This is a genomic window from Vibrio ruber DSM 16370 (assembly GCF_900163965.1).
Classification (GTDB): Bacteria; Pseudomonadota; Gammaproteobacteria; order Enterobacterales; family Vibrionaceae; genus Vibrio; species Vibrio ruber.
The window spans coordinates 57,672-115,342 of the sequence record NZ_FULE01000008.1 but is presented as its reverse complement, the minus strand read 5'-3'; the positions used below and the strand labels follow the sequence as shown (position 1 = coordinate 115,342).

At 44.5% G+C, this 57,671-nt stretch carries 38 protein-coding genes and 1 CRISPR repeat array (2 of these 39 cut by a window edge); of the genes, 17 read left to right on the top strand and 21 right to left on the bottom strand.

The window, feature by feature from the left end:
- Positions 1-1,867 carry the 5' portion of a CRISPR-associated helicase/endonuclease Cas3 gene (locus VR7878_RS02345; protein ID WP_077333062.1) on the bottom strand. The gene continues 854 nt to the left of window position 1, outside the view, so the window shows 1,867 of its 2,721 coding nt (coding positions 1-1,867); the start codon lies at positions 1,865-1,867; the stop codon falls past the left edge of the window.
- Positions 1,868-2,087: 220 nt separating this feature from the next.
- Positions 2,088-3,399: direct repeats of the CRISPR family, unit length 29 nt; unit sequence CGGTTCATCCCCGTACATACGGGGAACAC.
- Positions 3,400-3,881: 482 nt separating this feature from the next.
- Between VR7878_RS02345 and VR7878_RS20770 the strand changes: the two genes are divergently transcribed.
- Together VR7878_RS20770 and VR7878_RS02335 are read left to right on the top strand one after the other, a co-directional pair.
- The gene (locus VR7878_RS20770; protein ID WP_139343982.1) at positions 3,882-4,073 is read left to right on the top strand and encodes a hypothetical protein; all 192 of its coding nucleotides are present in this window, start codon (positions 3,882-3,884) and stop codon (positions 4,071-4,073) included.
- A 154-nt stretch (positions 4,074-4,227) separates the two neighbouring features.
- Positions 4,228-4,413 carry a hypothetical protein gene (locus tag VR7878_RS02335; protein ID WP_077333058.1) on the top strand — a complete coding sequence of 62 codons (186 nt, stop codon included), beginning with the start codon at positions 4,228-4,230 and terminating at the stop codon, positions 4,411-4,413.
- 277 nt (positions 4,414-4,690) lie between these two features.
- Here VR7878_RS02335 and tnpA read toward each other — a convergent pair whose 3' ends face one another.
- The 7 genes from tnpA to VR7878_RS02305 form a co-directional block, all read right to left on the bottom strand.
- A complete protein-coding gene (tnpA, locus tag VR7878_RS02330; RefSeq protein WP_077333056.1) occupies positions 4,691-5,128 on the bottom strand; it encodes an IS200/IS605 family transposase in 438 nt (145 codons plus the stop codon).
- 219 nt (positions 5,129-5,347) lie between these two features.
- Positions 5,348-6,589 carry a hypothetical protein gene (locus tag VR7878_RS02325; protein ID WP_077333054.1) on the bottom strand — a complete coding sequence of 414 codons (1,242 nt, stop codon included), beginning with the start codon at positions 6,587-6,589 and terminating at the stop codon, positions 5,348-5,350.
- 678 nt (positions 6,590-7,267) lie between these two features.
- The gene (locus VR7878_RS20765) at positions 7,268-7,450 is read right to left on the bottom strand and encodes a hypothetical protein (RefSeq protein ID WP_139343981.1); all 183 of its coding nucleotides are present in this window, start codon (positions 7,448-7,450) and stop codon (positions 7,268-7,270) included.
- A gap of 65 nt (positions 7,451-7,515) precedes the next feature.
- Entirely contained in the window at positions 7,516-8,433 is a 918-nt protein-coding gene (locus tag VR7878_RS02320; protein WP_077333052.1) for a GHMP family kinase ATP-binding protein, read from the bottom strand.
- A gap of 10 nt (positions 8,434-8,443) precedes the next feature.
- Positions 8,444-18,763, bottom strand: a complete 10,320-nt coding sequence (locus VR7878_RS02315) for a non-ribosomal peptide synthetase (RefSeq protein ID WP_077333050.1) — start codon at positions 18,761-18,763, stop codon at positions 8,444-8,446.
- 21 nt (positions 18,764-18,784) lie between these two features.
- On the bottom strand, positions 18,785-19,870 hold the full coding sequence (locus VR7878_RS02310) for a hypothetical protein (protein ID WP_205409405.1): 1,086 nt from the start codon (positions 19,868-19,870) through the stop codon (positions 18,785-18,787).
- Between the two features lie 26 nt (positions 19,871-19,896).
- Entirely contained in the window at positions 19,897-21,198 is a 1,302-nt protein-coding gene (locus VR7878_RS02305; RefSeq protein WP_077333048.1) for a KamA family radical SAM protein, read from the bottom strand.
- 753 nt (positions 21,199-21,951) lie between these two features.
- Between VR7878_RS02305 and VR7878_RS02300 the strand changes: the two genes are divergently transcribed.
- The 5 genes from VR7878_RS02300 (at position 21,952) to VR7878_RS02280 (ending at position 29,176) form a co-directional block, all read left to right on the top strand.
- A complete protein-coding gene (locus VR7878_RS02300) occupies positions 21,952-23,001 on the top strand; it encodes a pyridoxal-phosphate dependent enzyme (RefSeq protein ID WP_077333046.1) in 1,050 nt (349 codons plus the stop codon).
- A complete protein-coding gene (locus VR7878_RS02295; protein ID WP_159440419.1) occupies positions 22,994-25,666 on the top strand; it encodes a lyase family protein in 2,673 nt (890 codons plus the stop codon). Before VR7878_RS02300 ends, VR7878_RS02295 begins: the two co-directional genes overlap by 8 nt.
- Before the next feature lie 38 nt (positions 25,667-25,704).
- Positions 25,705-28,122 carry a penicillin acylase family protein gene (locus tag VR7878_RS02290; RefSeq protein ID WP_077333042.1) on the top strand — a complete coding sequence of 806 codons (2,418 nt, stop codon included), beginning with the start codon at positions 25,705-25,707 and terminating at the stop codon, positions 28,120-28,122.
- 92 nt (positions 28,123-28,214) lie between these two features.
- A complete protein-coding gene (locus VR7878_RS02285; RefSeq protein WP_139343979.1) occupies positions 28,215-28,397 on the top strand; it encodes an MbtH family NRPS accessory protein in 183 nt (60 codons plus the stop codon).
- Between the two features lie 5 nt (positions 28,398-28,402).
- Positions 28,403-29,176 (top strand): class I SAM-dependent methyltransferase, encoded by a 774-nt coding sequence (locus VR7878_RS02280; protein ID WP_235862835.1) that lies wholly within the window; start codon positions 28,403-28,405, stop codon positions 29,174-29,176.
- A gap of 121 nt (positions 29,177-29,297) precedes the next feature.
- On the opposite strand, the gene cra is transcribed toward VR7878_RS02280, so the two are convergent.
- A complete protein-coding gene (gene cra / locus VR7878_RS02275) occupies positions 29,298-30,293 on the bottom strand; it encodes a catabolite repressor/activator (protein ID WP_077333036.1) in 996 nt (331 codons plus the stop codon).
- 356 nt (positions 30,294-30,649) lie between these two features.
- Here cra and fruB point away from each other — a divergent pair, with 356 nt between their 5' ends.
- The 3 genes from fruB to fruA are packed head-to-tail and all read left to right on the top strand — an operon-like array spanning position 30,650 to position 34,508.
- Positions 30,650-31,786, top strand: coding sequence for a fused PTS fructose transporter subunit IIA/HPr protein (gene fruB, locus VR7878_RS02270; RefSeq protein WP_077333034.1), 1,137 nt, complete (start codon positions 30,650-30,652; stop codon positions 31,784-31,786).
- Between the two features lie 9 nt (positions 31,787-31,795).
- Positions 31,796-32,749 (top strand): 1-phosphofructokinase, encoded by a 954-nt coding sequence (gene pfkB / locus VR7878_RS02265; protein ID WP_077333032.1) that lies wholly within the window; start codon positions 31,796-31,798, stop codon positions 32,747-32,749.
- Positions 32,750-32,771: 22 nt separating this feature from the next.
- Entirely contained in the window at positions 32,772-34,508 is a 1,737-nt protein-coding gene (fruA, locus tag VR7878_RS02260; RefSeq protein ID WP_077333030.1) for a PTS fructose transporter subunit IIBC, read from the top strand.
- Between the two features lie 306 nt (positions 34,509-34,814).
- Here the strand turns inward: fruA and VR7878_RS02255 are convergent, their stop codons facing one another.
- From VR7878_RS02255 to VR7878_RS02245, 3 genes are all read right to left on the bottom strand, one after another.
- Complete coding sequence (locus VR7878_RS02255) at positions 34,815-36,323, bottom strand: endo-1,4-beta-xylanase (protein WP_077333028.1); 1,509 nt, start codon at positions 36,321-36,323, stop codon at positions 34,815-34,817.
- Between the two features lie 380 nt (positions 36,324-36,703).
- Positions 36,704-37,423, bottom strand: a complete 720-nt coding sequence (locus VR7878_RS02250; protein ID WP_159440418.1) for a putative ATP-dependent zinc protease — start codon at positions 37,421-37,423, stop codon at positions 36,704-36,706.
- A 222-nt stretch (positions 37,424-37,645) separates the two neighbouring features.
- Positions 37,646-38,803: a glycerate kinase gene (locus VR7878_RS02245; protein ID WP_077333024.1), complete on the bottom strand. Its 1,158-nt coding sequence runs from the start codon at positions 38,801-38,803 to the stop codon at positions 37,646-37,648.
- Between the two features lie 467 nt (positions 38,804-39,270).
- Between VR7878_RS02245 and VR7878_RS02240 the strand changes: the two genes are divergently transcribed.
- The gene (locus tag VR7878_RS02240) at positions 39,271-39,453 is read left to right on the top strand and encodes a hypothetical protein (protein WP_077333022.1); all 183 of its coding nucleotides are present in this window, start codon (positions 39,271-39,273) and stop codon (positions 39,451-39,453) included.
- 118 nt (positions 39,454-39,571) lie between these two features.
- Here the strand turns inward: VR7878_RS02240 and VR7878_RS02235 are convergent, their stop codons facing one another.
- Positions 39,572-40,267, bottom strand: a complete 696-nt coding sequence (locus VR7878_RS02235) for a TetR/AcrR family transcriptional regulator (protein ID WP_205409404.1) — start codon at positions 40,265-40,267, stop codon at positions 39,572-39,574.
- Between the two features lie 2 nt (positions 40,268-40,269).
- On the opposite strand from VR7878_RS02235, the gene VR7878_RS02230 reads away from it, so the two are divergent.
- Complete coding sequence (locus tag VR7878_RS02230) at positions 40,270-42,306, top strand: NADPH-dependent 2,4-dienoyl-CoA reductase (RefSeq protein ID WP_077333020.1); 2,037 nt, start codon at positions 40,270-40,272, stop codon at positions 42,304-42,306.
- A 27-nt stretch (positions 42,307-42,333) separates the two neighbouring features.
- Here the strand turns inward: VR7878_RS02230 and VR7878_RS02225 are convergent, their stop codons facing one another.
- The 6 genes from VR7878_RS02225 to VR7878_RS02200 all read right to left on the bottom strand — a co-directional run bounded on the left by VR7878_RS02225 (position 42,334) and on the right by VR7878_RS02200 (position 48,354).
- Positions 42,334-44,043 (bottom strand): putative bifunctional diguanylate cyclase/phosphodiesterase, encoded by a 1,710-nt coding sequence (locus VR7878_RS02225; RefSeq protein ID WP_077333018.1) that lies wholly within the window; start codon positions 44,041-44,043, stop codon positions 42,334-42,336.
- A gap of 13 nt (positions 44,044-44,056) precedes the next feature.
- Complete coding sequence (locus tag VR7878_RS02220) at positions 44,057-44,485, bottom strand: response regulator (protein WP_235862832.1); 429 nt, start codon at positions 44,483-44,485, stop codon at positions 44,057-44,059.
- The gene (locus tag VR7878_RS02215) at positions 44,463-46,298 is read right to left on the bottom strand and encodes a CHASE domain-containing protein (protein WP_077333016.1); all 1,836 of its coding nucleotides are present in this window, start codon (positions 46,296-46,298) and stop codon (positions 44,463-44,465) included. The genes VR7878_RS02220 and VR7878_RS02215 overlap by 23 nt, the downstream gene beginning before the upstream one ends.
- Positions 46,299-46,458: 160 nt before the next feature.
- A complete protein-coding gene (locus tag VR7878_RS02210; protein ID WP_077333014.1) occupies positions 46,459-46,860 on the bottom strand; it encodes a GFA family protein in 402 nt (133 codons plus the stop codon).
- A gap of 25 nt (positions 46,861-46,885) precedes the next feature.
- Positions 46,886-47,578 carry a 2OG-Fe(II) oxygenase gene (locus VR7878_RS02205; protein WP_235862831.1) on the bottom strand — a complete coding sequence of 231 codons (693 nt, stop codon included), beginning with the start codon at positions 47,576-47,578 and terminating at the stop codon, positions 46,886-46,888.
- Between the two features lie 89 nt (positions 47,579-47,667).
- A complete protein-coding gene (locus tag VR7878_RS02200; RefSeq protein ID WP_077333012.1) occupies positions 47,668-48,354 on the bottom strand; it encodes a DUF4336 domain-containing protein in 687 nt (228 codons plus the stop codon).
- Between the two features lie 339 nt (positions 48,355-48,693).
- Between VR7878_RS02200 and VR7878_RS02195 the strand changes: the two genes are divergently transcribed.
- The 3 genes from VR7878_RS02195 (at position 48,694) to VR7878_RS02185 (ending at position 52,530) form a co-directional block, all read left to right on the top strand.
- Positions 48,694-49,146 carry a DUF1353 domain-containing protein gene (locus tag VR7878_RS02195; RefSeq protein WP_159440417.1) on the top strand — a complete coding sequence of 151 codons (453 nt, stop codon included), beginning with the start codon at positions 48,694-48,696 and terminating at the stop codon, positions 49,144-49,146.
- Between the two features lie 467 nt (positions 49,147-49,613).
- Complete coding sequence (locus VR7878_RS21360) at positions 49,614-50,804, top strand: cellulase family glycosylhydrolase (RefSeq protein WP_235862830.1); 1,191 nt, start codon at positions 49,614-49,616, stop codon at positions 50,802-50,804.
- Positions 50,805-51,132: 328 nt separating this feature from the next.
- Positions 51,133-52,530 carry a peptide MFS transporter gene (locus VR7878_RS02185; protein WP_077333008.1) on the top strand — a complete coding sequence of 466 codons (1,398 nt, stop codon included), beginning with the start codon at positions 51,133-51,135 and terminating at the stop codon, positions 52,528-52,530.
- A gap of 217 nt (positions 52,531-52,747) precedes the next feature.
- Here VR7878_RS02185 and xylB read toward each other — a convergent pair whose 3' ends face one another.
- Positions 52,748-54,202: a xylulokinase gene (gene xylB / locus VR7878_RS02180; RefSeq protein WP_077333006.1), complete on the bottom strand. Its 1,455-nt coding sequence runs from the start codon at positions 54,200-54,202 to the stop codon at positions 52,748-52,750.
- 260 nt (positions 54,203-54,462) lie between these two features.
- On the opposite strand from xylB, the gene VR7878_RS02175 reads away from it, so the two are divergent.
- Positions 54,463-55,740 (top strand): XylR family transcriptional regulator, encoded by a 1,278-nt coding sequence (locus tag VR7878_RS02175; protein ID WP_306345789.1) that lies wholly within the window; start codon positions 54,463-54,465, stop codon positions 55,738-55,740.
- A gap of 142 nt (positions 55,741-55,882) precedes the next feature.
- Here the strand turns inward: VR7878_RS02175 and xylE are convergent, their stop codons facing one another.
- Positions 55,883-57,286, bottom strand: a complete 1,404-nt coding sequence (gene xylE, locus VR7878_RS02170; protein WP_077333002.1) for a D-xylose transporter XylE — start codon at positions 57,284-57,286, stop codon at positions 55,883-55,885.
- 331 nt (positions 57,287-57,617) lie between these two features.
- On the opposite strand from xylE, the gene xylA reads away from it, so the two are divergent.
- Positions 57,618-57,671: the 5' end (the start) of a xylose isomerase gene (gene xylA, locus VR7878_RS02165; protein WP_077333000.1), read on the top strand. 1,266 nt of this gene lie beyond the right edge of the window; only the first 54 of its 1,320 coding nucleotides appear in the window; the start codon lies at positions 57,618-57,620; its stop codon lies off the right edge, out of view.

The window sequence follows — 57,671 nt, the reverse complement described above, 5'->3', positions numbered from 1 at the left end:
TCTTACCAAACCACTGTAAAACTTGCGTCTCTATTCGCCGCCGATCATCGAGAATAAAACGGCTATGGAATAACAAACAGTCTTCTGGTTTTGCCAGTTGAGCACTGAGCAATCGATAGGCCGCCAATGCGTCATCCACCGAATTTCTCACCCAGACGACACATTGCCCCTGTGCCACAGCCGCAACAATTCGTTCCACACACGCTTGTTCATGATGAATAAAATCAACCTGAACCGCCCGGCTGACATCCGCACGACTGGCCAAAGCCTGCTCTCGGATCGGTGTCGAGCTGCCATAGCTCAGTTGGGTGGCTAACGGGAAGTGGGTTTGTGTGAGAAGTAAACGCGGCTCTGACTCAGAATTTAACCAAATATCAGTCAAACGCTGGCGCTGTTTCAGCGAGAGTGTTGCTGTGAGTAAAATGGCTGACCCGCCTTGATGCAAATGGAGTCTGAGTAACGCTTCAAGCAGCTCAAACATGTAGTCATCTGCCGTATGTATTTCATCAAAAATCAGTACCTTTCGATGCAACCCTAATAAACGTAACGACTGATGACGACGTGGTAATACCGCTAATAATGCCTGATCGATAGTTCCCACCCCGACGGGCGCTAATAATGCTTTTTTACGCGAATCGGCTAACCACTGATTACATTGTGCTGTCGCACTGCGATCCGTGTGCGCATAATTCATATCCCTCGGCCCGGATTCCATTGTCGCTTGTTGAAACCGTTCATTCATCTCCCGGGCGGCATGAGCCAGAACGATACTGGGTATATTCTCTTGCTCAGCAACAAACATCTGCTGGTAGTGGTCTGCAATTCGGTCAAACATCGCATTTGAGGTTGCCATCGTCGGCAGACCGAAATAAAAACCGTCAGCGACATTTGCGGCCATCAAACGGTGTGTCAGTGTTAAAGCTGCTTCTGTTTTCCCCGAACCGGTCACATCTTCTAACACAAATAACTGCGGAGCATCATCGAGCGGTACCTCTTCAGCCCATTGTTGCAGTGGTGTCGGTTGAAAATGGAAGTGAGCCTCTACAGACTGAAATGGTGCCGGACGACTCGATTGTGCTAAACCGAACGCTTGGATTGCTCTGACGGCAACATTCTGCGCCCTACGCCAGTAATCACAGAGTGCTTCGGGCTGACTTCGATAGTGAAAATACGCCTGATTTGAACCAACCCAGTCAGCCAGCACAGCAATACCGGCCAATTGCCAACTCACCTGCGCCAGACGGCTGGCCCATGCTTTATCGGTGAGCTTTTCTAACGGTATATCCGGCTGGATTAAATGATAAACATCATGAACAAACTGCCCGGCGGCATCGAGATTATGCGATTCGGTAAACTTTCTCATGGTTACCATTGCTGCACTTTCAACCGGCTGACCATGATGACCGAAGACACAATCGAGCATTATCATCAAGGTTTGATCAATACGATCTTGTTCATTTTCAGAATATGATGCGAATGTAGGAAGCTCTGCATAGAAAGGATCTTTCAGTGTTTCCCAAAAGAATAACCCCAATCGGTCATGCCGGTATTCGCTGCCATCGTATGTGCGGCGACAATGTGGTAACCATGAACTGTCGGGTGGCCGATGTAACGCCTGAAAAGCAGAAGCGAACTTGCCTAAATCATGTAGTGTCAGCGCAAAAGTAAACCAACAATTGAGCTGACTTGGTGAAATGTCCAGAAATTCGGCCAACTCACAGGTGAGTGGTTTTTCAGGATGTAATAGTTGTTGCCCGACAGCCGCCACATCAAGACTATGATAAGGCAAAAGATGGTAGCCATCCCCATGAGATGTCAGTGCTTGATTCGCCTTGCCCCAGTACAAGAAGTAGGCAGGTTCTTCCATGAGAGGTTGATTCCAGTCATCAATTGAATGTCATCAAAAATAGCACACCTCCTGTTCTAAATACGGGAAAAATTACAGACCAAGAAGAAGTTCAAGCTTATTCACACAATTAATAACAATATAATCAATTACTCTCTTCATCAGCGCTCAATCACCCGTGAATTATCCCCGTATAAACGGGGAACGTATGATGTAACTGGCAACACCCCAGATTTTGATTCGGTTCATCCCCGTGTATACGGGGAACACTATAGCGATAGTATCAAATATTTCCGGAGTTTCGGTTCATCCCCGTGTATACGGGGAACACGCTAGGGCATCAGACATTACAATGAGAGCGTCCGGTTCATCCCCGTACATACGGGGAACACGTTGAACTGCACATAGCACCTGGCGTTCCCGCCGGTTCATCCCCGTACATACGGGGAACACTTGGTTTTGCGTTCAATAGTAAAAATTTAAGACGGTTCATCCCCGTACATACGGGGAACACCAGCGATCAGCCCGAAGTCCCCCTCGGCCAGGCGGTTCATCCCCGTACATACGGGGAACACCAATTGCGGATATGCAGTCCATTAACGCAAGCCGGTTCATCCCCGTACATACGGGGAACACTGCAAACAGCTCCAGATCACCATGTTCAGATGCGGTTCATCCCCGTACATACGGGGAACACGGGGTGTGAATTCCCCGCTCGCATTGGCTCAGCGGTTCATCCCCGTACATACGGGGAACACCTACACAGTTCCATGGGGCGCGAGAAATAACCCGGTTCATCCCCGTACATACGGGGAACACGAGAGGGGATATATATTCAAACATGCTCAATCACGGTTCATCCCCGTACATACGGGGAACACCCACCAAGAGAACCAAGAGTCTTCTTATACTGCGGTTCATCCCCGTACATACGGGGAACACCTGTCTAGCTTTAAAATCGTTCATGGCAACAACGGTTCATCCCCGTACATACGGGGAACACTAAGAAATGTTAATGAGTATTTCGGCCTAAATCGGTTCATCCCCGTACATACGGGGAACACCGCTGACGTCTCATTAAAGAATTCGCTAATTTCGGTTCATCCCCGTACATACGGGGAACACGATTTCAATAAACTCGGCATTCTCAACACGAACGGTTCATCCCCGTACATACGGGGAACACTAGATTCGCGAATCCAATAACGCGATCCATTGCGGTTCATCCCCGTACATACGGGGAACACTTCTCAGCTCTTCCAGTTTTTTATCGATATCTACGGTTCATCCCCGTACATACGGGGAACACTCCAAGGTATCCGGCATTTCCGTAATGCACCGCGGTTCATCCCCGTACATACGGGGAACACCAATATCCTATGTTTCAGGTTGAGTTGGCGGACGGTTCATCCCCGTACATACGGGGAACACTTAATAATTAAATAACGGGGAGGCGAGCCTCCCGGTTCATCCCCGTACATACGGGGAACACGAGATAGATTTGCTCGCGAGGCCATTTAGTGCCGGTTCATCCCCGTACATACGGGGAACACTCTAATTGTAGTCAGTTGATTTATAAATACAAATTTCGGCATTTACAATCTACCAACATTTAGGAGTGGTTTTAAAGGCCTTCCATATGGCAGGTGATGAAGCTATCTTGAGTTCAGTGCGCAATTAATTCCACCTCTTTCTGCTCAGCTATTCTCATCGATCAATTGAGTTTCGTTGATTCAGTGTTTCCCCCCACTCAAATCAGCCACCCAACCAAGAAAACCATTCAAGGAAGAATGGTTAAGCTTTTCCGGGCAGGACGCCCGTAAAAGCTGGTTCTGGAACGCGTGTGACACCGCCAAACAAAAAAGATTTTCTGGTTCGTCTTTCATCTCTGAAAGATGAACTGGCGCACTGAGCACCGATGTCTCTGAAATCGAGGAACAAAATGTGCGTCACAACTCAGTGCCAGAGGCTAGAAAAAACAAACAGTGAGACCGTAGGTCAATATCCCCAATACTTTGAAATCACTCGCAAAAAAATGACAAACCAAGTATTAGAAAAGTATGAGATTTCACTACACCACACGCGTTTCGCACCACGACCACTCGCCAACATTCCCGATGCAACATACGCTGCACAGGCACCGAAAAAAACGGTGTCGGGATTAGGAACCCCGCAATACATCAGACACGCATCTATCAGTCTTGTGACGATTGATATTTATGTGTAGCCTACTCGTTCCGATTATGGTGAGCTGGGCATAGGCAGCTATGCTGGCCGTTTTTGATGTGGCGGTAGTTCCTAACCTTGTCCAGTTCACCACCCATTGATTAGGAACCTCTGAGTGGTGATAGTTTTTAATATTCCACATCAAGAGGGTCATTATGCCTAAATCTCTAAATCCCGACTTACACCTGACCGCCCGCGGCTATCTGATTGATTGTCTTATCACCAATACCCATCCCAGTGTCGATCAAAATGAACTTCGGGAGGTGCTCCTGTACCTCAATAATCTGATTACCTTTGATGAGATCAATCTGCGGAAAGAAGAAATGATGCTTGATGAGTAAGCCAGCGATAGGCTGAAAGCGAACGGAGTGGCACCGGTATGCACTGAGTGCCACTCTGAGTAAGGAGCTGCCTATGCGGCAGTGAACAATAAACTTATCACGAGAAACCCTGTCACAGCAAAAGGTTAGTCGAAAAATCTCTTTTTTACCTTGTTAAAAATACTTGTTTTTAAGCTGTTGATTTTATTTGTATTTTTTAAGTGTGGAAAGTAAAAATCCGCCTTCTTAGAAGGCGGATTTGGTTTACATCCCCCTAAAAGGGGGCATACCTACGCTGCTAGTTCATCTTCAACTCTAACTGTACCTCATATTCTTGATCTTTCTTGTCTTGGTGCCTGACGTACCGTCTGATGATTTCTTCATTTACACCAACCGTATCAACAAAATACCCTCTCGCCCAAAAATGATTGCCCCATAATTTCTTTCTTATATGCGGAAATTTATTAAACAATATAATTGCTGAACGACCTTTCAATATCCCCATTAACGTCGATATAGATACTTTGGGTGGAACTATCACTACCAAGTGAACGTGATCCGGCTGAATATTTAACTTCAACACTTCACAATCTTTCATATTGCACAAAATATAGATCGAGCGATAAAGCTCCTTACCTACATTTCCTTTTAAGATCTTAAACCTGGATTTCGGCGTCCAAACTATGTGGTATTTACAACGCCAATAGACATATGATGAACTTCTATAGTCGCCCATGTTTTTTGTTTCCTCTTACTTGTGGTGAATAAGAGGTTTACTTCTAACATGGGCACTTCTCAATAGCCCAAAGGGACAATCACTACCGCCCAAGGCGGTGGTTTAGGGATGACAACAAAAATGCCACTCGCGCTTAAGCGAGTGGCATTACTTCTTGCGGAACGGCTTATTGATAGGAGCTTTATTAACTATGAATAAACTTCCTGTATATTTTAACGATCATTTTTTCTGTGATTTGGCAGTATGAGAATATTCATTAAAGTACGTTACCATATCTACCACATTACTTGATTTATATGCTTTTTCAACCTGTTCCTGATTCATGCCAAGCTCAATATTGGCATCAGAATGGTTTAGTTCAATCGTTAAGTTTCCTGCATCACCATAAGCATCATTCCAGCAGGTAATGGCTTGTTCTAAATCATCAACAATTGCCTGATCATCGCAATTCTCACAATCTAAAGCAGCTTTTTGAACATCAGCAATGCTCCCAGAAAGGTCATTAACTAACCCATTCCAATTTTGTACAATCTGTTCTAAATTATCTTGTACTTCTTTTGAAGAATCAGCCAACTGTTGGAAAGTCTGAGCTAATAAATGCAATGTAGCCACATCTTGAGTTCGTTTGTCCATTTCGCCTTCTTTGGCTTCAATTTTCGCTTTATCTGCTTTGATCTTTTCTGCATCAAGTACAATATAAGTTGTTGCAACCGCAATTGCAGGAGCACAGAATAGCCAAGCTACCGCGCCAACAGGAAACGCAACAACAGTGGCAAGGGTTCCAAGTGCAATAGCCGCTGCATCTGCAATCCCCAATGCAACAATAGCTGCTGTTAAGCTATCAATTTCCTTATTCAAGTTTGCTATATCATCTTTCAATTCAGCAATTTTCTTTTGATCAACGCCTTCTTCTTTACTTGCCATATTTGCAAGGTTCTGAAGTTTCTGTGCCATTTCTGGCAATATATTTTGGAAATTTTTTAAAGCATCAACTGTACCTTGAACAAAACCAAGAACCATGTCCAATTTTTTAGTAACCATAGTTAAATCTTGATTAAGCATCGAAACATACATCGTGCGACGAGCGGGATAATTTATCATGCACTTTGCCATGTCCATCGCATCTTTTAGCAATGCCATAACATCACCATTATAGCTTTGTACATCTTCCGGGACATTATCCAAACGAGCCACAACTTGGTTTACCCATATAAGTGCATCTGATTGAGCCTCTGTATAGGTTTGGCAAAATTCAGACCAATTATCTGGCGGCAATTGCAGAGTTGGTAACTGACTATCTAAAACTCTAGATACACAGCTATTTACTGCTGCGACATTGGCCTTATATACATCAGGTAAGATTGCTTGATTAGAGTCACTTGCCAGAGCAGAAAAAACGGGGTGGTTGTACATTTTCTGCATTTGAGGAGCATGTTTTTTTAAAGCGTCGGAAATGTTCATTTTTAATTCCTTTTCATGGTATTTAGCCACTACAAGAAGGCAATAATGACTAACAAGTTATTAACCACATTATTTTGAGAACAAAAAACCAATCATCTATAAATTGATAACCCATATAGTTCTTCATGTGTGATTAACTGCAAATCCATATGATTATAGTTGAGTAAAAAAAATAGACTTCCTTATCGTCAATTTACTAATAAATATTTCTTATTTACCTAAGAATTTATGATGAACAAATCAAATTATTAGAAATTTAGTTAGTAAATTATTTATAACAAAGTCTCTCTAGTCTTAGAAATTGATTTGAGTTTACCGAACACACGCGTACTTCGAGTGTCCAACTAAATTGTTCAATCACATCTCCGACTGCGCCCCAGGTACTTTTTCAAGGCCGAAAAAGTACCCCAAAAGGCCCAGGGGTTGAGTTCAGTGCCTGTTATCAGGGTCGGATTGATTCGCATCCTGCTCAGGCAATCCTGAAAAATCATCCGTGATTTTTCACCCTGAGCTCATCGATCAATTGAGTTTCGTTCTAAAAATGTGTCACCCCACTCAAATTAACCACCCACCGAAGAAAACCATTCCGGGAGAATGGTTAGGCTTTTCCGGGCAGGACGCCCGTAAAAGCTGGTTCTGGACAACGCGTGACTAAGCCAAAACAAAAAGATCTTCTGGTCACGCTTGCATCTCTGCAAGAGTGACTGGCGCACTGAGTACTGATGTCTCTGAACTCGGAGAACATGATTGTGCGTCATCTTTCGGAGCTAAGGCTAAGAAAGTAAAATAGTGATGCAGCAATTTGAGACGCTCCGGCGCCATCAATATGGTTACCATTTGCTTAGGATAGCTAAGCGGCATGCCCCGCGCCGCGATCAATACCCGTTCAGATTGAACAAAATTCAACCACGAAAGGTCAACAGCCCCTAGGTATGAAACGTTTCAGGCGCTAATCCATTAGCGCTTAATACATTCTCAATGGCTGCTCTCTTTTCGGCCAGTTGCACATCATTGGCATCGAGGAGAATACCGATATATGTGCCACTGTGTGCGACAACAACGCCAAGCCCGCCATGCTGCTCACAGATATCAACAAATAAACTCAGATATTTATTCGGCCTCAGCCGTTGATTTAAAATTGCGCTCATTGTGGTGACATGGCCGATCTCCTGACAGTCACGCTGTTTGACTGCATGTTGAAGACGTGCCAATAAATGCGCGTATTGCTCTCTCTCCGCGGAACCAGTCCCGGGGAGTGTTTTTTTATGGGCGACGGTATCAACGCTGCCCCCCTCATCATGCGCAATAATAAACAGCTCGGGCAACGCCCCCAAATCAGCAATAACATGTCCGATATTTTGATGAAACGCGACACAGTGAGGAAACATCACTGCATCGGTTGGCTCGATTTGGCACAACATCCGGGCGAGTTCTTCATTGCTGATACAAACCTGGTAATGGTCGATAATGGCCCGTGCAGCAGCCACAAGGTCTGCTGATGAGCTGGCTAAACCTTTACTCTCAGGAATATCCGACGCAATCTCAAGTACACCGTGCAATGGCAATTGATAGCAGCTCAACAGTGCGTGTGCCAAAGCCAGTGCCTTCGTCTTGTGTGGCGGACAAACCTGCAAGCCCGCCTCCTCTTCTCCGAGATAAAATTTTGCGCTCACGTAGCGCTGAACCGGAAGCGTTACCAGAAAATCTTGCCCGTTGGGTAACACACCTTGCAGTAACTCGCCAAATGTGCAGCAAGACTGACCAGAACCAAAATGACAGAGGCCGCTCGAATCCTGTGGTTCTGACAGGATATCAATCAACGGCTCAGAAGGAATTTCAAACATGAGCTACGCCTCACTCAACAAATTCAGTAATCAATTGTTCCAAACCATATATCGTCGGGTTCAGGTAAAAATTACACAGTGGAACCTTCACACCAAACTGAGTATCAATCTGACTCAATAACGAAACCGCCAGTAACGATTGACCACCGAGAAGAAAGAAATCATCCTCAATACCAAATGTTGTTTCCACATTTAATATCTGACGCCACAAATCGTGTAACGCTATTTGCGTATTGGTAACCGGTGCTTTGGCGACTGACTTCAGTCCAACAGATTGCAAACGACTCATATCTACTTTTCCGCTTGTCGTTTGAGGCAGTTGAGTCAGAAACACCACCTGATGAGGTAACATGTAAAAAGGTAACTTTTTACTGAGTTCAGCCTTAATTCGTCTCTCATCAATTTGTGTAAACGTCGAGGATGTGCTGGCCCCTACCTGATGCTCAAACCAGATACACGGATCAAAATAAACTGCTCGGTCATGCTCAATATCGACTGTTACCGGCTGTAATGTCTGTGGCAACTTGAAATGACCGGAATTGGTCAGTGTTTGCCCGGTCCACCGTTGCCAGTCTTCGATACTGCCTTCAATATACTGAGATTGCGTTGATATCGCAGCCTTTCGTCCGCCCATCGATTCATGAACACGTAACCAAGAATCGACTAATTTACCGTCGTCTCTGCGATATTCAGACCACTCATCTAATGAACTCTCTGGCTGAGCGACTTTGCCGATCGGCCGCACCGGAACCAAGATTGAATCGAGGTGATGGCTACTGGCCAGAGCCTGAAATGCGGTGACTAAAGACTGACTGAATCCTCGTCCTTGTTGCTCAGAAATAACCACACCGGCTAAAACCATCAGGCAATTAGGCTGGTGGTGTTGATCGGTAATGGCTTGCCGGATGCCCTGATCCCACCCTGTAGGAATATCTTCATCCTTGCCGGACCAGTAAATCGGCACGGTATTGGCTATCGCAATCAGACTACCGGCAGCATCTGTGACGGTGATCTGATAGTCCGGGAAAGACTGATAAATTTCAGGCCAATAGACTTTCAGCGTATGACTACCTGCAAAATATTCAGGCCATATATCAACATGAATCGCATCCATCACCGCCTTCTGTGCGGGCTGCTGGCTGACGGTAAACAGGTATAAATCCTGACCGCGATGATTGATCACATTGATGCTTTTTTGCAGCTCGACAAAGGCTGTCATTGTTTGGGTCGCTTCATTTTTAAAACACTTCACCGCAGCACCAGAAACAAAAGGCAGCTGCTCAAGGGCGTTTTCGACTCCTTCTAACTCAATCCGATTACCGCCGAGTTTAACCTGTCGATCTCCCCGACCCAAAAAGTAAATGGTGCCGGATTGGTCATATTTCCCCAGATCGCCCGTTTTGAATAAACGTACCGACTGACCTTGAATCTCGGTTACGATAAATGACGTACGAGTTTTATCTGCTTCGCCCAGATACCCCTGCGCTAAACCCGGTGATTGAACATAGATCTCACCCGGAATACCAATCGGAACAGGCTGCAAATACTTGTCCAAAACATAGATGCGGGCATTATCGATAGGTCGGCCAATGGGGACAATATCACCGACAAATGCTTCCCTTGCATCGAATTGTGTTGCATCGACAGTGACTTCCGACGGGCCATAGTGATTGCTGAGTCTTCCATCGTATAAGCGCAAGCACTTATCTCGAATCACGCGAGTCAATGGCGCGCCACCGGAAATGATTAATCGAACGCTTTTGGCAACGTTCAGATCGGCATGTGTCAGGTAATCAACATAAGTATCCAGCCACGTAGGAACCATCTGCAAAATGGTGATACGATTTTCATCAATAAAATTAGATACTTCAGCAACATTATTTTTAATCGCATGACCCGGGATATAAACGGATGCGCCACGGGAGAGCGGCCAGTAAATTTCTAAAACCGATGCATCGAATGCAAATGTCGTGAGATGCAATACACGATCAGAATCAACCAAGTCATAATGACGTTGAGTTGAACTGAGAAGATTCACTAATCCTTGGTGTTGAATTGGAATACCTTTTGGCCGGCCTGTTGTACCAGAGGTGAAAATAATATAGGCCAGATCTTCACCGGATATTTCACGATCAATAAACGCTGATGAATCCGACATTTCCGGAATGTCATTGATATCAAATAAACGACATGACAAATCACAAGTGCTGATTAACCCTGACTCAGATATCATATAGTTTGAACAGCTGATCTCAAAAATATCATAAAGTCGCTCAACGGGAGTATCACCACTGACAGGTATATACGGACAGGCAATTTTATGACAAGCGAGCATTGCGATAATCGGTTGCACACCATGATTTAAGAAAACAACGACCGATTCACCGGCATTAACACCGGAATCAACCATATGGTTTGCTAAATTATTCGCATGATCGCGAAGTTGTGAATAAGTATAACGTTGCTCTCCATCGACAACTGCAAGCTGTTGCGGATGATGATGCGCATGATGATTGACACCAGAGACCAAATCATGAGTGTTATCAATCATATTATCTGTTTGATTAAAATCGGATAATATATGAGACTGATTTGCTTCACTCAACAGAGAAATATGTTGAATCGGAATATCGATATTGGCGATCGCTTGTTCAGTGATATGATGGAGGCTATTCATCATTTCTGTAATCGTCTCTTCCCTGAACAGATTGGTATTATAGATACAGTAGAAAGTAATCTCTTCAGCAAACCGGTCCACAACAAAGGTGAGATCGAATCTGGCTGAATGCGCTTCCGTCGCCTCTAGTCTTGAATCGAAAGATGCTTTGAGCCCGTCAAAATGGAATTTATCTAATTCTTCATTTTTATCATTCTGAACACCATACATGATTGAAAATAGTTTTGTTCTGGAAAGATCCTTTGGCAGATCTAATTCTTCAATCAATTGATTACAAGGATAATAATGGTGTTCAAACGCATCGAGCGATGTTTGCTTCACATCTCTCAACAATGACGAAAATGCAACATTATCCCGGACAAACGATCTCATCGGCAATGGTGTTGCAAACAGCCCGATTGAAGATTTCAGGCTATCACTGTCTCGGCCGGCTATCGGACTGCCGATGACAATGTCATCCTGACCAGTCACTTTATATAAATATGTATTTAAAACTGACAACATGAACATAAATAAAGTGACATTATTTTCTTGTAGGGTGAAGTCAATTTTCTTCGTGAATGCTTCCGAGAAATTCAAATCAACTGTTGCACCATCATAAGTTTGAATCGGTGGCCGGGGGAAATCGGTCGGTAATTCAAGTGGCGGTGGTAACTCAGCAAATTGGTTCAGCCAGTATTGACGATGATGTTCAATCCGCCCTTCTTTATTTAATCCGTTCATCCAGATCGCATAATCACTATATTGCAACGCAATTTCTGGCAAAGGGAGATGTGTATGATTGACAACATTGTTGTAAATCATCGATATTTCTTTCAAGCAATTGATAGTTGATGTCTCATCCCAAATAATATGATGCACAACAAAAACAACCTGATATATGTCTCCGGGATAAGCAACGATTTTCAACCTGAACAGGGGGCCATTATCAAGATCAAATGGGATATTCCCGTAATAGGCAGCAATATCATTGGCAGTGTCAACAAGATGGTTTGGTTCAATATCGGTACGATCAATAAAGACCGTTTCTATATCTAATTCCGCTGGTTCAGCGATAATTTGATAAGGAACACCGTCACAATATTCAAACCGGGAACTCAATACATGATGCCGTGATATAAACATATTCCATGCATGAATCATGGCATCTCGATTTAATTCTCCGTCTAAGAAAAGATTGGAAATACTGACATTATATAATGAGCTATCCGGTGCTGACTTAAATGCAAACCATTCAGGGACTTGACACGGAGCGACCTCAAACCGGCTTTGATAACCGAGTGGCTTGAGCGCATCGGTGATGTGTTCAACGTTTTGATGCTGCGCTGAAACAGAATCAATGTACGCGGAGAGTTGTTTGATCGTTGGGTTTTCAAATAATACTTTGATTGCTAACTCTAAGCCTGTTGCTTGCTGGGTTTTAATCATCGTCTCAGCCGCCAGCAGCGAGTGTCCGCCAATCGCAAAAAAGTTATCGTTGATACTGATAGCACTCAATTGAAAAACATGACACCAAATGGCAGCGATGCGCTGTTCCGTTACAGTTTGCGGGCTGACAAAATTAGCGCCATCGGATATATGTTGTGACTCAACTGACGGCAGTTTTTTCCGATCAACTTTACCGTTGTCGGATAATTCAAAATACGGCACATGGATAAAGTAAGAAGGCACCATATAATCACTGAGCTTTTCATGGCAGTAATTAAGCAGCAAGGCCGTCTCTATCGGTTCTTTATTATCAGTAACATAATAGGCAACCAGTGCTTCATGCCCTGTACTCTTGTTTAAACAAACCACTGATTCTCTGACCTTGTCGAAACTGTTAATCACCGTTTCGACTTCTCCGGCTTCAACCCGCAGCCCGCGAACTTTCAGCTGAAAATCCGATCTTCCGACAAATTCTATTGCATAATCATCCAGATATCTGGCGATGTCACCGGTTCGATATATCCGGCTTCCCGGGCAATCAGGGAATGGATTCGGAACATATTGCCGGGCCGTTTTTTTCGGATCGCCGAGATATCCGCGACCGACGCCAATACCACCGATATAAATCTCACCGGTTAAACCTTTCGGCAGCGGGTTATAGAATTTATCCAATATGAACGTTTTCATATTCGGTAAACTTTGATGAATGGGCATGTACGGCAAATGGAAATGGCGGTCATCTACTATTTTATAATGGATGCTGTCATCAGAAATTTCTGTTGCGCCATACGCATTGATCAATAAGCAATTGAATGGTAAAGCGTACCATCGTTTGACCAGATCCGTCGGTAATGCTTCAGCATTACAGATAAATTGTTTCAGGCAAGAGATGTCAAATTGGTTCGGAGTGCTTTCGAGAACATCTAGTAAAAGTTTTAAATGGGATGGCACTGACTGAATTAAAGAGATATTGAATTTCTGAATATCAGCCAGTAACAGATTTGGTTCCCATGCATTGTTTCCTTGCAAAATCACTGATTTTGCACCGCACAATAACGGACTTAATAACTGCCAAATCGATACATCGAATGTTTGTACCGCAATCTGCCCCAGTACCGTAGTTTCATCCATATCCAGATCGAAGCATTTGGCGTACAGATGGTTAATCATCCCTTCATGTTCAATCATTACCCCTTTGGGCTGTCCTGTTGAACCAGACGTGTAAATCGTATAGGCCAGATCACCAAGCCGCGGGAACCAAGTATCATCAAATCCGGATATATCGATATGGTACGTTCTGCCAATCGGTATCAGTTCACAGTGATGATCGATATTGTTCAGTATTGAACCGTTGTCGTCATCGACAAATACGATCTCAGCATGAATTTGCTCCAAAATGAACGCGGTTTTTTCTGCATGTCCATCAGGATTTAAAGGAACAAATGAACAGCCCGCCATTTGACATCCCAAAATAGCGGCAAGGTAATCGATGCTTCTTTCCATCAATAAGCCGATTTGACTCTCACGCTGACATCCTTTCTCATGCAACATAATTGCAATTTGTTTTGCTCTGTCAGCAAGTTGTAAATAGGTGATGCTTGACTGATTACAGATAGCAGCAATATGCTTCGGCGTTTTTTGACATTGCGATAAAAAGCATTCGATGAAGGTTTTGTCATTATCGTATTTAATTGATGACGAATTTGGATCATCGATTAAGATCCGGTACTCATTTTCAGTCACCAACGGCAGAGATTCAATCGGCGCCTCGGTGTCCTCTAACAGTAAATCGAGCAGATTGACAAAGTGCCGGCTGAATTGGGCAATTCTAGCCTCACTGAATAGATCACTATCATATTCAAATGCAGCAAGTAGATCGTGGTCACGCTCATAGACCGCAAGCAAAATGTCAAATCTGGACATTTTGTTATCGAATATATAATCCGTAAATGTCAGGTCTCCGACTTTAAGCTCAGAATGATGCTCATTTTGCAGCGTAAACATTGTTTGAAAAAGCGGATGTCGTACGGGATCTCTTTCAACGTTGAGTTCCCGAATCAGTTCATCCACACCGACACACAGATGATCCATACTATTACGGGTATGCAAGGCCGATTGCTTTACTAACTCAGCAAATGACGTTTCATCCGAAATTGTTGACTTGCATATCCAAGTATTGACAAAAAGACCAATCATTTTTTCAAATTCAGGATCATTCCTGCGCTGGACTGGCAGGCCGATAATAACTTCTTGTGATTGTGAATATCGATGTAAAAAACTCTGATACGCTGATAACAAAGCGACAAACATGGATGTATTGTTGTTTTTAATGAAAAACTTCAATTTGGCTTCTGTCGTTTTCGGGATCGTAAACGTGTGTAACTGACCATTAAATTGTTGCTGCCCCGGGCGTACTTTGTCATTGGGTAACTGTAACGTCGGAATCGTTCCGGACAGATGATTCTTCCAAAACTGAAGCGCTTCCCCATGATGTTGCTCATACTCGAACTTCTCCATCGCAACATAATCCCCGAAACGCTTATGAATCGGCTCTAAATTAACCGGTTGATTCGATTCAAACGAACGATAAAACTCAACCAGTTCTTTTCTCATCAATGCAATCGACCACGCATCTGTCACAATATGATGTACCGTTAAGATAAGAATATGTTCTGTCTTTGATTTTCGAATGAGATGGGCTCGAATTAATGGCCCGGATTCTAAGCTGATGGGTTGTTGGCTATGCCATCTCAGCGCTTGTTCAATTTGAATAGATGCCTCAGCAGCATTCAAATCCGAGTAATCTGATTGTGTTAATTGAAAATCGATTACTGCATCAACAATTCTGGTCGGTTTCACATCGGTGGCAGAAAATTTTGAGCGCAAAAGCTCATGTCTGTCAATAACTGCCTGTAAACTTTGTGCTAACCATGACTCATTTAAATCGCCAGTGATACAGAGATAATCAACCGCATTATAGGCTGGTGATAATGGATCATATCGATGGATGTACCATAAATTTAACTGGGCTGCACTCAACGCATGATCGTCGCGAACATCCGAATTTTCTGCAGATAAATTGACAGAATATTCAGGATGTTGCCGAAGTTTAATCTCTAACTGCCGGGCAAAATCGCGGATAGTCGGAAAGTTCAAAATATCTGAAACTTTGATACCGTAGCCAAATGCCTTGGTCAGCCTTGAAGCTATTTGAATGGCTTTGAGTGAGTTACCACCGACATAGAAAAAATCATCGGTGACACCAAAATCGGCCAGTGGCATGAATTGAGACCATATATGATGAATTTCTTCTTCCAATTGATTCTCAGGCAACACTTTCTCTGACGAGTGAGCAGGCAGCGCCAGTTGTGATAACTGCTGCTTATCAACTTTCATTGATGCTGTTAAGGGTAATTCTGGCAGACAAATGAATCGCGCAGGCATCATATAGGATGGTAAATGTTGCGCAATGACTTGTTTCGCCCGGCTCACGATCGCATCATCCAGCGAACCAATATACGCAACTAACTGAACTTCGTGATGATTGGAAACATGAGGTACAACAGCAACAGTATCGATCGCTGGCACCATCAATAACACATTTTCAATTTCACTGGTTTCAACCCGATAGCCTCTGATTTTTAGCTGGTTATCTTGACGATGGCGATGGTATAGCTGCCCGTCTTGTGAATAAATACAGATATCACCAGTTTTGTAGACTCGCTGTGACTGAGGTCGACCCAACGGGATATTGATAAAAGACTGCCGTGTTAACTGATCATCATTAAAATAACCATCGGCGATATAATCGCCGCCGATATAAAGCTCACCTTCAACATCATGCGGAACGGGTAACAGGTTCTGATCCAATACATATAATTCAGTATTTGCAATCGGTAACCCGATAGGAATATCTTTTTCAGCGTAATCCTCTGGCTTCCCGACTTTGTGATAGCAAACTGCAATCGTTGATTCACTCGGGCCGTAGATATTGAATAGTTCAATATCATTCAAACCGCATTTTTCCCATTTTTCGATCACATGATAGAAGAGTTTTTCACCACTGACGTTAATCAAACGACATGTCGCTAAATCATGGTGACAATCAGAATCGATGACAAAATCAAGTAAGCTGGAGAAATAGCCGGTGGGCAATGTCAGATAACTGATTTTCTCACGGGCCACTAATGAAAGGAGTGATTGATAGGCGTCATGAATTTCAGGAGAAATAACCAAACTTGCGCCAAATTTTAACGGAACAAGGACTTCTTCCAGAATGGTATCCGGGCCGATACTGGCAAATTGCAAACCAATATCATGACTCGAAATACGATAATGATTGCCGACTGAATTCACATAGTTCATCAACCCTTGATGATTAATTTGAATGCCTTTGGGTTTACCGGTTGTGCCTGATGTATAGATAATGGCTGCGCCATCGTTTGGTCGATGATGATAAGTTTGAAAACTGCCTGTATCTACGCTGTCAACGTGCTCTGAAGCATAAATAACATCATAACCATTTGATTCCAGCTCTTGCGAAGATGAATGTCGGTCTGCAATGATGAAAGTTGTGCTTGAATCGAGAATATCCGTTATTTTTTTATAAGGGAGATTGGTATTTAAAGGAAGGTACACAGCCCCGATTTTAAAACAGGCAAGCATACATAAGATATGCTCAAGCCGATCTGCAACCAGCACTGATACAACCGTTTCTGGCTGAATATCTGACTGCTGAAAAACCGTCGCTCTTTTTAAGATCTCTTGCTGCAAATCAGCATATGATAAGCGTTGCCGCTCTGTAATCAGTGAGATTTTATCGGGCGAAGCAGCAGCATGGGCATCAATCGCATTCGTGATGACTGAAATATCATCATCACGACGTTCACCACTGATGATCGAAGCATCTGACAAATGGCTTTGATAGTAACGCTCATTTAATTGAATGAGGCTCTCGGTGCTTCCTTCAAGCAATGCATCCAGATAATAATTGAAATATGATGTAAAACTTTTAATCAAGGCACTACTTAATTTTCTTTCTTTATAATTAATTCTTAAGTCAACCCCGGAATCTGATAATTCATATTCAAGATAGAGATCATGATCACTCACATTTAATTCTGGGGTAATATTGTGTACTTCACAGTCGTCCAGCATCAGTTTAACTTGACTGATTGCAACTTCGTTGATGCCGACATTGATCACTTTACCGTCAGTTATGTTACCGGCATTTCTTAGATCAGTTAGAATCTGAGTATATGTGTATAGCTGATGTTTTTTGGATTTGATTCTTTGTTGCGTATTTTTCTTAACCAATGTACCCAGATCATCATTTCCTGCTAAATCAACCCAAAAAGGAATATTGTTCACAAAACAACCCGGTAATTTAGCATACTGAGGACGACGAACCTGTACCGGATGCAATATGGCAAATTGATTCGCATTAGAAAATCTCGACAATGTTGCCGAGTATGCTGTCAGCATCACAATGAATGGTGATGTTCTATTGCTGATACAATAATTTTTGATTTGTTGAACATAGTCTCCACCAAGCTGGAAGAAATGGTATCGACTAAATTTTTCATCTTGCTCTTTATACTTTCTGAATGGCAGTTCAAGAGCCTGTTCCTTATCTTGGAGTAAATGACACCAGTAGTTGCTATCAGTCTCATTCTTTTCATGAGTAAATAAATCCTTTTCGATCTCCAAGACCTGAGTCAGATCGATTGAATCATTTGTTTCATTGAATGGAACCGTATCATTGACGATACGGTTATATTCATTATTTAAAAAATCAATCAGAATTTTTCCGGATAATCCATCAGAAACAATGTGATGGAAGTTAACAACAAATAAAGCTCTCTCCTCTGATATAGTGAGAAATCCGGCTTTAAACAGGGGTAATTTTTCTAAATTAAAATGACAATAGATGATATCTGAAAGTTCACTGATATTTTCAAGTTGTTCATTGAAAACAATATCCTTTTCAATGAATTCTACTGACACATGATCGACTAAATAACGATACGGAATGCCATCTGTCTCTAAGAAATAAGATCGCGTTGTTTCATAACGGTTGATAAATAAAGAGAATGCTTCTTTTAATGCATCCTTATTAAACTTACCAACAATATCAAATACAAAATATGTATTATAGCTAGTGTTGTTATCACCTAACTTACAATCAATCCAAATATTTTCTTGCGACCGCGTCAATGTGAACATTCTTTACCCCGTAAATTTAATTTAGTTGAAATATGATTGTAATTTTCCGCGCCGACGAATATCTAATGTGGCACAGTGGAAAGAACCACCAAGTGCGTTGAAGTTTTTAAATGGTGTTGTAATCACATCAATGCCATGCTGCATTAAAGTATCTTGAATACTTTTCTCATCTTGCTCGACAATTGCGATGTTCTCATCAATCATAAAAATATTCATACTGATCCATTTACTCGAAAAATGGAGTGGATAAGAATCAGGGAAACATGGCGTGGGTGCGGTAATAATATCCCAATCTTTAAACTGTTTCGGTAAAGTACGGATTTTGTCCGGATGAACTAATAATTTGCCGGGCGCAAGCGGCATAAATGTCGTATCAATATGCATAGCATGTTGATCGTCAAACTCTAATTGATGAAGACGGTACTCATCCCCCAAATGCCGCTCTAGCCAATCAAATCCGCTCTGATTCGTGACATGGCTTAACTGACCGAAAATATCTTTGCCACACCGAACAAAATCAGCAGCATCAAAAGTCGGTTCAAACTCAGTAAGACAAGATTTAAAACGCTCACCTTTTTTACCCGGTACAAAATTCTCTTGGTAAAGTTCATCGGTTAGCTGTGGTTTAGGGGCGCTTGACCATTTACATCCAGAGGCAAAATATTCTTTCAACAGCGGGCGATAAGCGTTCACTTCATGATACCGGGAGCGCCATGACATAGGGCATTCAATAATTTCATTACCCACCACAAGCAATAAATCACGCGGCATCGCGGCATAAAGGCTATTATCTTCTTTCCAGTCCGGTGTTGCGTAAGGTTTTGCAAAACCATAGTTAGTCGGGCGGCGAACAACAATACCTCGTGATTCCAATAACTGAGCAAACATATCTAATTCATGATTAGCATTACGAATTAATTCATGATTAAACGGCTTACCTGCATTTTTTTTAAAAAAGTCATGCTGTTTCTCTGGTAATACCGGTCCCATATATGAATGCCATGTCGGCACCATTGATTCATCTGCAATACCAACAATAACTTCTTCTAATTTATCCCATTCATTAAAGCAATTTACCATGCTATTATTTTCATTCGTTTTTTCCACGATCTATTCCTCGCTAAGATCCAATACTATTGATTGATTTTTTGAATTAACAGGTCTTTATGAGCGTCTAATTTCTTTTTGTCGCACCATATTTCACGACCCTCTTTGCTGAGTTCATCCAGAGGATCACAATGAAAGAAAATTTTATCCGGATCGAGGTTTGGAGATTTCCATAAAGATATACCGGATAATTCGTCATAGTATTCATAAGAACAGATTTGACGCTTCCCGCCTCCCATCAACAGATCACAAACTATCGTTGGGGTATTAAAACCAGCCGTACTTCCACGAATGGATTTCTCGATATAAACTGCTGTTTTTAATGATGTTCTCAAATGTTCTGAATACGGAACCATGTCATGGAGATAAATATAATAAGGCTGAACCCCCATATATGAGAGATACTTAATAAGCGTCTTCATTATTTCCGGGGTATCATTCACCCCCGCTAATAGAACAGACTGATTACGAACAATAATTCCTTTCTTGAAAAGAAGTGATAACGCCTCTCTAGTCCACTCTGTAATTTCTTTGGGATGGTTAAAATGAGTATGAAGAAATACCTGTTTGTCCTTTTCCCGTCCATATTCAACGACATTAGAAATCGCATTCGTCCAATCATGATCACCCAATACTTTCATGGGTAAAACAGCTAACCCCTTCGTTGCAAATCTGACTCTGCGTATATTGGGGATATCTAATAATGATTTACCGATTAACTCGATATGCTTAGCTGATATCTGATAAAGATCCCCTCCCGAAATGACCACATCTTCTATGTCTTCATTGTCTCTCAGGTAATGAAATGCTTCGGTCCAGTTTTTGGGTTTTGGACCATACATATCCTTTTCTTTGGTTTTTGTTGAGCCACCGACAAGCCGACTCCGCGTACAGTACATACAATAAACCGGACAGACCGTAATCGGCAGGAACAACACTTTGTCAGGATAACGGTGAACGATAAGAGAACCTTTACCATTCTGTTTCTCTGCCAAACTGTCATCATCACTCCACGGATGAGGCGCTCTCATTTCACTTTCCAGCGGAAGGTACTGTTTTCGCAGTGGATCATGATATGGCTCTGACCAATCGATTTGTGAGAAAAGATAAGGCGTAATCCGAATATTCATTGCACTTTTTTCAAGCCCGCTCCTGATATCAGCCAAAAATATCGGGTCAACAATATCCGACAATAAACTTACAATTCTATCTAACGAATGAATTGAGTTTTTTAATTGCCATTTATAGTCAAAAAACGCTTCTCGCCCTATATTTTCCCAAGCAGGAATAGCATTCCAAAAGCAATCATTTCTAAAATTATATTGCATAAGTCCCACTTTATTTTCAGAGTTTATTTTTCACAAAAAACTTACCAACCATATTCAATATGGTCGGCAGCATTTATTTATGTGTAAATTTGACAAAGAATCACATTATTTTATTCAAATATTAATAATTCTATAATTATCGTCAACGAACGACTAAAAATTACGCCATTTCAAAATAAAATTTGACTCAATAAAATTGACTACTTACTTTAAGCTATTCCACATCCAATACCTATTCAACCGAGAATAATAATTTTTTGGTCTTGTATGATCTTGATCTCATTAAAAAGCCATATAAACTATAAAATCAACATAAAACAGAATATTTAACCAATAAAAAATCATTAAATCAGTTTTATGAACTACTTAATAACATTAATATCGATTAAAATTTCACTTGAATTGTCTTCTTTGTTCTGTATAGTTTTCAACAAAATTTGGCAAAAACTACTGTAAAAGCATTTAATTACACATGCCACATAGGGCTAACGTGAATAGTTATTACGTATTGTCATGAATTTATTGAGCATTACAATCTGAAGATACATTATTTATATATATATTTCAGACAAAGTATAAACTAGCGTTATGGGTATGTAGTTAAAAAATTAATAATTTGTAATCAAATGTAAATAAATGAATTAATTATTGGTGAGAACTTATTGCAGAGAAAATATGATTAAACCTATCACAGTGAAATAAGCTTCTCTTACTATCAATTTCTAACAGACAAATTTATATGGATCGTAAACCATGGAAGTTTCTACCCAATTAGAGATTTTTGAAAAGTCCTCAATCGCGTTTAGCATGCCAAAATTAGTACATGTCAGAGAAAATTTATATGCTTGTGTTTTTTCTGTCATGAAAATACTTCCGGCAAGATATATCATTGAACAAGGTATTAAACGTGGAGAAATAAAAAGTAATACAACCATTGTTGCAACCTCTTCTGGGACATTCGCCTTAGGTGTTGCAATGGTTTGTCGCGAGCTTGGCTTAAAGTTCGTTATTTTCGGTGATCCTGCGATTGATGAACACCTGTACCGAAAGCTGAAATTACTCGGTGGAGAAATCGTTATCGTGACGAATCCGTCGATACCGGGTTCCTATCAACATTTAAGATTAAAAGCCCTGCATCAGTACCTTCAAGATAACCCGAATTCGTTCTGGATGCGGCAGTATGATAACCCTGACAATAGTAAGTCATATGAAGCGTTGGGGCGTTTAATCGTAGAAAAACTGGGAAAAAACTTAGTTCTTGTCGGTTCCGTCGGCTCAGGTGGCTCCACTGGTGGCACAATTCGTGGTATGAGAACCTACCATCCCGGAATACCTTTAATTGGAGTGGACACGTTTAATAGTGTTCTCTTCGGACAACCCAATGGCATCAGACAATTACGCGGCTTAGGCAATACCCTCTTACCCAAGAATGTATCCCATTCACTGTATGACGAAATCCATTGGGTTTGTGCCTCAGATGCGTATCACAATACGCTCGAGTTATTAGAAAAGGCGTGTTTATTCTGTGGTCCAACAAGTGGTGCAGCTTATCAAGTCGCAGCCTATAAAGCTAAATCCGATCCAGCGAACCAATATGTTTTTATCGCTCCTGATGAAGGGTATCGCTATCAAGATACGGTCTACAACGAAGCATGGAGAAGTCAGCAGGATTTCTATCGCCCGACCACAACCTTAAAACCGCAACAAGTTGATCACCCTCGTGATGCCGTTGGTACATGGTGTGCGTTTCACTGGGGACGCAGAACTTATGAAGAAGTTTTGGAGCTCAGTTATCATGAATAATGAATATATTATATTTATTGAGAGCAACACATCAGGCTCTGGCGAACAATTTGTAGACTTAGCGATAAAAGAAGGGCTTGTGCCTGTTTTCCTGACAAGTACGCCTGAAAAATATCCTTTTCTGACCAAATTATTTATACATCCCGTTATTTGTGACACGAAAGATGATGATAATTTGTTCAAGCTGATCTCTCAGTATTCAAATGTAGTGGGGATATTTTCTTCTTCTGAATACTATATTGAGATCGCAGCTAAGCTTGCGAAGGCGTTTGGTCTGCCCGCAAACACACCAACGGCTGTGAGCCATGCAAGAAATAAAGCTCAGCTTTGTCATATCTTGAATACGGCTGATCTGGCCATTCCACATACGGTTGAAATTTGTGATTTTCAAGCTTTCGATCGTCATTCGGGGCATTTTAAGTTTCCGGTTGTTGCCAAGCCGACATCAGGTTCCGGCAGTTCACTCGTCAAACTCTGTAATGACTCAACGGAACTTCAGACACACGTTGAAAAGATTTTCGCGCAACAGGTCAGTCACCCTCTATCGACAACCAAGCAGAGTGTGTTAGTACAGGAATATGTTGCAGGCGAGGAATTTTCTGTAGAAACATTTTCTCACAATGGTACCACTCACGTTATTGGGATCACCCAAAAACATCTTGCATCTCCGCCCTACTTTATTGAATCTGGTCACGAGTTCCCCGCTGAGATTGATCCTCAGCTTAGTGCCAAAATCGAAGCACTGGTTATCAATGCTCTCAACGCAATAGATTATCACTTTGGTCCAGCTCACACTGAAATCCGGGTACGGCATAACACCCCCTACCTCATTGAAATTAATCCCAGATTGGCCGGGGGAATGATCCCGGAACTGATTAAACAGGCGACAGGGTTAGATCTGGTGTTACAAACTCTGCGCTTATATACAGGCAAGCCGACTCAACTACAGAGTCAGCATCATTTGCACGCTTGTATTCGGTTTATCATTGCCAACCAAAATGGTTACTTCACAGACTTGAGGAAGCCAGCCGACAGTGCCATACGCATCACAAAACCGTTGGGTTCATATATCTCTTTAGCCCATGATTTCAGTGACCGTTTAGGTTTTGTTATTACCACTTCGACTCAGAATCAAACCGCGATCAATCAGGCTGAAAATGAGATAGACAATGCTGACATTGTCTTTAGTCATGACTCAGTAACAACGGATTCAACACTGAAAAACACCGGTCGGTTAGCCGCTGCACTGGATGAAGAACTACACCATCTGATTGCCCAACGCTACCCCCAACATGATTTATCTGAAGAGTACCTGCATTTGTCATGGATTGATTCAGCCCATGTCATGATGTTATTTAATCAGGGTTTTTTATCCGATGAAGCAACCCGGAAAATATTGGCTGAAATATCTGATTTACAGAAACATGATTTCGCGCAGCTGAAATCGTTCGTTTCTGCACGTGGTACATATCTGATCTACGAAAATTACTTAATTGAGAAATTAGGGATTGATATTGCCGGCAAAATCCATACCGGTCGCTCCCGTAATGATATTAATGCAACATTGTTTAAATTGACTGCACGTCAGTTAACGATAGAAATCTTTGAATCACTCTGGTTACTTCGTGCCACTTTGCTGCGTCAAGCGCAAGAAAACTTATCCACTGTTTTCCCGATTTACAGCCAGTATCAAACCGCATTACCAAGCAATTTAGCCTTCTATTACTTAGGACTTGATCAGGTTCTATCCCGCGACATGGCTGAATTGAAACATCACTTTGTGGATTTGTTAACGTGTCCGATGGGAAGTGGTGCCAGTGCAGGAACAACACTCCCGATTAATCCGACCGAAGTCGCTCATGCGTTAGGATTTCAATCTGTTGCCCAAAATGCATTGGATGCCATCGCGAATCGCGATATTGCTCTGCGAATCCAAAATACCCTGAGCACGATTGCCGTTACCATCAGCCGTCTTGCCACTGACTTCCATATTTGGGCAACAAATGAATTCTCTTTCATTGAGTTGCCAGATTCATTATGTGGCAGTTCTTCAATGATGCCCCAAAAAAAGAATCCATATTTGTTGGAAAAGGTAAAAGGATATTGTGCATCGATCATATCGAATCAAGCAAAAATGTTTAACACCATGCAGAAAACCCCTTTTTCTAACTCGGTAGAAGTTGGTACGGAAGCGATCATTCCTTTCCACGAAAGTATATTTCAATGTAAAAAATCACTTAGAGTCATGCAAAAACATATCGATTCTTTAACAGTAAATACGACGAATACAACGTCATCTGCTATTAAGCATGTAACTTGCGCCACATATATATGTGAACATCTGGTCAAGGAATATCACATTCCATTCCGGGAAGCTCACTTTAAAATCGGAGATAAAATCAGAGCATCACTAGAAAATAAAATGTCGGGGAATGACTCGGTATGGGAACTGGCACCAACCATTGAGGAGCAAAAACATACCCCGTTAACCTGGTCTGATCATTTGGAATATGGTAGTGGCCCCGGTTTTAAAAGTTGCAGAACTCAGTTGGCTCATGCGAATGATGCGCTTCGTATGGATTCTTTTTGGATGCATCGGATGAAGATTGATATAGACCGTCGAACAATCCCATTTAATGAGCAACTTGCCTCTTTTAAATGCTAAAGGTTTAGCCGGAAAGTTATGATACAAACGAATTCAATATGGGTGAAAAAGTGAACCTGATAAAATCTAAAAAATTTATTTTCTACATATTACTTTTAATATCAGGACTAATTTTAGCGTCCTTATATTATATCCTCAGCCAAACAGAGAGTCAGCGAACGGGAACTGTCAAATTAAACGGATTAGATGGGCCGGTTTTCGTCTTTCGTGACAACTATGGTATACCACATATCGATGCTTTGACTTCAGATGCCGATGCATTTTATGCATTAGGTTATTTACATGCACAAGATAGATTCTGGCAAATGGAGCTGCAACGTTTAACGGTTAAAGGACAACTCAGTGAAGTGTTCGGTGCCGATACCGTAGAAACTGATAAATTTATGCGCACTTGGGGATTTTATCGCTCAGCGGAACAGTCATGGCCGAAGTTCACCCCAAAACAGAAAGCACTCATTGTGAGTTATACACAAGGCGTCAATGCATTTATAGCGCAACAGAAGCTGCCAATAGAATTTAAAATCTTTGGTTTTAAGCCACAGAGATGGTCCGAAACAGACAGTATCGCATGGCAGAAAATGTTGGCCTACAATCTACAGTCCACTTGGAGTGAGAAGTTGAAAAATCAGGAGATCATGAATGATTTAGGTGAAGCGATGATCCCGGTTTTACATCCGAAGTATCCTGATTCAGGTCCGACAATTATGTCAGAGTCAGATCTCAGACAGATCACATTCAGCAATAAAGATTCTGTTGATAACTCTCAAATCATTTCTCAAAACTCAGCGGATGCCGACAGTATTTTTGCATCTTCAGCTGCAGTGAAAAAAGTAACGAACTTATTTCCGAATCATACAAAGGGCTCGAATAATTGGGTTTTATCCGGTTCAAAAACATCCACAGGCAAACCTATATTAGCCAATGATCTACATCTGGGTTTATCTTCGCCATCCTTATTCTACCTTGCCGAGATCAAAGGGCCGACCCTACACGTCACAGGTGCAACGATACCCGGAGTCCCCGGAGTAATCGAAGGCCATAATGATCACATCGCATGGGGCTCAACGAATGTCAATCCTAATGATTTAGAGTTAATTGTTGAAGATGGCAATAATAAAATTTTCTCACGAGATGAAGTCATCAAAGTAAAAGGTGAAGAAGACGTTAAATATCAGGTGCTCAGCACTAAGAATGGTCCAATTATTAATGACTATATTGATTTGCCATCAAATCAAGATAACAAATATATTTCCATTCAGTGGTCAGCATTAATGGACACGGATGTCACGGTGGGCAGCTTCATTGAAATGAATTATGCCCGCAACTGGCAAGACTTTCTGAAAGCGCTCAGTACATATGTGACACCAGCGCAAAACTTTGTTTATGCAGATACAGAGGGTAATATCGGTTATAAACTGGCCGGAAAGGTTCCGCTACGTGCCCAAACTGCCTATGGGCTTGTTTCAAGTCAGTCTTGGCAAGGCTGGCAAGGTTATATTCCTTTCGATCAATTACCACAAAGCTATAATCCGAAAACCGGCTTTATTGCTTCTGCTAATAATAAAGCGGCACCAGACAGTTACCCATATCAAATAGATTTAAGATGGATGGCTGCCCCATATCGGGTAGAAAGAATCATCGAGTTAATTTCATCTAAATCAAAATTATCAATGAAAGATAATATTGATATTCAGAATGATGTTAAAAATGAAATCTGGCACCAGCTCCGCCCTATCCTTCTGACGACAAAACCATTAAATAAAGAGAGTAAGGAAGGACTTGAATATCTCAAGAGCTGGGACGGACATATGACTGAAAACAGTATTGCTGCCAGTATATTTGCATACTGGGACAGAGAGATAAACCGCCTTTATCCGAGCAAATATCAGTCCGATTCAGATGAGCCATTATTCATTTTCTCACAATTAAGCCACAACGGTCAGTATTGTCAAAAAGCCGGTTTTTCTGATTGTGATGCATTCTTGCAAAATAGCTTACAAGTCGCGATGCAAAAACTTATCGATGATCAAGGAAATACACCCGAAAACTGGCACTGGGGAGAGATTCACATTGCCAGCTTTAAGAACAGTGTCTTTGGTGATGTACCACTCCTTAAATATATTTTCAATCGCCAGGTGAGTACCGCTGGTGGTAATCAGACAATCAATGATGGCGGCTATGATCACTCATTTACTCAAGTGGAAGGTGCGAGTTATCGACATATCATTAATTTAAATGATCTGGATGATAGTCTGTTTATCCACCCTCTTGGCCAGTCTGAAAACCCGTTAGATGAAAACTACGACAACCTGTTAGAGCAATGGAAAGAAGGTAATTATATTACGATAAAGGCACAAAATGTTGCAGATACTTGTGATATATCCAACGAAAAACAGATAGAGAGTGGTTGCCTGATATTACAACCAGTTACTGTTAACACGTTAAATACCGATTAGTAAAAACAGAATTGTTAATGTTAAACATATCTTGCACTTTATCTGCCAAAACGAAGTGCAAGATAACGCGATTCCAGTTACACGGAGATAGTATGAATTATCAAGTCGTTTATCATCAATCGAAGCAATATTCGATCTGGCCGGAGAATAAAGTCATTCCCAAAGGGTGGGCATCGACTGGTTTTTCCGGAAGCGAAACACAATGTCTCGATACTATTTGCGATGCATATGGTAAAATTTTCCCCAAACGTATCAATGAGGATCACCAAAATTGACAACTGTGAATACTAAAAATATTCATGTATGGAACGCATGGGTGCCGATTCATGTCCGCTCCGATTTCTACGCCATGGATGAATTCAAGAAAAACCCTGACTCGCTCAAAGCGCTCGACAAACAACTGCTGGGGGATCTGCAAGGTAAAAAGATCCTTCATCTGCAGTGTCATTTTGGCCAAGATACCCTGTCATTAGCACATGCCGGAGCGCATGTAACCGGGGTAGATTATTCACCTGAGGCGATCAAAACTGCCACAGCACTGGCTGCTGAATTGAATATACCGGCAAAATTCGTCTGCCAAGATGTCTTAGAACTGCAACTGGATCAGAAGTTTGACATCATCTACACCTCTTATGGGGTGATCAACTGGTTGTCCGATCTGAATCAATGGGCGCAAGTGATCCGCCGGCACTTAAAAGATGGCGGTCGCTTGGTGATGGTTGAATTTCATCCGTTTCTCAATGTACTCGACGATGAATTCAATAGCATTGGGTATGATTACTGCAATCAAGGTGACGCTGTCACATTTTCAGACCAGAAATCATATGTCAATAGTCCTGATGATCATGGGTCGTATACCACTTATGAATATTTACATCCGCTGTCCGATGTAATTAACGCGCTCACAAATGCCGGGATTACTTTTGAAATGGCAGAGTACCCCTACAGTAATTACAACTGTTTTCCGAATCTGTATGAGGTCTCTGAAGGTTCTGGAACTTATCGCCATCGGTTCAGTATCCCGATGATGTTTTCAATCGTCGGACAGCTATAAACCATGCTGATGACGTGCGTGGCTCGATTTGGGTGACGATCTGTATCTGTGTACCTGTATCAGGATAACCTTGTGCCAGATGGTCACCCGACTTACATCAACCACGTCATGATTTACGCCATCATGACAGGCTTGGATTGCGACGCACAGTTAACTTCCGCGGAACCAACTCAATCCCGGGCTGATGACGTTTGGCTGTTGCATTTAAAGCGACGGCCAGCGCACTGTCGGCAATCAGTTCAAACTGCTGTGGTAAGGAGTTAATTTTCAGCGGTAAAAAGTCCAGTAGCCGGTTATCCCCGAAGGTTGCCAGGCGGATGTTGTCCATCAGCTGCGGGTGTTCCAGCAGGACATCCAAAATCCCTTCCAGCAAGGTATATGAGGTCGAGACAATGGCTTCCGGCACGGTGCCTTTATCCACCCATCCGGAGAAGACTCTCTTTCCTTCTTCACGGTTAAAGTGATTGCCGTACCCTTCTAAAATCTGAATTCCTCTGTTTTTCACCGCCGCTTCAAACCCCAACTGACGATCAGTAGAAATACTCAGCTCCGGCAACGCGCCAATCAAACCAATCGACTGAAGCTGATCATCGAGCACCGATTCGGTCAGCTCCAAGGCAGCACTATAATCTTCACTGACGACACAAGCGAAAAACTCATCATCTAACGGGCGGTCAATGGCAATGACCGGTGTCCCGGCTTGCTGCAGCCCGTAATAGAATTCACTGGCATTGGGAATTGAGCTGGCAACAAACAGTGCATCGATCCGGCGAGCAATCAGTGTATTGGCGACGGATATTTCAGTTTCAGGATTGTCATCTGAGCAGGCAATGAGGATTTGATATCCCGCTTGTCTGGAATTTTGTTCCAGTAATTTAGATAAACGTGCATAACTGGTGTTCTCCAAATCCGGGATAATTAAGCCGAATGACCGACTGTTCCCGGCACGCAGAGCAGAAGCAGTATGATCGGGACGGTAATTATGCGCATTTACCACATCCATAACTTTCAACTGGGTCTTTTCACTGATGCGATACTTTTGTGCTTTTCCATTGATCACATAACTTGCAGTGGTTTTAGACACGCCCGCTAATTTGGCAATTTCATCTAGTGTCATATCGCTACTCTTTTTAGTGTGCGTCGGATCATAGAAATAAAAATTAAGATCCTCAATAGGATTGAACTATATGCTGAATCGATTCACTATAAAAGCTGAAAGGATTCAGCAAAATTCAAAAATGATAGCGAAATCTAGTTTTTTGGACTATTTATTAGATGACTTCAATATTATGAGCCACGTGAAGTGATTTTTGCTGACTTTTTTTAAATAGAAACTGAACCGATTCAGCTATTTTACTAATAAAACGATTGTGCCGACACTCGGGATAAGATCCCCGACCAGAAACTCCACCAAAGAGCTATCGGATGTGTCCGCACTCAAAGCGCCAAATAAGGCAATGAAAGGGGCCAAACATGCTGCAACTCACTCCTAATGACATCCACTTAGGACAGTCTCAATCGAACAAACAAGATGCGATTCGCGCGATTGCTGCCCATCTGAGTGAAAAAGGACTTGTCGATACGGGTTACGTCGATGGAATGCTCAACCGGGAAGCACAAAATTCAACATTCCTCGGTAATGGTATTGCCATTCCCCACGGAACAACCGACACCCGCTCTTTAGTCAAAGAAACCGGTGTCGCGGTGCATCATTTTCCTCAGGGTGTTGACTGGGGCGATGGCAACACCGTTTATGTTGCCATCGGGATTGCCGCCAAATCTGATGAACATCTCGGCATTCTGAAACAACTGACCAAAGTGCTGTCAGCCGATGGTGTTGAGCAAAAATTGCAACAGGCAACGCAAGCGCAGGAAATCATCGCCCTGCTCAATGGTGACGTTCAGTTTGAAGCTGACTTTGATGACTCACTGATTCAACTGCAATTCCCGGCAACCGATATGACACCGCTGACAGCCGTAGCCAGTGGCCTGCTGAAAAACAAAGGGTGTGTCAGCAGCGATTTTGTTGCAGACGTGATCGCCAAAGAAGCAACGCCACTCGGTGGCGGGCTGTGGCTCACCAGTAGCAATCGTGGTGTTACCCGCACCGGTCTGGCATTCATTACTGCCAGCGATGCTTTTGACGTACAAGGACAGCCGGTTAAAGGACTGCTTGTGGTTGCAGCTTGCAATGGTGCACATCAGCCACTGATGCAAAAAATCACTGACATTGTGTTCCAGAAAAAACAAGACACCCTATTTACCAGTGACAAGCAGGCAGTTCTGGCGGCATTCGGTTTAGCCGAATCAACACCGGCAGGCGCAGATAACGACGCCAACACTGCGGTTTTCCAAGTGAAAAATGCTCATGGCCTGCACGCGCGTCCGGGAGCGATGCTGGTGGCGGAAGCGAAGAAATTTGAATCTGACATCAAAGTCGCCAACCTCGACGGTGATGGGAAAGCAGTCAATGCCAAGAGTTTGATGAAAGTCATCGCACTGGGCGTGAAATGCGGACACAGACTTGAATTTACCGCCAACGGCGCTGATGCCAGCCAGGCTATTGAAGCACTGGGTGCGGCAATTAATGCCGGTTTAGGCGAACAGTAAGGGAGCATTATGACGAACCGAGTAGTCACCATTACACTCAACCCGGCACTGGATCTGACGGGCAGCCTTGACACCTTGCAGGTTGGTTCTGTCAGTCTGGTAAATCAAGGCTCGCTTCATGCCGCAGGAAAAGGGGTCAACGTCGCTCAGGTACTCAGTGACCTGGGTGCTGAAGTAACAGTGACCGGTTTTCTGGGCAAAGACAATCAAGATATCTTTTGTCAGTTATTTGAAGCCATGGGTGCAACGGATGAATTCATCCGTGTTGACGGAGCAACCCGAATCAACGTCAAGCTGGTTGAAACTTCCGGTGAAGTCAGCGATATCAACTTCCCCGGTGTTGAAGTGTCATCACAAGCCATTGACGAATTTGAAAAAACGTTGTTCCGTCTGGCCGAAGACCACGAATATTTCGTTCTGGCGGGCAGTTTACCGCAAGGCGTTTCACCTCAGCTGTGTGCATCCTGGATCGAGAAACTGCACCAACTGGGTAAAAAAGTGTTGTTCGACAGCAGCCGTGACGCGCTTGCTGCCGGTCTGAATGCGCATCCTTGGCTGATTAAACCCAATGATGAAGAACTGTCTCATTTCGTCGGCAGACCGCTTGAGTCTGCGGCCGAATGCCAGCAAGCAGCGAGTGAACTCGCCGCAAAAGATATTGAGAATATCGTCGTCTCAATGGGTGCAAACGGGGTGATGTGGCTTAACAACAATCAATGGCTACATGCAAAACCACCGCGGATGAATGTCGTCAGTACCGTCGGCGCCGGGGATACACTGGTTGCCGGGCTGTGCTGGGGACACATGCAGTCCATGAAGAAGGAGGAACTACTTACCTTTGCAACGGCACTATCTGCACTAGCAGTGAGTCAGGTGGGTGTCGGTGTCGCCGATATCCAAGAGTTAAACACCCTACAACAGCAGATCCAATTACAACCGTATAGCCCTGAGGCTAGTAATTAAGGACAACAATAAGGTCGTAACTATGAAAATTGCCATTATTACCGCGTGCCCGAGCGGCGTCGCAAATAGTATTCTCGCTGCCGGTCTGTTAGAGCAAGCAGCAAAGTCTCTGAATTGGTCAGCAACGGTTGAATGTCACTCTTCCGTTGTCGATGGCTATACCCTCACCGATGCCGATATTGCTGAAGCTGAGCTGGTTGTCATTGCTGCCAATACACCTGTTGATACCACCCGTTTCGTTGGCAAAAAAGTTTACCAAAGCGATATTGCCGCATGTACAGCGGATCCGACCGCTTATCTGAAAACAGCCGCGGAGCAGGCACAAGTCCTTGATAAAGCGCAGCCTGTCGCGACTGTGTCAGCGCCATCAGCCGGTACAGCCAAGAAAATCGTTGCGATTACGGCCTGTCCTACCGGGGTTGCACACACATTTATGGCTGCGGAAGCACTGGAAAATACCGCGCAAGCGATGGGTCACCAGATTAAAGTGGAAACCCGCGGTTCGGTCGGTGCAAAAAACCAGCTGACAGCCGAAGATATTGCCGCGGCTGATCTCGTTATCATCGCCGCTGATATTGAAGTCGCACTGGATCGTTTCAACGGTAAAAAACTCTACCGGACCAAAACCGGCCCGGCACTGAAGAAAACGAAAGAAGAGATCGAAAAAGCATTCGTTCAGGCAACTGTCTATCAAGGGTCTGCCGGTTCCAGTGAAGCGGCAACCGAAGAGAAAAAAGGGGTTTATAAACACCTGATGACAGGCGTATCACATATGCTGCCGGTGGTTGTTGCCGGTGGTTTGATCATCGCACTGTCATTTGTTTTCGGGATTGAAGCCTTTAAAGAAGAAGGCACACTTGCTGCGGCACTGATGAAAATCGGTGGCGGTTCAGCATTTGCTCTGATGATTCCGGTTCTGGCAGGTTACATTGCCTTCTCGATTGCCGATCGTCCCGGACTTGCTCCCGGCCTAGTCGGTGGTATGTTAGCCAGCTCGATTGGTTCTGGTTTCCTTGGTGGGATTGTTGCCGGTTTCATCGCCGGTTATACAGCTAAACTGATCGCAGATAAAGTGCAGCTGCCTCAGTCAATGGAAGCTTTAAAACCGATTCTGATCATCCCATTCTTAGCCACACTGGCAACGGGTTTGATCATGATTTATATCGTGGGTACGCCTGTTGCGAATATCATGGCAGCGATGACCTCATTCCTTGAAAACATGGGATCAGGCAACGCGATTCTGCTGGGTATTATTCTCGGTGCAATGATGTGCTTTGACTTGGGTGGCCCGGTCAACAAAGCAGCCTATACCTTCGGTGTGGGTCTGCTGGCTTCTCAACAGTACCTGCCAATGGCTGCAATCATGGCTGCCGGTATGGTGCCTGCACTCGGTATGGGTGTTGCAACCTTTATTGCCAAAAGCAAATTTGAGAAAAGTGAACAAGAAGCCGGTAAAGCATCATTCGTGCTGGGTCTGTGCTTCATCTCAGAAGGTGCGATTCCATTTGCAGCTAAAGACCCAATGCGCGTTATCCCGGCTTGTATGGCAGGTGGTGCAGTGACAGGCGCATTGTCAATGCTGTTCGGTGCAAAACTGATGGCGCCTCACGGTGGTCTGTTCGTACTGTTGATTCCAAATGCAATTTCACCAGTGCTGATGTATCTGGTTGCTATCGCGGTTGGTACTGCAATCACCGGTATCGGTTATGCAATGCTCAAACCTCAGTTAGCTTTAGACAAAGCAAAAGCAGTCTCCTAAATCTCCCGGTGCACTCTATTGCACCATGAAATACGGTTTGCCAGTGGGAATCATCCCACTGGCTTTTTTATATTCGACGCTCAACTATCAACCATAAGATGGGTCATGACGGATGTCACTATCGCGATGCTTCCTCCAAATGACCGGCAATAAATAACCGGATATAAATAACCCGCTACCAATCCCCAGATATGAAAAATCCCCTCAGACAAATGCCCGAGGGGATCGTCAATGTAGTAGATCAATACGCTCGTTCAACCACCGGTTCCAAATGGTGAACAGAACATATCTGCATCACTCCATTGATTATCGGCCTAAGTAGTTCATCAGCCAATTCATTGCCGGACGTGGTGATCCGTTATCATAAATCAGACCAGAGCCATCGACCCATGTTCTGCCGACAACATATCCCCACAACGTAATCCCAGCAACCGCATCAGAGTTATAGAATAACGGGAACTGTTGTCTCATGACATTCAGTTGTTCCTGATCATTCCCTCTGGCAACGTCATATTCAGAAATATAAATCGGTAGCCCTAACGCTGCGATCTTATTCAGATTTGCTTGCAATTGAGATACTGAGAAGTTTTCCAAACCATGTGCTTGTAGCCCGATTGCATCGACAACCCCAGCTTGTACGGCAGGTCTTGCCATCGCGATGAACTCATTTGTGTTCCAGCTTAACACGTTGTAATCGTTCAGAATCAATGTTGCATTCGGACAATATTTACGTGCCAGTTGGAATGACTTGATGATCCAATCATTACCAAAGGCTCTTCTGGCGTACTCAGCCGGCGCATGGCCCGGTGTTGCTTCGTTCACAACATCAATCATCGCAACATCAGGATAGCGATGACAGAAATCACGGATCCATTCTTCGATTTCGCCCGCCTGCTCAGATGGACTTAATCTATCCATCCAGGTCGGATACTGATTTCCCCAGACAAACGTATGCTGTTTAAACGGAATGTTATGCTGTTTCGCATAGTTATAAGAGGCATCAACCCCACTCCAGTTGTAAACATCACGCGTTCTTTCAACGGATCCCCATTTACCTTCATTTTCAGGTGTGATCTGATCCCAATATCTGGCGAAATCCCCGCGAACCTGACCAGAAGTGGTGATATTTCCGACGAATTTTTTACCGTTTCCGGGGTTACCAGGATCGCCGGGATCACCACCGCCAACATCTTCAACCGACATGTCATCTGCATAGTAACTGACTCTGCTATTGTCAGATTCAATGATGAAATGCTGGAACGGTGTGCCGGACTGGGTGTATGAACCTTTCAGCTCAGTCCACTGGTAGTCGGTGGCGCGTGCGCTTGCAATCCGGGTATATTCGTTAGTGGTCGAACTATCACTATCATCTGTCCGTTTACCAGTCAGGATAATGTTAGTACTCTGAGATCCCGGAGCCAGTCTGACCCAGACGGATACATTATACTTTTTACCATTGATTAATGGCGCAGGCTTAAATGTAATGCCATTCCAAGTCGCGTTGCGGTTTAAAATCTGTACACTTGCCGCACCACTATGACTTGCCTGATTGGTACGGGTGATATAACCACCAATCGATGACCAGTTAGTTAATCCATCTTCAACCCCACCATTATTTGCCAGTCCGGCAAATGACTCTGAAGCATAATATGCAGCAAAACCTGACGATGCCGTACTGACATCTGCTTCACTGCTGGCCATTGCCCCTGTAAATGGGATCATCAAGGCAGCGATAACTGTCAGAACTGGTGCAGCTTTGCCCCGGATCTGTCTCGTATTGAAACCTAGCCATTGTCGTTGTGTTCTTTCCTTCATGTTTTCTCCTTTGCGTTAAAACGCTGATATCGAGGTTTATCAGGCAGTTTCTCCACAAATGAAGAACAGCATGACAAACCACTCATATATAGATCCAAAATATAAATCAGATCGCATATAGCGTATCACCGAATTGAATTTAAGAGAGATAGCACTTCATTTTTTTGTTATTCTCGTCTATATATTTTTAAAACGAAATATCAATTTGTGATCGTGTCGTTGAATTGAAGTCTTCTATTGGATAAAGAGCTAAACTGGCGTGTTACAAGGATAGTTTTGATAAAAAATGGCCTCAGAAATCAAAATATCTGAGGCCATTGAGTAATAGGTCATATCAAATGCTTGTTTTTAAACCATCATTTTATTTTTTATTCATATTATTAGTGAAAAAACTCAATAAGCTGAGCGGTTTCATGCGACGCCATATCCCGGAAAAAGCTTTGTCCGATCCTGACGGGGTAACGACTCTGCTGCGCAGCATCGACCAACATAAATTCAGTTCGCTCTTTGATCGCTTGACCAAATTCAACCCACGTCACCACCACCGCATGTCGTTCATCGGCCGTATGTGTTTTGCCTGATGCGGTATTCATCCAACGCATGATCGGTAAACTGACGGAAGCGCTTTTACGCTGACCCGACTGCATACTGAACTGAACCCAGTCCTGACCACTGCGTTGAAAATAGCTGATATCCGTCACCGATAACCGGGATATTTCTGCATCCTGATCGAGCTGAGTCGGAAACTTTTCATCGATTCCCGGCAGGTAGGCCCAATCTTGCTGATCGGCTTTTGCCGGCTGAGGGGAAGATTCCTCGGTAACAGGGTTCATCTCCTGAGCCTCAACCAAAGCCGTTTTATTCTCGCGATCCGGCTCAACGGTCATCTTCTCGGGCATGTCACTCACACCAGCAGGGGTGCTCGATGTCTCCTGCGTTGCAACATCGCTTTGGGGCGCGAATTCATATCCATAAGATTGATCGATCTGCTGCATGACTTTTTCGCGTTCCGTATGGTTCGCCTCACGCGGGCTTGCCGATACTGACTCGCTTGTGACAGATCCCGTATTGCTACATCCCATCAGCCCACTCAACAGCATTAATATTATCCATGACTTCCATGGTCGTTTCATCCGATTCCCCCACGAGTATTGGGCCGCCAAACTTTATGCTGCCACCGAAATTCATCAATTGAATCACTTCGCTTGATGACGATCTATTTTTTACTTATCGATTTCTTACTAATCAAATTGTGGCGGTTTATAGGTAATTTTCAAGATGTTAGCTGATTTTTTGTCCTGAGAACCACAAATTTTTGCGCTTTATACCGACTCACTTGTGATCTGCCTGCCAGCAATGTGTACCAAACGAGCAATCTGAGTAGTGGTCTGCTCAAGGTGATGACTGGCCTGAGTCAATGCATCTTCAAGTGTCATCACTGATTGTACCGTACCAAAAGCGGCATCAATACCAACCTCACGGAGCTGCTGGTGGGTTGCCTTTACACTGCCGGCAATCGCAATCACCGGTTTCCCGTAACGTTTTGCAAGCCGGGCTATCCCAACCGGTACTTTGCCATTGAGACTCTGTGAATCAAGACATCCTTCACCGGTAATCACTAAATCGCAACGGGCAATCTCCGGTGCCAGATCCAATGCTTTGATCACCAGTTCAATCCCCGGGGACAATTGTGCATCGAGAAACGCCATCAGCGCGGCACCCACGCCACCGGCAGCCCCGGCTCCGGGCTGCGAGTCAACGGTTTTACCGAGCTGTCTTTCAATAACCCCGGCATAATTTGTCAAGGCTCTATCCAGCGCCCGTACCATTGCCGGTGTTGCACCTTTCTGTGGCCCATAAATCGCCGACGCCCCCGTCTCCCCGGTCAATGGATTCGTCACATCACAGGCCACCTCAATCTGACATGACTGCAAGCGTGAATCTAAACCGGAGAGATCAATCGAATCAAGCTGAGACAACATCGCTCCGCCGGGCGACAACTTTTGCCCTTGTGCATCAACAAACGATGCGCCCAAAGCCTGCATCATCCCGACACCACCATCATTGGTCGCACTACCACCAATGCCCAGCACCAGATGACGAACGCCCTCATCAAGTGCAGCCCGGATCAATTCTCCGGTGCCGAAACTTGTGGTCAGCAGCGGGTTACGTTGCTCAGTCGCCAGCAACGCCAATCCGCTGGCTGCCGCCATTTCGATAAATGCCGTTTGTCGATCGTGGCTCAGTCCCCACGCTGCATCAATAGTAACCCCAAGCGGGTTCTGAACCCGTGCGGTGATTTTTTGCCCTTGAGAAGCGCAGACCATTGCATCAACAAACCCTTCCCCGCCATCGGTAACCGGTTTGTGAATACACTCCGCCTCAGGGAAAACTTGCTGCCAGCTATGCGCTATAATCTCAGCCACCTCAACAGCACTCAGGCTCTCTTTAAATGAATCAGGGGCAATCACAATTCTCATTCATATCTCTCCACATTATCGATCATATGCTTCGGCCGTTTCATCAGTCTGCACCACCGCAACGACTTGACACAGGTAACAGGTCTGTCGCTGATAAGGACGCAGTACAGTTCAGTATATGACACCAGCAACTGCCATCACTCGGTGAGATCACGGATAGAGGTGATACTTTATGAACCATATTCAAAATTTGATAAGGAAAATCATCCTGACTTATCAGCACGCAAGGGAGGAACCGACTATCTCCGCTCACCTGATGTACTGTCAGGCACAATCACTCCATATTCAATAGCTATAGTAAGATAATCGAATGTAAGTATGATGTAATATTTACTAATGATATTAATAATCATTTTATCAAATTAATCTTTCACTTTTAGCTAATGAAGTAACAGTTCATTTACGCTACGTTTACTTTCAGGTTACTAAAAAAATTCAATAAAAACCGTTGTTGAGGAGAAGTAAATATGAAAGTTTTAGTTCAGTTTGATCAAAACGGAAAACACAGAGACCACGCATGGGAAGCGCCGATTTCCCATACCAAAGGTGAGTTGTTAGCCGTCAGTCCGATGCTTGCCGTTCAATTACTCAAAAATCATCAAGCTCATCTTTGTCTTAATGAATCCGGAGAGATTCTATTCAGCGCATAGCTCACATTTTATCGGTTGATTCCAATCGACTGAGTAATTTTTAGCAAAATTCCCCCACATGTTTGGGTGGCGCCACAGCCCAAGGCAATACCCAACATGTTTTTCTTCTGTCTCTGTTTCATTCCTCAGTTTTCGATGTCAGCAACATCCGAATCGCACAGTCACACATATCATCAATATGTTGACTATCGGCATACACGCCATCAATAACTAATCGCGCTAAACCGTGCATGGTACTCCAGATGACCTGTGCAAGGCGCACGGTAGCCTCAGCCTGAGGGAAAAGCCCCTGTTGCTGCCAGTGAGCGGTAATTTCCACCTGATACTGAAAACAGCGGTAGGCAATTTCTTTTAATGCAGGCGTCGCTTGCGCCTGTTTCCAGATCGCGCGGCCAAACATCAGCTCGTATGTTTCCGGTGTTGTGGTCGCATCATGAATATAGTGATAGAAGAAGCGGCGAAACGTCTCGTGGTGATCAGACTCAGCGCTTGCGATTAATTGACGGGTACGCTGATACCAGTGATGAAACCCCTGCTCAGCCAACGCGCAGAGTAATTCATTTTTATCCTGAAAATGGTGATATAACGCGGTTCGTGACACACCGACGTGGTCTGCCAGTTTACGTAGTGACAACCCTTCGATTCCGGTCTCTCCCAGCATGAGGCTGGCTGACTGCAACAGGCTTCGGCGCAAATCACCATGATGGTAGTTCAATTTTCTTGATTTCATACTCTGTAAATTAACATGAATCTTGACAGTGTCAAAATCATCGACAATATTGACACTGTCAGGCGAATCATTGAGGGACATCATTCATGACTGCATCGGCTCATCCGCGCTATCCACACTTATTCCAACCATTGGACTTAGGCTTTACCACCTTGAAAAACCGAGTGTTGATGGGGTCGATGCACACCGGATTAGAAGATATCCCCCACGGTGAAAAACGTCTTGCAGCTTACTACGCTGAACGCGCCAGAGGCGGGGTCGGCTTGATTGTGACCGGCGGTATCGGCCCGAATCCTGAAGGCGCCACCCATCCGCAGAGTCCCGGACTGACCAGCGCTGCACAGATTCAGGCACACCGGATGGTCACACAGGCGGTTCATGCCGAAGGCGGAAAAATCTGCCTGCAAATCCTGCACACCGGACGATATGCCTATAACCCCGCACTGGTCGCGCCCTCGGCGATTCAAGCACCGATTAACCGCTTCACACCGAAGGCTCTCGATGAGCAAGGCATTGAAAAACAGCTCAGTGACTTTGTGCAAACGGCACTGAATGCACAACAGGCCGGTTATGATGGTGTCGAAATCATGGGTTCAGAGGGCTATCTGCTGAATCAGTTTATTGCCACCCGCACCAACCAACGCGACGATCAGTGGGGAGGAAGCTATCACCAGCGTATCCGTTTCCCGCTGGAAGTGGTACGACGCGTCAGGGAAGCTGTCGGGCCGCATTTCATCCTCATCTATCGCCTTTCGATGCTGGATTTGGTTGAGAGGGGCTCAAGTGCCGCAGAAATCACCGAACTCGGTCAGGCCATCGAAGCTGCCGGAGCGACTTTGATCAATACCGGTATTGGCTGGCATGAGGCCAGAATCCCGACCATCGCAACCTGTGTCCCCCGGGCAGCGTTTACGTGGGTCACGAAACATTTTCGTCAGGCATTTAACATCCCGGTGATCACCACCAACCGGATTAATACTCCGGAAATGGCTGAAAACGTACTCGCCCGCGGAGATGCCGATATGGTTTCCATGGCGCGCCCTTTTCTGGCCGATCCCGAATTTGTTCACAAAGCCCGGCATGGTCGCAGTGATGAAATCAATACCTGTATCGGCTGTAATCAAGCGTGTCTCGACCATGTCTTTGTCGGTAAGATCGCCAGTTGCCTGGTCAACCCGTTTGCTTGTCATGAAACCGAATTGGTGGTCAGCCTCACGGCTCAGCCGAAGCGGATTGCGGTTATCGGTGCTGGACCGGCCGGGCTGGCCGCAGCGGTGACAGCGGCACGGCGCGGTCATCACGTCACCCTATACGATGCGTCTTCTGCAATCGGCGGCCAATTTAATATTGCCAAACAGATTCCGGGAAAATCAGAGTTTCACGAGACACTGCGCTATTTTCGTCGTCAACTTGAGTTGTTGCAGGTCGATATTCAGCTCAACAAACATGTTGATGTCGAACAACTCAATCAGTCGGATGCGGATGAGGTGATCATCGCAACAGGTGTCTCCCCCCGAACTCCCGCGATTGAGGGGATGAATCACTCGAAAGTGCTCAGTTATCTTGATGTCTTACGTGACCACGACCCTGTCGGCCAGCGAGTTGCGATCATCGGGGCCGGTGGGATTGGGTTTGATATCGCGGAATATCTGTCGCATGAAACGCACCAGACAGACCTGACGACACCCCGGACATTTATGCAGCAATGGGGGATTGATATGACACTCAAGGCTCGCGGTGGGATCGAAGGCGTTCAACCCCATATCCCAAAATCACCGCGCCAGATTTATCTGTTGCAGCGAAAAACCACCAAAGTCGGCGCTGAGTTAGGGAAAACCACCGGCTGGATTCACCGTACCAGCTTGCAGCAAAAAGGCGTCCGGATGATATCAGGCTGTGACTATTTGCGGATCGATGATGACGGGCTGTGGCTGCGTGTCAATCAGGAAGAGCAATGCCTTGACGTGGATCATGTGATCATTTGTGCCGGACAGGAGCCTTTACGCACTTTGACTGAGGGGCTGAATAAACCCTTTCATTTGATCGGCGGCGCTGATATCGCAGCCGAACTCGATGCTAAACGAGCCATTCATCAGGGCACCGTCACCGCGATGCAGATCTGATGTATTGCATCGCTCGTGTCCGGGTCGTTAAATCGTGCCCTGAAGCCAGATATTTTCGAACGCTTGTGCCGGAATAGGTTGTGAAAACAAATAACCTTGGAGTCGGTTCACATTCAGTGACTGGCAAAAGCTTTTTTGTGCTTCGGTTTCAATCCCTTCGGCTACGGTTTCGTATCCCAGTGAGTGAGCAAACGCACAAATGGCTCTGAGTAAAGTCCGCTGTTTCTCATCATCAGAACTTTGCACAAAGGATTTATCAATTTTCAAAATACTGAACGGGAACTGACTCAAGTGCGATAAAGAAGAGTACCCGGTTCCAAAGTCGTCCAATGAGAGTTTTACCCCGGTATCTGACAGGCTATTGAGCATTTCAATCGCACTGAGACTATTTTCCAGATGACTTTCCGTTAACTCCAGTTCAACGAGATCTGCAGGAATATTGTACTGTTTTAAACAGTTTTGTAGAAACTCCGACAATGCATGATCCTTTAACTGACGTGCGGAAAGGTTGACCGCAATAGAAAAGTGAATGTGCGTTCCCTGTGCAGCATCGACCCATTGGCTAAACTGGCGACAAGCGGCTTGAATCACCCAGCGGCCGATATCAATTATCAGGTCAGATTCTTCTGCAATCGGAATAAATTCATCGGGTTGTATGATGCCTAAATCGTGATGTTGCCAACGAATCAACGCTTCGACACCGACCAACTGTTCTGAGTGTGTATCCAACTGAGGTTGGAAAAACAGAATCAACTGATCGCCTTGAATCGCTTGCTTTAAGTCAAATTCCAGTTGCATCCGCGATACCATTTTTTGATGAAAATCGTGGGAATAATACTGAACGCGGTTGCGACCAAGCTCTTTAGCGCGATACATCGCGACGTCGGCACATTTCATCAACCCCGTCGCATCCGTCGCACATAACGGGTAAGTCGCGACCCCGATACTTGCGGTGACAGCGACAGTTTGCCCCTGAATTATCATCGGTTTTTCTAAAGATTTTAAGATGCGATCAGCCAGTAACCGGACATGCTCAAGCTGCGGCAGGTCATAAACGAGAATTGCAAATTCATCCCCGCCTAAACGGCACAGTTTGTCACTTTTGCGGATCGGATTTTCCAGACGCCGGGCAATCTCCTGAAGCAGGCTGTCACCCGCTTGATGGCCAAGTACATCATTGATTTTTTTGAAATTATCCAAGTCTAACAGCATCAGTACCAGTTGCTCACCACTGCGCGAATTTTTGGTAATTGCATCCCGTAGTGCTTCATCAAAAAAATATCGATTGCGTAACCCGGTCAAACTATCACGCTCAGCAATATAGCGTAACCGCTCATGGCTCTCCCGAACCTGCTGTTCGAGTGAGTGACGCTCTTGTGAAATTAAAATCGCACGTTTCAAGCGTGACGCGGTTATTTCACTTTTCATCACAAAATCTTGCGCACCGGCTTCAATGCAGGACAACGCCAGATTTTCATCATTACTATGGCTCAGCATGACAATTGCGGTGGAGTAGTCGTTTCCCCCACGGATTTCACGTAATATTTCAATACCGTTTGAAGGCGGAATCTGATAATCGAGTAAAATGATGTCATAGCCGTTCTCAGCCGCGCAACGAATACCATCGGTGGCAGTATCAGCCTGATCAATTTTATCTAAACTCAATTCTGACTGGCGCAAAGTTCTTATGGCAGACATCCGATCAACCGCGTCATCATCAATAATCAAAATATCCATAAAACTCCTCGTCTCAATGCGGGATTTCAACCAATCGCCAGTAGTGTTCAAGAAATGCTAATATCGGGTCGAAATTTTGGTTTACAGACGATTTAACCAGATATCCGGCAACATTCTTTTGGTATGCCTGCGCAATTTCTTCTTCATTATTTGATGTGGTTAAAATAAAGATAACCGAATCCCTGAGTGCTTCATCTTCACGAATCACCCGCAGTAACTCCAGCCCGCCCATTCTCGGTAAGTTTAAGTCGAGCAGGATAATAAAGGGGCGTTCAACCTGACCTGCACGCAGAATTTCCAGTGCTTCAATCCCATCAATGGCACGAATGACAGGATTGAACAATTGCATTTTTCGCATCGCTCTTTCCACACTCATCGCATCGATGTCATCGTCTTCGACCAGCAAAATACTCACTGGTTTATTTTTTGTCTCTCTCATCATCTTCTGTATTGTGTGATTTCATACCAATGGGCCAGTAAAATGAAAAAACCAGCCCGCGTTGACCATCTGACTGAATCTGATATGTGCAGTGATAACGCTCTAATATTTTTTTAATGATCGATAACCCCATCCCACTGCCTTCGACCTGATCCCGCGGTCTCAGGGTATGGAAAAGTTCAAAGACTTGCTGCTGATGTTCTACGGGGATGCCCGGGCCGTCATCCTTGACTTCAAAGTGCAGATATTGTGATAACTGAGAAACATGAATCGCAATATTCCCCGTGTCTTGATCATGATGTTTCATGGCATTCCCGATCAAATTTCTGAGGATCTGTTCCAGCGGGGTGGTAATCGTCATCACACTTTCCGTCGGTGCTTCGAGTGTTAATGAAAAGCGACCATCATGATTCAGCAAATGAAAGATATCATCGATCATAGGTGCAATCTGAACTGAATTCGGTAACTCTTTATTTCTGCCGACACGCGAATAAGTAAGTAAATCATCTAATAAACTCTCGAGACGAGCGATCCGGCTTTTCATCAAAGTGAGATGCGTATAAGTTGTGTCGGTCAACGCCCCTTCACTATCCTCTTCGATCCATTGCGCCAACTGGTTAATCCCCCTGAGCGGCGCTTTTAAGTCATGTGAGGCAACAAAGGCAAACTGATCCAATTCGTTGTTTGCCTCTTGCAAATCCCGGTTTTTTTGTTGGAGGTTCTGACTGGCCTGTTCCAGTTCTTCCTGACGCAATTTTAAACTGGCCGTGACTTTTTGAGCGTACTCAACCGCATTACGATTTGATCGGGCAAGGACGAAGAAAATGGCGAAAAGCAACACATCAATCATCAGGCCACCGAACAGAATGATTAAAGGCTGAGCATAGTTTTGCTGCGCCCGGAATAGCTGTGTCGATTGCAGATGAAAACGCCATAGTCGTCCATACAGTTCCAGCGTTATCTCGCGTTGAAAAAGTGGGTCGGCATCGAGATTTTCAGAATTCGAGTCCAGCTCGGAATACAGCAGCGTATCTCCGTCATGAATGCTGAAATTGACGAGACGATTGACATTTTTTAAGGTGCCGTCCATCAATTTGTACATGATGAAAGGCGCATAAACCAACCCTTTAAACTCGCTGTCGCTTCCACCATATCGGTCAGAAGACCGGCTCGATGAGTGCCATGGGGCATAAAATAAAAATCCCGGTGTTTTCTGATCATCCTGCACTAAAGTGATCGGACCGGTAATATTCGCGTGCCGGGTATCGCGTGCTTTTTTTGCTGCGGTATAGCGGTTAATTTCATGTGCCATATCTAATCCGACCGCTCTGCGGTTTTCAGATTGCGGTTCGATATAGGTGATCGGCCAGTATTCGGGTTCTGAGTGAGCAGGATGAAGACCGTAATCAGGCATGGATGCCCGTTGCCACGCCAGATAGTTGGAGAGTTTTTCCGACGGGACATAGTGAATCACACCAATGCCGTTAATCCCCGGAAAACGCTGATCGATCTGTAGGCTTGCTGCAAACGTTCGCCAGTCTTCTCGCGAGGCGTCACTCGGAAACATTTTCAAGGCGGAAACCCCTGCCCATAATGCTTCTTCATAGCGAATCATTCGCTCTTGTACCAGCTCGACGATCTGCTGTGACTGAAATTCAAATTGAGTGGCGATTTTAAGATTAGTCTGACGCTCGGTAATGTAGTAAGCACCAAAGGTTAATACCAGCGACAATGAAATAACAACCCAGTGATACCAATGCAGCCCGGTAGACACACCCTTGACTTCATATTTTATGTCTTTTAATTGAGATGACATTAATTTGCGTGACCCCAAAAAATAAAATGATAATTTTAAGTTAGTTGAAGGGGTCAGAAACCTCAATATTCGTTCAATGATCGATTGTTACTATTTGAGCGCAACGTTGAGCGCAACGCTCATTCAATGAAAATCCGGGTCACACAAACTACGAATCGGTTCACTCAGGGAGTTGGGCAAAACTCGGTAGGCTACCTGAATGTTTTGACCAGTTCGCCTGACTGTCAGTAAAAATATTCGCATCAGGTGTGAGTGGCAGATCCGAATCGAGGCTCCCTGCCGGGAGCACAATCATCGTGTGGTCGATCACACTCGGCACGGCAGAGCCACAGTTTTGACAGAAGCTTTTTACATATCGGGAGTCCGGATGGTGATATGTTTTTACTAAATCAGCACCACTTCGCCAATCAAAGGTGGTGGGTTTGATAAATAAATTTGCCGCATGAGCTGACCCCGTTTCTTTACGGCACCGTTGACAGTGACACAGGAAAAATTTCTGTAATTCACCGACCAGTTCATACCGGACACTGTGACAAAGACACGACCCTTGAAAATGACTCATACTTCCTCCTGACGATAGACTGAAATTAACGGGGTGGATCAATTCTGTTATTAATCGAAGTATTGACCCGGAACCAACCGGCAATCGAATACCTGTCCCGCGTCGCGGGCCGGACTTCATGCGGGAATTCTTCACTGAGAAAAACCACAATAGTTCCATACAGCGGTACGACACTGATGCCTTCCTGATCAGTATCATCCCGGTATAAAACCAACTCTCCGCCATCGGTATTGCACCAGTCCGGATTTAAATAGGTCACGACTGACAACACTCGATTCGCTTCACCACGGAAGGCGTCGTAATGTCGTTTATAAAAAGCCCCCGGCGGATAATGAGCGAAGTGACTTTCAAACGAAAACAGACCAAGAAAGAGTCGTTGATTGAGGTAACGCTGTAATTGCGATGTCCAATCGATCCATGCCTGCCCGGAATCCGATTGCCCGGTAATCCAACAAATTTCATCGGTTCTGACAAAGTCGTTTTTCAAATAATCGTCACGACGCCCGATTCCGGCATCGATATATTTGTTGGCATTCAGACATTGCTGGTGGTGAAATAATGAGCCGGAGATCGCTTCCGGCAATGCAGCAGGACGAATGCTGTAACCTTGTTTTTCCAGATCATCAGCAATCAGCTCGAATAAACTTCCGTCTTTCAAGCTCCCGTCATCTGTTTTTGATAATCTATTCGCTTTTGAAAACCGATCAAACGCTGCCACATTTATTCCTTATGATGAGTCACTGTTAACAGTGCCAAGCAAATTATCACATTCTACGAATTCCCCTTACACATTTCGCATGATTAACATTACAACAGCCAACGAAATGAGCGACGTAAAAACTGATCGGCATTTTCAGTCACAATGACCCCGTGTGCCATCACAATGGTCCGGGGCTCCCAATTCAGAATTTTCTCCAAATGTGTCCGGGCCGTTGCCTTTCCCATCAAAAAACTTAACCGCCAATCCAGTGGCATTTTACCGGTCGGCGCCAGTATTCCGGTCAGCTTAGCCAACAACCGCTGAAACCAATTGAAAGCCTTCGGTGAGAAATTTTCAATCAGATCGGTGACAATTAACGTCTCACTCGGTCGGTGGAAAAAGACACACTCCTGCATCACCTGAGAACCGGTAAATAGCACTGCATCCAGCTCATCAGCCCAGGGGTAGTCTGCCTGTGCAGACAAACTTGCATTGAATGTCAAATCCTGACGTTTATGACGAACCCCTTCCGTCCCATATGAGAGCGCTTCAGGATAGGCAGATTGCCACTGGGAAATAAACAGATGATGAAGTTGGTTGGGAGCAATCAAATACTTCACGACACCTAAGGTATCGACGGAGGCCTTCAATTCCGGGTTTAATTCAATCGGACTGTGGACCCATAAGGATTGATCAGCAAGCCGGACAATCGTCATCCGGGTTGAATAAGGCAACGTCAAAAATGGGACAGCTTTACCGTCAAATATCCAGATATTCTCGCCAATTGCTTTCATTCTTTCCTCCGCTCTGGTTTTAAATCCGGTGGGCTTGATCGGATGATTTGCTCAAAAATACAACGCTCGGTTCGACATCCATACCAGTATGCAACAAAAAACATAGAATGCACAGACTGTATTTTGAGTGGCGGTTTGTCATCTTTTTCTCCGACGTTCGCGGCATAACAACTAATATAACCCACTGTAAACGTTGCTTTTGTTCGCAAAGTTGTTCGCAAGCCCCCCTACCCAATAGTCATCGAAACACATAGTCTGTGTCTGCTGCGGTTCATGTGCCTCAGCCGTCCGGACGAATACATAACCCAATCTCACACATTTCAAGATGGAGACTCAAATATGAGTATGAGCAATTTATATTTATTTCCGGTTACCGAGCCGCACAGCAGTAAGCTTGATGAAGCCTACGAAGTTGCTGAAGATTTTGGCATCGTGAACCAAGGTGTCAGCATCCGGGTACCAAAGTTTTTTCAGTATGACGGTGCCAGTATTCCAAGTGCTGCTTATAGCATTATCGGAACCCCTTTTAATCCACGGTTTATGACCGCTGCGGTGGTTCACGATTGGCTCTATTATACGCATCTGCTCAGCCGCTCAGATGCAGATCAGCTGTTTTATGAGCTATTGCGCGAATCCGGTGTCAAAAAAGTCAAAGCAATTTTAATGCGCGAAGCGGTTGAAGCATTTGGTCATTTCTACTGGGAAAATAATGAAGATGATCTGCAATATTTATCTGAACTGAAAATCATGATTCAGAATGATAATCGCCTGCCTTCAGAATACGGACTGTAAATTTACTGGCAAAATAAAATTTATTGGCAAAACTAAATCTATTGGCAAAACAAAGCGATCATGGTTGCCTTTTATTTAATATAGATAAAAGCATGACCGAATTATGTCATCATTCCGTCCTATTTTATGGGACGGAATTTTATATCGATACCATTTCTAATCTTTTATCTCCTTATTTTTCCACCTGAATCACCCGGACCATCGGGTACCCGATCACAGCTATTGTTTTAACAAAAGTAAAACAACCCCCGTAATAATATAAATAAAAGTATAGAAATCGACTACCGAGCGGATTGTCACAACTATTATAGTTGTTTATCACTTCTTTATTTTTACCACCTATATTTATAGCAGTTACCCGTTTATTTTGGTGGTAATCGTGAAAAATATTTCAAGCTAACAATACAATAGTCATAAGTCATTCAATTTAAAATGAATGATACGTCATGTTAATTAGAGGTGACCTGATGTCATATTTACCAATGCTACGTCTATCAATGAAAAAAAGTCGTGTCCCTGCCAGAAAATTATTGCTCTCTTGTCTGGGATGCTTATTTATCGGGCTCAGTCAGCAAGCATGTGCGGTGGAGCCTTTATCGGTTTCCGGCAATCGAATATATGCAGGAGATACAATCAAAAGTTTCTCAGGAAATAGCCTGTTCTGGAGTAATAATGAATGGGGCGGTGAAAAATTCTATCGCGCAGATATTGTCAAAATGCTCCGGGAAGAATGGGATGCCAGTATTGTCAGAGCCTCCATGGGTATCCAAGAAGAAGGGGGTTACCTCGATGATCCGGCAGGGAATAAAGCCAAAGTCGTGACTGTTGTCGATGCTGCCATCGCTAACGATATGTATGTGATTATTGACTGGCACTCTCACCATGCTGAAGATAACGTTGCAGAAGCGGTCAGTTTCTTCCGGGAAATGGCACAAAAATATGGTGATAGCCCCAACGTCATTTATGAGATCTACAATGAACCACTCCAAATTTCTTGGAATAATGTCATTAAACCCTATGCAGAAACAGTGATTGCTGCAATCCGGGAGATTGATCCGGATAACTTGATCGTGGTCGGCACCCCAAGCTGGTCACAAGACGTCGATACCGCGTCATGGAACCCGATCAACGGGACAAATATCGCCTATACACTCCACTTTTATGCCGGCACACATGGACAATATCTCAGAGATAAAGCGATTACGGCAATGAATAATGGTATTGCGCTGTTCGTGACCGAATGGGGAACTATCAATGCAGACGGTGATGGTGATGTCAATGAAGCCGAAACCGATGCCTGGGTCAATTTCATGAAAACATATAACCTCAGTAATGCGAACTGGGCGCTAAACGATAAAGATGAAGGCGCATCAACTTTCTATCCGGATACCATGACGCTGACACCATCCGGCAAGAAAGTAAAATCGATTATCGCCAACTGGCCCGACAAACTCGACAATCAAAGTCCGAATAATTGTACCGGTGTCAATGTCTACCCGAACTGGACGCGTAAATCATGGGAAGGTGGGCCTTACGATCACAGCGAAAGTGGCGATCACATGGTGTATCAGAATAAACTCTATCAAGCCAACTGGTATACAACATCAATTCCCGGCAGTGATAACGCCTGGACTTTGCTGGGGATCTGTACCGATTAAACCGGACTCCCCTAACATGCTGATCATTTGTGGGACCTTGCCAGCATTCGTGCTGGCTTTTTTATAACCATATAAAATCATCGTCACAAATTTTTAATATTTTGCTGATTTATCTCTCTCAACCATGCAAACAATTGTTTCATAAATGAAAACTTAGTTCACCGCACTTGGCTTACTTTGCTGCCGAATTCACAAAATGGTTGAATTTCAAAAAGTTAAAAATACAAATTTATAATATATTGCATAAATGTTAAAAACCAAACCATTTACCCAATATGTAACATTAAAGTAAAATAAAAAGCTAATAAATAATCCAAACAAAGCAAATATGAATCACAACAATCATCAATTCTTAGGTCACCCACGTGGCCTGTTTCTTTTGTTCGGCACTGAATTGTGGGAACGATTCTCCTACTACGCAATGCGAGCAATTCTGGTTTTATACCTCACAGACACAACACTCAACGGTGGCATGGGCTGGTCAGCTAAAGAGGCATTGGATCTCTATGGCATTTATACCGGGCTTGTCTACATTACGCCCTTAATCGGTGGCTGGTTGGCCGATAACTATTTCGGTCAACGTCGCTCGATTCTCGCAGGTGGTGCCCTGATGGCGATTGGTCAGTTTACACTGGCGCTGCCACATCAGTTATTCGGTCTTGACGCGGTACACAGCTTCTATCTGGGACTGGCGTTACTGATCATCGGCAACGGTCTGTTTAAACCGAATATTTCCACCATGGTCGGAGACCTGTATAACGAAGGCGACCATCGTCGTGACGGTGCATTCACTATCTTTTATATGGGCATCAATATGGGCGCGCTCCTTGCGGGAATTATCTCCGGTATCGCAACCAATAATTTCGGCTGGAAAGCAGGCTTCGTCGCAGCAGGTATCGGTATGCTGATTAGCTTCGTGATCCAAATCCTGTTTGCTCAGCGTTGGCTGGGAGACATCGGCCTCAAACCGGCTGCCGCACGGGATTTACAGCAGAAGAAATCGGTGAAAAAAGAACCGTTAACCAAAGAAGAAATTGATCGCATGAAGGTCATCATCATCATGGGATTGTTTGTCATTGTCTTTTGGGCCGGATTCGAGCAAGCCGGTGGCCTGATGAACCTTTACACCCAGCAATATACTGATCGGATGATCGGCAGTTTTGAAGTGCCCGCAGCTTGGTTCCAGTCTTTAAATCCATTTTTCATCATTGTCTGCGCGCCACTGATTGCGATGCTCTGGGTCAAACTTGGCAGCCGTGAACCGAATTCACCGATCAAATTTGCCTTTGGGCTGTTTTTTCTGGCGATCGGTTTCTTGTGTATGATTGGCGCGGTTTTGGAACAAGGCGGCGATCTGAGTGTGAAAACTTCAATGTTCTGGCTGGTTGGCGCGTTCTTCTTTCATACCATCGGGGAATTATGTTTATCACCTATCGGTCTGTCGATGACCACCAAACTGGCACCACTGCGTCTGGCTTCACTGATGATGGGTGTTTGGTTAGGATTTAATGCGGTTGCCAACTACATTGCCGGGCTAATCGGAGCCCATGTCGGCGATTTCGGTGCTTTAGCGATTTTCGGCGGTATTGCCGTCACCGCCACCGTTTCCGGCCTGATCCTGCTACTGTTTTCAAACAAACTGGTCATGTGGATGCACGGTGCGGAACAGGCAACCCACCTGACCCAGACCCCGAAAGAAGCAGACAATGTCACTCAAACGGCATAACGCGATTGGTTTAATAATATTGGTTTAATAATATCGACTTAATTATATCAGTCGATATAACATAGTCGATATAACATAGCGGCATGAAACTGGCACACATTTGTGCCAGTCAAAATAAGCCCGATAAAAATAAGGAGCCGCAAGGCTCCTTATTGATTTGATGGCCTGATGATTTGCCAATCACCGGCAGACAGACATCAGCCAAAGTAAAAATAACTTATACAAAGAGTGGCTTTAACTGACGATATAATTGTTGATAAACCGCTCTCTTCTGTTGGTAATGTGTCGTTTTCTCGCTATCCGGCAGATGTTTTTCGATCAAGACCGGTGATGCACAAATATCCCGTGCAGTCATTTCGGGTCTGACGGCTAACATCGCCAGTCGTGCAGCACCAAGCGCCGGGCCGACATCACCGCCCTGACGATAGGCCAGCGGCAGGCGGACAATATCTGCCAACATCTGACGCCAATACTGACTGCGGGCCCCGCCGCCAATCAGAACCACCTCTTCCGGCACTAACCCAGTCTGATGTAGTGCATCAAACCCATCGGCAAACGCAAATCCGACCCCTTCCAAGACCGCCTGAGCCAGCTCGTACTTCGAAGTCGAATGAGTCATACCGAAGAAAACACCTTTCGCATACGGGTCATTGTGCGGTGTCCGCTCTCCCGACAGATAGGGAAGAAATACCACTGCAGAATCGGGCGCTGCATGGCTTTCCGTCTCACGCAACATCTCAGTCACATCGGCAAATCCGGTCAAATCACATACCCAGGATAAACAAGATGCCGCGCTCAAAATAACCGACATAGTATGCCATGTTCCGGGTAATGCATGACAAAAGCTGTGTAACGCAGAGTCCGGATTGGCAAGAAAACCATCACTAACGGCAAAATAAACCCCGGAGGTTCCCAAAGAGAGCATCGCCTGCCCCGGCTCAATAATCCCGACCCCGACAGCCCCGGCGGCATTATCGCCACCACCGGCAATAACCGGTACTTCCGGCATTCCCCATGCATTGGCGAGTTCGCGATTCAAGGTGCCGGTCATCGCATTCCCTTCATACAGATCCGGCATCTGACGCCGTTCCAGACCGGTGGCATCCAGCAGTTCATCACTCCAGTCTCGCCGGGCGACATCAAGCCACATGGTTCCGGCAGCATCAGACATATCCGAAGCATACACGCCGGTCATCCGGTAACGCAAATAATCTTTCGGCAATAGCACTTTGTCTATCCGGGCAAAAGTCTCCGGCTCATTTTCTGCCACCCACAGCAGTTTCGGCGCAGTAAAACCCGGCATCATCATATTCCCGGTAATCTGGCGACTATCGGGGACGCGCCGCTCCAGTTCGCTGCATTGCGCCTGACAGCGTCCGTCATTCCACAAAATCGCAGGACGTAACACCTGCCCCTGCTGATCGAGCAATACCGCACCATGCATCTGTCCGGACAACCCAATAGCTTTCACCGCACTGAGATCTGTCTGTTTTCCCAGTGCCTCAATCGCTTGCCCCGTGGCTTGCCACCAATGCTGTGGATCCTGTTCTGACCACAGTGGAAACGGACGCGAAATCTCAAGTGACACAACCTCACTTGCCACCACGTCACCATTTTCAGCCAGTACAATGACCTTAACGCCGGATGTCCCTAAATCAATTCCAACATACATAAGCTACCCTTTTATTTTCAGCCAATCGCTCGGATAACCTTAGAAAATATACCATGGTGTCATAGGGTCATCCGGATATATTGATGCTTCGTGATGATTTTATTTATCGAATCATTATCATAAGTCTCTCAGTTCATGACACAATTACGATTTTTCATAGATAGCTTCATGGATTTAACGACTGAGTGAAGGATCACATTTAACACTGTAGTTGCCTGTTAGACTTAAAAATTATGGACAAAATATAATTAATATTATTTATGAATAAAAACCTATCCATGACCGCTCTGAAACCTTACCCTCACAATCTATATCGTCAGTTCATCGATCACCGTTATCGGATTACGCTATTATTTAATGCCAATAAAGTGTATGACCGGGAGGTAATCGAGGGAATCGGTGAATATTTACAGGCTTCCCAATGCAACTGGGATATTTATCTTGAAGAAGAGTTCACCACACATCTGGAAAATTTCCATACTTGGAAAGGTGATGGTGTGATTGCCGATTTCGACAATCCTGATATCCGTGCGCTGCTTGAAAATACCACGACGCCGGTTGTTGCGATTGGCGGTTCTTATGAACATCCGGACGATTATCCGAATGTCCCCTATGTGGCGACGGATAATCAGGCCTTAATTGAACTGGCATTTCAGCATCTCAAAAGTAAAGGGATTGAAAATTTCGCGTTCTACGGAATGCCGCAAGAATCATGGCGACGCTGGTCTCATGAGCGGGAACAAGCCTTTATTCATCTCTTACAACGCGAGGGATATTCCGGCTCGGTTTACCGGGGCAACGAAGTCAGCCCGCAAACATGGCAGTACGATATGAACCGTCTCGCGGACTGGTTGCAGCAATTGCCGACACCGGTCGGTATTGTTGCGGTTACCGATGCCCGGGCTCGCCATCTGCTGCAAGTTTGTGATCATTTAAAGTTGATGGTACCGGACAAGATCTCTGTGATCGGCATTGATAATGAAGAGCTGACCCGTTACCTGAGCCGTGTGTCGTTATCTTCGGTGGAACAAGGGTGTAAAGAGATGGGCTATCAGGCGGCGAAACTACTGCACCGCCTGTTGACCACCGATCCGCAAGACACCGAACAATTAGACAGCCTGAAACAAACGCGTCGGCTGGTGCCGCCGACACAGGTTCACGCCCGACAAAGCACCGACTATCAGGCTCTGAAAGATCCGTATGTGATTCAGGCGATGCATTTTATTCGTCATCACGCCTGTAAAGGCATTAAGGTTGAGCAGGTCCTTGATTATGTCGGCATATCCCGCTCCAACATGGAAATCCGTTTTAAAGAAGAGTGCGGACACTCCATTCATCAGGAAATCCATAACTCGAAGTTAAAGCAGGCACGCCATCTGCTGGGCACCACATCATTGCCGGTAGCCGAAATCGCTGAATTATGTGGCTACCCGTCACTGCAATATATGTACAGCGTGTTTAAAAAACATCAGCAATGTACCCCGAAAGAATTTCGCGAGCAGCATAATGACCGATGGCGACATCGTGATGCGTTGTAACCCGTCGCTTGCGACAACCCAGTCAATTGAATGACTTGACGGGCAGGCCCACCGGACTTCGGTGGGCGACTGCGCAGAAAGACTTATCAGTCAATCTGTGATCATACGCTGACCCCGTCCAGGCTAACGCATACCATCACCGTTAAGACAAACCGGCAGGTTTCATACGATGCTCGCCTTGAGTCGAGTCATGCTGCCAGATCGTTTCCAGTTGTTCCAGTGACTTGCCTTTGGTTTCCGGAACCCAGCGATAAATAAAGTAAACCGTAAATATTCCCATAATCCCGTAGAGCCAGAACGGAAAACCGCCGTGAAATTGCTGAAAGATGAAACTCTCTTTTTCATTCATCATCGGGAAGGACTGAGACACCACAAAATTAGCGAACCATTGCGCAAACACCGCAATAGATAAGGCTCGTGAACGAACACTATTCGGGAAGATTTCAGACAATAGAACCCAAGTCACCGGCCCCAGTGACAATGCAAATGCTGCGATATATAACAGCATGAATACCAACAGGTACCCCCCAATCGCATCCAGATATGCAGCGGTGCCAATAGCGAGCATACTGACCGCCATCAAACCGGCGCCAATCATCATCAGCGGCCGACGCCCGAATTTATCGACCGTAAAAATCGCCAACACGGTAAAACTTAAATTGACGGCACCGACCAGAATTGTTTGCAGCAGTGCAATATCCGTTGTGGAATCACTAAAACCTTTGAGAATCGCGGGCGCATAGTAGAGAAACACATTAATCCCGGTGACCTGTTGCAACACACTCAGCATAATACCGATCACTAACACGCCCAGATATCCCGCTGCGATAATGCCCGGCCGATGCACCTTAATCAATGACTGTTTGATTTCTTGCCATTGCGGCTCGATATCTTGCCGGGGATTCATCGCCTTCAGTAAACCATGCGCTTCATGATTACGCCCTTTCAGGGCCAGCCAGCGCGGTGTTTCCGGCACGGTAAACAATAGCCCGAAAAACAGGATTGCAGGGATCATTTCCGAGGCAAACATATACCGCCAGCCGACATCATTGAGCCAGTTGTCACTGCCCATCAGGGCAATACCATAGTTGACGAAATACACCACCAGCATCCCGAAAATAATGGCAAACTGGTTCCATGCCACCAACCCGCCGCGCCGTGCCGGTGGGGCGACTTCTGCGATATACATCGGAGAAACCATCGATGCGATCCCTACCCCGACACCACCGATAATCCGATAAATGACAAAGGTCCAATAATGCTGTGGCACGGCAGAACCAATCGCAGAAATCAGAAAAAGTAACGCTGCAATAATGAGGGCGCCCCGCCGGCCGTAACGATTACTGACATAACCGGCTAATGCAGCACCAAGGACACAACCGATTAAAGCTGAGGAGGCCGCAAAGCCCAGCTCGGCTGCCGTCAGCTGAAAATAATTTTGCAGTGCTTCAACCGCACCGGAAATGACCGCGGTATCGTAACCAAATAACAATCCACCTAACGCGACGACCAGCGTTAGGTGAATAACATTTGTACCTGTTTTCATTTGAGTGACCTCTTTTATATTTGTAGGGTGTTTTTCTATCCAACAATCTCAAGATGAAATTTTCGTCTCATCTTGAGATTGTCTGGCTATATATAAAGTCAAACAATTCAGGTTTGCCTATTATGGAATAATTCAACAAAGTTATGATTTTTTATTTATGTGATCATACAGATAAGCACGTATTTAAAAAAAACAACGCAGTTCAAATTTAAAAAAATGAATAATGGCAATAAGAAAAATCACAATTGCCGCCAACGAAACAATCCCGTCATGATGAGTGGAAATTGAGTTTATTCGCTCTGCATTTATTCACTGATACAGGAAAACCATCATGACTGAATTTTTTAAACACATTGACCCTATTCAATTTGAAGGGACAGAATCA

What these genes read in the sequence shown, in the direction of transcription:
- VR7878_RS20770 (WP_139343982.1), top strand. Translation starts at nt 3,882, where the DNA reads ATGACAAACCAAGTATTAGAAAAGTATGAGATTTCACTACACCACACG.
- VR7878_RS02335 (WP_077333058.1), top strand. Translation starts at nt 4,228, where the DNA reads ATGCCTAAATCTCTAAATCCCGACTTACACCTGACCGCCCGCGGCTAT.
- tnpA (WP_077333056.1), bottom strand. Translation starts at nt 5,128, where the DNA reads ATGGGCGACTATAGAAGTTCATCATATGTCTATTGGCGTTGTAAATAC.
- VR7878_RS02325 (WP_077333054.1), bottom strand. Translation starts at nt 6,589, where the DNA reads ATGAACATTTCCGACGCTTTAAAAAAACATGCTCCTCAAATGCAGAAA.
- VR7878_RS20765 (WP_139343981.1), bottom strand. Translation starts at nt 7,450, where the DNA reads ATGCCGCTTAGCTATCCTAAGCAAATGGTAACCATATTGATGGCGCCG.
- VR7878_RS02320 (WP_077333052.1), bottom strand. Translation starts at nt 8,433, where the DNA reads ATGTTTGAAATTCCTTCTGAGCCGTTGATTGATATCCTGTCAGAACCA.
- VR7878_RS02315 (WP_077333050.1), bottom strand. Translation starts at nt 18,763, where the DNA reads ATGTTCACATTGACGCGGTCGCAAGAAAATATTTGGATTGATTGTAAG.
- VR7878_RS02305 (WP_077333048.1), bottom strand. Translation starts at nt 21,198, where the DNA reads ATGCAATATAATTTTAGAAATGATTGCTTTTGGAATGCTATTCCTGCT.
- VR7878_RS02300 (WP_077333046.1), top strand. Translation starts at nt 21,952, where the DNA reads ATGGAAGTTTCTACCCAATTAGAGATTTTTGAAAAGTCCTCAATCGCG.
- VR7878_RS02295 (WP_159440419.1), top strand. Translation starts at nt 22,994, where the DNA reads ATGAATAATGAATATATTATATTTATTGAGAGCAACACATCAGGCTCT.
- VR7878_RS02290 (WP_077333042.1), top strand. Translation starts at nt 25,705, where the DNA reads ATGGGTGAAAAAGTGAACCTGATAAAATCTAAAAAATTTATTTTCTAC.
- VR7878_RS02285 (WP_139343979.1), top strand. Translation starts at nt 28,215, where the DNA reads ATGAATTATCAAGTCGTTTATCATCAATCGAAGCAATATTCGATCTGG.
- cra (WP_077333036.1), bottom strand. Translation starts at nt 30,293, where the DNA reads ATGACACTAGATGAAATTGCCAAATTAGCGGGCGTGTCTAAAACCACT.
- fruB (WP_077333034.1), top strand. Translation starts at nt 30,650, where the DNA reads ATGCTGCAACTCACTCCTAATGACATCCACTTAGGACAGTCTCAATCG.
- pfkB (WP_077333032.1), top strand. Translation starts at nt 31,796, where the DNA reads ATGACGAACCGAGTAGTCACCATTACACTCAACCCGGCACTGGATCTG.
- fruA (WP_077333030.1), top strand. Translation starts at nt 32,772, where the DNA reads ATGAAAATTGCCATTATTACCGCGTGCCCGAGCGGCGTCGCAAATAGT.
- VR7878_RS02255 (WP_077333028.1), bottom strand. Translation starts at nt 36,323, where the DNA reads ATGAAGGAAAGAACACAACGACAATGGCTAGGTTTCAATACGAGACAG.
- VR7878_RS02250 (WP_159440418.1), bottom strand. Translation starts at nt 37,423, where the DNA reads ATGCTGTTGAGTGGGCTGATGGGATGTAGCAATACGGGATCTGTCACA.
- VR7878_RS02245 (WP_077333024.1), bottom strand. Translation starts at nt 38,803, where the DNA reads ATGAGAATTGTGATTGCCCCTGATTCATTTAAAGAGAGCCTGAGTGCT.
- VR7878_RS02240 (WP_077333022.1), top strand. Translation starts at nt 39,271, where the DNA reads ATGAAAGTTTTAGTTCAGTTTGATCAAAACGGAAAACACAGAGACCAC.
- VR7878_RS02235 (WP_205409404.1), bottom strand. Translation starts at nt 40,267, where the DNA reads ATGATGTCCCTCAATGATTCGCCTGACAGTGTCAATATTGTCGATGAT.
- VR7878_RS02230 (WP_077333020.1), top strand. Translation starts at nt 40,270, where the DNA reads ATGACTGCATCGGCTCATCCGCGCTATCCACACTTATTCCAACCATTG.
- VR7878_RS02225 (WP_077333018.1), bottom strand. Translation starts at nt 44,043, where the DNA reads ATGGATATTTTGATTATTGATGATGACGCGGTTGATCGGATGTCTGCC.
- VR7878_RS02220 (WP_235862832.1), bottom strand. Translation starts at nt 44,485, where the DNA reads ATGATGAGAGAGACAAAAAATAAACCAGTGAGTATTTTGCTGGTCGAA.
- VR7878_RS02215 (WP_077333016.1), bottom strand. Translation starts at nt 46,298, where the DNA reads ATGTCATCTCAATTAAAAGACATAAAATATGAAGTCAAGGGTGTGTCT.
- VR7878_RS02210 (WP_077333014.1), bottom strand. Translation starts at nt 46,860, where the DNA reads ATGAGTCATTTTCAAGGGTCGTGTCTTTGTCACAGTGTCCGGTATGAA.
- VR7878_RS02200 (WP_077333012.1), bottom strand. Translation starts at nt 48,354, where the DNA reads ATGAAAGCAATTGGCGAGAATATCTGGATATTTGACGGTAAAGCTGTC.
- VR7878_RS02195 (WP_159440417.1), top strand. Translation starts at nt 48,694, where the DNA reads ATGAGTATGAGCAATTTATATTTATTTCCGGTTACCGAGCCGCACAGC.
- VR7878_RS21360 (WP_235862830.1), top strand. Translation starts at nt 49,614, where the DNA reads ATGTCATATTTACCAATGCTACGTCTATCAATGAAAAAAAGTCGTGTC.
- VR7878_RS02185 (WP_077333008.1), top strand. Translation starts at nt 51,133, where the DNA reads ATGAATCACAACAATCATCAATTCTTAGGTCACCCACGTGGCCTGTTT.
- xylB (WP_077333006.1), bottom strand. Translation starts at nt 54,202, where the DNA reads ATGTATGTTGGAATTGATTTAGGGACATCCGGCGTTAAGGTCATTGTA.
- VR7878_RS02175 (WP_306345789.1), top strand. Translation starts at nt 54,463, where the DNA reads ATGAATAAAAACCTATCCATGACCGCTCTGAAACCTTACCCTCACAAT.
- xylE (WP_077333002.1), bottom strand. Translation starts at nt 57,286, where the DNA reads ATGAAAACAGGTACAAATGTTATTCACCTAACGCTGGTCGTCGCGTTA.